This window comes from Microcoleus sp. PH2017_12_PCY_D_A (assembly GCF_020738565.1).
In the GTDB taxonomy this organism is placed as follows: domain Bacteria; phylum Cyanobacteriota; class Cyanobacteriia; order Cyanobacteriales; family Microcoleaceae; genus Microcoleus.
This window is the reverse complement of the sequence record NZ_JAEQCI010000027.1, coordinates 1-57,671: the sequence shown is the minus strand read 5'-3', so window position 1 is coordinate 57,671 and position 57,671 is coordinate 1. Positions and strand designations below refer to the sequence as shown.

Annotated in this window: 51 protein-coding genes and 1 tRNA gene (1 of these 52 running past the window's edge); 26 read left to right on the top strand and 26 right to left on the bottom strand. The window is 46.1% G+C overall.

All coding sequences use genetic code 11. The annotated features are described in order from the left end of the window. Positions 1 to 1,864: the 3' portion of an ATP-dependent Clp protease ATP-binding subunit gene (locus JGK39_RS07800; protein ID WP_293253070.1), read on the top strand. 608 nt of this gene lie to the left of the window's left edge; only the last 1,864 of its 2,472 coding nucleotides appear in the window; the start codon falls outside the window, past its left edge; its stop codon occupies positions 1,862 to 1,864. Positions 1,865 to 2,478: 614 nt separating this feature from the next. Here JGK39_RS07800 and JGK39_RS07795 read toward each other — a convergent pair. From JGK39_RS07795 to JGK39_RS07740, 12 genes are all read right to left on the bottom strand, one after another. Beyond that, on the bottom strand, positions 2,479 to 2,877 hold the full coding sequence (locus JGK39_RS07795) for a transcriptional regulator (RefSeq protein WP_293253067.1): 399 nt from the start codon (positions 2,875 to 2,877) through the stop codon (positions 2,479 to 2,481). Continuing rightward, the gene (locus JGK39_RS07790; RefSeq protein WP_293253065.1) at positions 2,861 to 3,160 is read right to left on the bottom strand and encodes a type II toxin-antitoxin system HigB family toxin; all 300 of its coding nucleotides are present in this window, start codon (positions 3,158 to 3,160) and stop codon (positions 2,861 to 2,863) included. Before JGK39_RS07790 ends, JGK39_RS07795 begins: the two co-directional genes overlap by 17 nt. Before the next feature lie 303 nt (positions 3,161 to 3,463). Further along, positions 3,464 to 4,024, bottom strand: coding sequence for a Uma2 family endonuclease (locus tag JGK39_RS07785; protein WP_293253266.1), 561 nt, complete (start codon positions 4,022 to 4,024; stop codon positions 3,464 to 3,466). Between the two features lie 319 nt (positions 4,025 to 4,343). Next, positions 4,344 to 8,390 (bottom strand): hypothetical protein, encoded by a 4,047-nt coding sequence (locus tag JGK39_RS07780; RefSeq protein WP_293295993.1) that lies wholly within the window; start codon positions 8,388 to 8,390, stop codon positions 4,344 to 4,346. Then, complete coding sequence (locus JGK39_RS07775; protein ID WP_293176582.1) at positions 8,357 to 8,563, bottom strand: hypothetical protein; 207 nt, start codon at positions 8,561 to 8,563, stop codon at positions 8,357 to 8,359. The genes JGK39_RS07780 and JGK39_RS07775 overlap by 34 nt, the downstream gene beginning before the upstream one ends. Before the next feature lie 22 nt (positions 8,564 to 8,585). After that, positions 8,586 to 9,125, bottom strand: a complete 540-nt coding sequence (locus tag JGK39_RS07770) for a redoxin domain-containing protein (protein WP_293295997.1) — start codon at positions 9,123 to 9,125, stop codon at positions 8,586 to 8,588. A gap of 131 nt (positions 9,126 to 9,256) precedes the next feature. Next, positions 9,257 to 9,856: a peroxiredoxin gene (locus JGK39_RS07765; RefSeq protein ID WP_293176580.1), complete on the bottom strand. Its 600-nt coding sequence runs from the start codon at positions 9,854 to 9,856 to the stop codon at positions 9,257 to 9,259. A 127-nt stretch (positions 9,857 to 9,983) separates the two neighbouring features. Beyond that, positions 9,984 to 10,056 (bottom strand) — tRNA-Met (locus JGK39_RS07760). A gap of 138 nt (positions 10,057 to 10,194) precedes the next feature. Next, on the bottom strand, positions 10,195 to 12,618 hold the full coding sequence (locus JGK39_RS07755) for a peptidoglycan DD-metalloendopeptidase family protein (RefSeq protein WP_293295991.1): 2,424 nt from the start codon (positions 12,616 to 12,618) through the stop codon (positions 10,195 to 10,197). A gap of 600 nt (positions 12,619 to 13,218) precedes the next feature. Beyond that, complete coding sequence (locus JGK39_RS07750; protein ID WP_293256923.1) at positions 13,219 to 13,680, bottom strand: tRNA (cytidine(34)-2'-O)-methyltransferase; 462 nt, start codon at positions 13,678 to 13,680, stop codon at positions 13,219 to 13,221. Positions 13,681 to 13,921: 241 nt separating this feature from the next. Continuing rightward, positions 13,922 to 15,073 carry a glutamate--cysteine ligase gene (gene gshA, locus JGK39_RS07745; protein WP_293295989.1) on the bottom strand — a complete coding sequence of 384 codons (1,152 nt, stop codon included), beginning with the start codon at positions 15,071 to 15,073 and terminating at the stop codon, positions 13,922 to 13,924. A 172-nt stretch (positions 15,074 to 15,245) separates the two neighbouring features. After that, positions 15,246 to 15,431, bottom strand: a complete 186-nt coding sequence (locus tag JGK39_RS07740) for a hypothetical protein (protein ID WP_293256929.1) — start codon at positions 15,429 to 15,431, stop codon at positions 15,246 to 15,248. Positions 15,432 to 15,672: 241 nt separating this feature from the next. On the opposite strand from JGK39_RS07740, the gene JGK39_RS07735 reads away from it, so the two are divergent. Then, positions 15,673 to 16,683 carry an AI-2E family transporter gene (locus JGK39_RS07735; RefSeq protein ID WP_293256932.1) on the top strand — a complete coding sequence of 337 codons (1,011 nt, stop codon included), beginning with the start codon at positions 15,673 to 15,675 and terminating at the stop codon, positions 16,681 to 16,683. Positions 16,684 to 16,740: 57 nt separating this feature from the next. Here the strand turns inward: JGK39_RS07735 and JGK39_RS07730 are convergent, their stop codons facing one another. From JGK39_RS07730 to JGK39_RS07720, 3 genes are all read right to left on the bottom strand, one after another. Then, a complete protein-coding gene (locus JGK39_RS07730; protein WP_293256935.1) occupies positions 16,741 to 16,863 on the bottom strand; it encodes a hypothetical protein in 123 nt (40 codons plus the stop codon). A 130-nt stretch (positions 16,864 to 16,993) separates the two neighbouring features. Beyond that, complete coding sequence (locus JGK39_RS07725; RefSeq protein WP_293256938.1) at positions 16,994 to 17,809, bottom strand: cobyrinic acid a,c-diamide synthase; 816 nt, start codon at positions 17,807 to 17,809, stop codon at positions 16,994 to 16,996. 362 nt (positions 17,810 to 18,171) lie between these two features. Then, on the bottom strand, positions 18,172 to 18,330 hold the full coding sequence (locus JGK39_RS07720) for a hypothetical protein (protein ID WP_293257031.1): 159 nt from the start codon (positions 18,328 to 18,330) through the stop codon (positions 18,172 to 18,174). Here JGK39_RS07720 and JGK39_RS07715 point away from each other — a divergent pair. Continuing rightward, positions 18,257 to 18,451, top strand: a complete 195-nt coding sequence (locus JGK39_RS07715) for a Mo-dependent nitrogenase C-terminal domain-containing protein (RefSeq protein WP_293257028.1) — start codon at positions 18,257 to 18,259, stop codon at positions 18,449 to 18,451. The two genes, JGK39_RS07720 and JGK39_RS07715, sit on opposite strands and share 74 nt — an antisense overlap. 363 nt (positions 18,452 to 18,814) lie before the next feature. Next, positions 18,815 to 19,678: an Npun_R2479 family HD domain-containing metalloprotein gene (locus JGK39_RS07710; RefSeq protein WP_293256944.1), complete on the top strand. Its 864-nt coding sequence runs from the start codon at positions 18,815 to 18,817 to the stop codon at positions 19,676 to 19,678. A gap of 213 nt (positions 19,679 to 19,891) precedes the next feature. Here the strand turns inward: JGK39_RS07710 and JGK39_RS07705 are convergent, their stop codons facing one another. The 3 genes from JGK39_RS07705 to JGK39_RS07695 all read right to left on the bottom strand — a co-directional run bounded on the left by JGK39_RS07705 (position 19,892) and on the right by JGK39_RS07695 (position 21,615). Beyond that, positions 19,892 to 20,896, bottom strand: coding sequence for an MvdC/MvdD family ATP grasp protein (locus JGK39_RS07705; RefSeq protein WP_293256947.1), 1,005 nt, complete (start codon positions 20,894 to 20,896; stop codon positions 19,892 to 19,894). A 112-nt stretch (positions 20,897 to 21,008) separates the two neighbouring features. After that, on the bottom strand, positions 21,009 to 21,233 hold the full coding sequence (locus JGK39_RS07700) for a hypothetical protein (RefSeq protein WP_293256950.1): 225 nt from the start codon (positions 21,231 to 21,233) through the stop codon (positions 21,009 to 21,011). Positions 21,234 to 21,396: 163 nt separating this feature from the next. Continuing rightward, complete coding sequence (locus JGK39_RS07695) at positions 21,397 to 21,615, bottom strand: hypothetical protein (protein ID WP_293256953.1); 219 nt, start codon at positions 21,613 to 21,615, stop codon at positions 21,397 to 21,399. A 198-nt stretch (positions 21,616 to 21,813) separates the two neighbouring features. On the opposite strand from JGK39_RS07695, the gene JGK39_RS07690 reads away from it, so the two are divergent. The 14 genes from JGK39_RS07690 (at position 21,814) to JGK39_RS33585 (ending at position 36,631) form a co-directional block, all read left to right on the top strand. Continuing rightward, positions 21,814 to 22,308, top strand: coding sequence for a hypothetical protein (locus JGK39_RS07690; RefSeq protein ID WP_293256956.1), 495 nt, complete (start codon positions 21,814 to 21,816; stop codon positions 22,306 to 22,308). A gap of 268 nt (positions 22,309 to 22,576) precedes the next feature. Then, the gene (locus JGK39_RS07685) at positions 22,577 to 23,482 is read left to right on the top strand and encodes an Rpn family recombination-promoting nuclease/putative transposase (RefSeq protein WP_293256959.1); all 906 of its coding nucleotides are present in this window, start codon (positions 22,577 to 22,579) and stop codon (positions 23,480 to 23,482) included. A 254-nt stretch (positions 23,483 to 23,736) separates the two neighbouring features. Further along, positions 23,737 to 25,662 (top strand): alpha-amylase family glycosyl hydrolase, encoded by a 1,926-nt coding sequence (locus JGK39_RS07680; RefSeq protein WP_293295986.1) that lies wholly within the window; start codon positions 23,737 to 23,739, stop codon positions 25,660 to 25,662. A 334-nt stretch (positions 25,663 to 25,996) separates the two neighbouring features. Then, on the top strand, positions 25,997 to 26,857 hold the full coding sequence (locus JGK39_RS07675; RefSeq protein WP_293256965.1) for an inositol monophosphatase family protein: 861 nt from the start codon (positions 25,997 to 25,999) through the stop codon (positions 26,855 to 26,857). Between the two features lie 231 nt (positions 26,858 to 27,088). Beyond that, complete coding sequence (locus JGK39_RS07670) at positions 27,089 to 27,769, top strand: Crp/Fnr family transcriptional regulator (protein ID WP_293205121.1); 681 nt, start codon at positions 27,089 to 27,091, stop codon at positions 27,767 to 27,769. After that, on the top strand, positions 27,766 to 29,664 hold the full coding sequence (locus JGK39_RS07665) for a M61 family metallopeptidase (RefSeq protein WP_293256968.1): 1,899 nt from the start codon (positions 27,766 to 27,768) through the stop codon (positions 29,662 to 29,664). Before JGK39_RS07670 ends, JGK39_RS07665 begins: the two co-directional genes overlap by 4 nt. A 331-nt stretch (positions 29,665 to 29,995) precedes the next feature. Beyond that, the gene (locus tag JGK39_RS07660) at positions 29,996 to 30,469 is read left to right on the top strand and encodes a TerB family tellurite resistance protein (protein WP_293256971.1); all 474 of its coding nucleotides are present in this window, start codon (positions 29,996 to 29,998) and stop codon (positions 30,467 to 30,469) included. 701 nt (positions 30,470 to 31,170) lie between these two features. Continuing rightward, a complete protein-coding gene (locus tag JGK39_RS07655) occupies positions 31,171 to 32,250 on the top strand; it encodes a glycosyltransferase family 4 protein (protein ID WP_293256974.1) in 1,080 nt (359 codons plus the stop codon). A gap of 43 nt (positions 32,251 to 32,293) precedes the next feature. Then, positions 32,294 to 33,055 carry a type I methionyl aminopeptidase gene (gene map / locus JGK39_RS07650; protein WP_293256977.1) on the top strand — a complete coding sequence of 254 codons (762 nt, stop codon included), beginning with the start codon at positions 32,294 to 32,296 and terminating at the stop codon, positions 33,053 to 33,055. Positions 33,056 to 33,626: 571 nt separating this feature from the next. Beyond that, a complete protein-coding gene (locus JGK39_RS07645) occupies positions 33,627 to 34,565 on the top strand; it encodes an LD-carboxypeptidase (RefSeq protein ID WP_293256980.1) in 939 nt (312 codons plus the stop codon). Between the two features lie 504 nt (positions 34,566 to 35,069). Then, positions 35,070 to 35,867 (top strand): hypothetical protein, encoded by a 798-nt coding sequence (locus JGK39_RS07640; protein WP_293256983.1) that lies wholly within the window; start codon positions 35,070 to 35,072, stop codon positions 35,865 to 35,867. Positions 35,868 to 36,003: 136 nt separating this feature from the next. Next, positions 36,004 to 36,201, top strand: coding sequence for a hypothetical protein (locus tag JGK39_RS07635; RefSeq protein WP_293256985.1), 198 nt, complete (start codon positions 36,004 to 36,006; stop codon positions 36,199 to 36,201). Further along, entirely contained in the window at positions 36,198 to 36,467 is a 270-nt protein-coding gene (locus JGK39_RS07630; protein ID WP_293256988.1) for a hypothetical protein, read from the top strand. Before JGK39_RS07635 ends, JGK39_RS07630 begins: the two co-directional genes overlap by 4 nt. Next, positions 36,452 to 36,631 carry a zinc-finger domain-containing protein gene (locus JGK39_RS33585; protein ID WP_366048843.1) on the top strand — a complete coding sequence of 60 codons (180 nt, stop codon included), beginning with the start codon at positions 36,452 to 36,454 and terminating at the stop codon, positions 36,629 to 36,631. Before JGK39_RS07630 ends, JGK39_RS33585 begins: the two co-directional genes overlap by 16 nt. Before the next feature lie 145 nt (positions 36,632 to 36,776). Here JGK39_RS33585 and JGK39_RS07625 read toward each other — a convergent pair whose 3' ends face one another. Further along, positions 36,777 to 36,980, bottom strand: a complete 204-nt coding sequence (locus JGK39_RS07625) for a hypothetical protein (RefSeq protein ID WP_293205115.1) — start codon at positions 36,978 to 36,980, stop codon at positions 36,777 to 36,779. Positions 36,981 to 37,523: 543 nt separating this feature from the next. On the opposite strand from JGK39_RS07625, the gene hemE reads away from it, so the two are divergent. From hemE to JGK39_RS07595, 6 genes are all read left to right on the top strand, one after another. Further along, positions 37,524 to 38,588 (top strand): uroporphyrinogen decarboxylase, encoded by a 1,065-nt coding sequence (hemE, locus tag JGK39_RS07620; protein ID WP_293256991.1) that lies wholly within the window; start codon positions 37,524 to 37,526, stop codon positions 38,586 to 38,588. A 338-nt stretch (positions 38,589 to 38,926) separates the two neighbouring features. After that, positions 38,927 to 39,892 (top strand): NAD(P)-dependent oxidoreductase, encoded by a 966-nt coding sequence (locus tag JGK39_RS07615; RefSeq protein WP_293256994.1) that lies wholly within the window; start codon positions 38,927 to 38,929, stop codon positions 39,890 to 39,892. 508 nt (positions 39,893 to 40,400) lie between these two features. Next, positions 40,401 to 41,999 (top strand): B12-binding domain-containing radical SAM protein, encoded by a 1,599-nt coding sequence (locus JGK39_RS07610; protein WP_293256997.1) that lies wholly within the window; start codon positions 40,401 to 40,403, stop codon positions 41,997 to 41,999. Between the two features lie 323 nt (positions 42,000 to 42,322). After that, on the top strand, positions 42,323 to 42,799 hold the full coding sequence (locus JGK39_RS07605) for a type II toxin-antitoxin system antitoxin SocA domain-containing protein (RefSeq protein WP_293256999.1): 477 nt from the start codon (positions 42,323 to 42,325) through the stop codon (positions 42,797 to 42,799). Next, positions 42,780 to 43,214: a hypothetical protein gene (locus JGK39_RS07600; RefSeq protein WP_293257002.1), complete on the top strand. Its 435-nt coding sequence runs from the start codon at positions 42,780 to 42,782 to the stop codon at positions 43,212 to 43,214. Before JGK39_RS07605 ends, JGK39_RS07600 begins: the two co-directional genes overlap by 20 nt. A 71-nt stretch (positions 43,215 to 43,285) precedes the next feature. After that, on the top strand, positions 43,286 to 43,549 hold the full coding sequence (locus tag JGK39_RS07595; protein ID WP_293257007.1) for a DUF2442 domain-containing protein: 264 nt from the start codon (positions 43,286 to 43,288) through the stop codon (positions 43,547 to 43,549). 238 nt (positions 43,550 to 43,787) lie between these two features. Here JGK39_RS07595 and JGK39_RS07590 read toward each other — a convergent pair whose 3' ends face one another. From JGK39_RS07590 to JGK39_RS07570, 5 genes are all read right to left on the bottom strand, one after another. Then, positions 43,788 to 45,215, bottom strand: coding sequence for a hypothetical protein (locus tag JGK39_RS07590; RefSeq protein ID WP_293257010.1), 1,428 nt, complete (start codon positions 45,213 to 45,215; stop codon positions 43,788 to 43,790). Continuing rightward, a complete protein-coding gene (locus JGK39_RS07585; RefSeq protein ID WP_293257013.1) occupies positions 45,215 to 47,890 on the bottom strand; it encodes an NERD domain-containing protein in 2,676 nt (891 codons plus the stop codon). The genes JGK39_RS07590 and JGK39_RS07585 overlap by 1 nt, the downstream gene beginning before the upstream one ends. Positions 47,891 to 48,374: 484 nt before the next feature. After that, positions 48,375 to 50,246 carry an ATP-dependent zinc metalloprotease FtsH4 gene (ftsH4, locus tag JGK39_RS07580; protein ID WP_293257016.1) on the bottom strand — a complete coding sequence of 624 codons (1,872 nt, stop codon included), beginning with the start codon at positions 50,244 to 50,246 and terminating at the stop codon, positions 48,375 to 48,377. Positions 50,247 to 50,546: 300 nt separating this feature from the next. Continuing rightward, positions 50,547 to 51,020, bottom strand: a complete 474-nt coding sequence (locus JGK39_RS07575) for a tryptophan-rich sensory protein (RefSeq protein ID WP_293257019.1) — start codon at positions 51,018 to 51,020, stop codon at positions 50,547 to 50,549. Positions 51,021 to 51,132: 112 nt separating this feature from the next. Then, positions 51,133 to 51,978, bottom strand: coding sequence for a M48 family metalloprotease (locus JGK39_RS07570; RefSeq protein WP_293257022.1), 846 nt, complete (start codon positions 51,976 to 51,978; stop codon positions 51,133 to 51,135). Between the two features lie 358 nt (positions 51,979 to 52,336). On the opposite strand from JGK39_RS07570, the gene JGK39_RS07565 reads away from it, so the two are divergent. Then, positions 52,337 to 53,701, top strand: a complete 1,365-nt coding sequence (locus JGK39_RS07565) for an ATP-binding protein (protein ID WP_293258767.1) — start codon at positions 52,337 to 52,339, stop codon at positions 53,699 to 53,701. Between the two features lie 170 nt (positions 53,702 to 53,871). After that, positions 53,872 to 54,447, top strand: a complete 576-nt coding sequence (locus JGK39_RS07560; RefSeq protein WP_293258769.1) for a hypothetical protein — start codon at positions 53,872 to 53,874, stop codon at positions 54,445 to 54,447. A 246-nt stretch (positions 54,448 to 54,693) separates the two neighbouring features. Here JGK39_RS07560 and JGK39_RS07555 read toward each other — a convergent pair whose 3' ends face one another. Both JGK39_RS07555 and JGK39_RS07550 read right to left on the bottom strand, forming a co-directional pair. Then, a complete protein-coding gene (locus JGK39_RS07555) occupies positions 54,694 to 55,881 on the bottom strand; it encodes a GNAT family N-acetyltransferase (RefSeq protein WP_293258771.1) in 1,188 nt (395 codons plus the stop codon). 113 nt (positions 55,882 to 55,994) lie between these two features. After that, on the bottom strand, positions 55,995 to 57,197 hold the full coding sequence (locus JGK39_RS07550) for a transposase (RefSeq protein WP_293299110.1): 1,203 nt from the start codon (positions 57,195 to 57,197) through the stop codon (positions 55,995 to 55,997). Between the last annotated feature and the right edge of the window lie 474 nt (positions 57,198 to 57,671).

Sequence of the window (57,671 nt, the reverse complement as noted above, 5' to 3'; positions counted from 1 at the left end):
CAATCCAGTGTTAGTAGGCGAACCGGGAGTAGGCAAAACAGCCCTCGCCGAAGGCCTCGCTCAGCGAATTATTAACAGAAACGTCCCGGAAATTTTAGAAGACAAACAAGTAATCAGCCTCGATATGGGTTCGCTGATTGCCGGTACAAAATTCCGCGGCGAATTTGAGGAACGGCTGACGAAAATCATGGCAGAAATTCGCGCAGCAGGCAACATCATTCTGGTAATTGATGAAATTCACACCTTAGTCGGTGCAGGCGCGATTCAAGGCAGCATGGATGCTTCCAATATGCTCAAACCAGCCCTCGCCCGAGGCGAATTGCAGTGTGTCGGCGCGACGACTTTGGACGAATACCGCAAGCACATCGAGCGCGATGCAGCCCTAGAACGCCGTTTCCAACCGATTAAAGTTGGCGAACCGAGTGTGGCTGAAACAATAGAAATATTGTACGGTTTGCGATCGGCCTACGAACAGCACCACCGACTGACAATTTCCGATGCAGCTTTAGAAGCAGCGGCTACACTGTCAGACAGGTACATTAACGATCGATTTTTGCCAGACAAGGCGATCGACTTAATTGACGAAGCAGGTTCCCGCGTCCGCGTGATGAACTCGCAAACCCCGCCCGAAGTTAAAGAGCTCAAGAAACAACTGCCGGCTGTTACCAAAGAAAAAGATGCAGCAGTGCGCGAGCAAGACTTCGACAAAGCTGGAAAATTGCGCGATCGCGAATTAGAAATCGAAGCCGAAATCGCGGAAGCAACGATCAACAAAAGCCAAGTCAAAGCCTCTCCTATTGTCACCGAAGAAGACATCGCCCACATCGTGGCAAATTGGACGGGAGTACCTGTTAGCAAGCTGACAGAATCGGAATCGGAATTGCTGCTGCACATGGAAGATACCTTGCACCAGCGCTTGATCGGCCAGGAAGAAGCTGTCAGCGCAGTTTCTCGGGCGATCCGCCGCGCGCGGGTAGGCTTGAAAAATCCCGATCGCCCGATCGCCAGCTTCATCTTTTCCGGCCCCACAGGCGTCGGCAAAACAGAACTGACAAAAGCCTTAGCAACATATTTCTTCGGTTCTGAAGAAGCGATGATTCGGTTAGATATGTCCGAGTTTATGGAACGCCACACTGTTTCTAAACTCATCGGTTCGCCTCCGGGTTACGTCGGCTACGACGAAGGCGGCCAACTAACAGAAGCAGTCCGGCGCCGTCCTTACACAGTAGTCTTGTTCGACGAAATCGAAAAAGCTCACCCGGATGTCTTCAACATGATGCTGCAAATCTTGGAAGACGGCCGTTTGACCGATGCCAAAGGTCGGACAGTAGACTTTAAGAATACACTGCTGATCATGACATCAAACATCGGTTCGCGAGTGATAGAAAAAGGCGGCGGCGGTTTAGGCTTCGAGTTTGCCGAAAGTGCCGCAGACGGGCAGTACAACCGCGTTCGCAGCTTGGTAAACGAAGAATTGAAACAGTTCTTCCGTCCCGAATTTATCAACCGCTTGGATGAGATTATCGTCTTCCGCCAGTTGAACAAGCCAGAAGTGAAGCAGATTGCAGACATCATGTTGCAGCAAGTCTTCGGCCGCTTAACCGAACAGGGTATTACTTTGTCGGTGACAGACAAGTTCAAGGATTTGTTAGTTACAGAAGGCTACAATCCCAGCTACGGTGCCAGGCCTTTGCGCCGCGCCATCATGCGGTTGTTGGAGGATGTACTGGCTGAGGAAATGCTATCTGGGAAGCTGAAAGAAGGCCAAAGTGCGATCGTAGATGTGGATGAAAACGGTCAGGTTAAGGTATTGCCAGGTGGCGAATCTGAACCGAGATTACCCGAATTCGCATTCAGCCATTAAGTGCGATGACACGCGGATAAATAACGTCTGATTAAAAACCCGGTTTCTTGGAGGAACCGGGTTTTTAATTATTAAAAAATACCAGTTTGTCGGGTGCGCAATGCGCACCTTACCTAAAAAATACCAGTTTGTCGGGTGCGCAATGCGCACCTTACCTAAAAAATGCCAGTTTATAGGGTGCGCATTGCGCACCTTACGTAAAAAATGCCAGTTTGTCGAGTGCGCAATGCGCACCCTACCTAAAAAATACCAGTTTGTAGGGTGCGCAATGCGCACCTTACCTAAAAAATGCCAGTAAATGTAAGGTGCGCAATGCGCACCCTACCTAAAAAATACCAGTTTGTAGGGTGCGCAATGCGCACCTTACCTAAAAAATGCCAGTAAATGTAGCGACGCACCTGATTCTTTTCAATAAGTGAGCAAACAAATCCAACATTTGATGCCAATTTATAAAAAAGCTTACTATCAGAAACATATTGGGCTTCCTGATAGATTCATTGAACCTCCCAGGTGCGTCGCCATTTAAATTATCCGTCTTTCTTAAAAATGGTGGATAGCGACACACCCTACGGAAGCCTGCTGCATGAGTGTTGTAAATTGGCATTTACATCATATTAAATGAACAAACTAGGCGACACTTTAAAATAATCGCCGAGTGCCTTAGCTTGTGCTTTGCTAATTGCCCGCTTGCCATTGACAACCTCAGACACTACGCCACTCGATCCAATGATGCCAACTAAGTCAGCTTGACGGGTGCCGCTGGCTTCCATGATGTGTTGCAAAATCTCGTGAGGTTCGGATTTGTCGATCGCATAATTTTCGGCCTCGTACACTTCAATGAGCGTTACCAGTAACTTGTGTAAAGCTTTTTCTTCGGGAGTGCGGTTGTTGGCGAACGTCAGCCCCTCTGCGACTGCTAGGAGGCGATCGTATTCTGCCTCGGTTTCGATCGCCCGTGGAGCGACTTCTGCCAGCAAATTGCTATAATTAGCTCGATCAAAAATAAGGGTCATTTTTCCATTTGTCTTTATCGTATTCAGCGTGGGTTAGGAAATATTTGTAATAAACAGTTTGGGTTTCGTAGTCTATGCCGACAATCAGGCGATATTCGTTACCTTTGATATTAAAGACAGTGAAATTTCCCACTGCTTCGGCATCCCGGTAAATCTTGCGAACATCCTCCAAGTTCTGCCATTCTACTTTCTTGACAGTCGCATACCAGCTATCAATTTGTTTTTGGACATCGGGATACATGGCAGCGTCGTCACGGAGAGTGCAAATTGAAATTAGGTGCATGGATTTTTAATATTTTTTGTTGAATTTTTATCATCGATTTGCGTCCATTTGTTTTGCGTATGTCTTTATTCTCTCATTTTGAGAGGTAGATGTCAAGAGCCGATCGCCCGCAATCTTACAAATTCTCAATAAAGGAGGCAATTCAGGGTTTTTGCAGAAGTCCTGCACATGACGACAACTCCGACAGGGATTTCGATGCCCATCGGATGCAGTCAGAGGAAAAATAACTCAAAAGCTTAGCTAATTCTTGTTCATTTAGACTCTCAAGTCGCGCCACAAAAAAAATAGTATAAGTCCAGCTTTTTATCCCAATACATCAACTACAGCAATTTCTATATCTGGAAAAGCTAGAATAGATAAAGTCTGACCCCGCTGGAATCTTTGAATATTTTGGTATCCCGAGGGAGCAGGTTCGCGATAAACTACGACACATTGCTCGTTAATATCTACCAGCCAAACTTCTGCAATACCAGCTTCGGCATAAAGAGGAATTTTGATATTTCTGTCAGTTTCAGCGGTTGTATCCGCTACTTCCACAATTAGTAAAATATCCTCCGACTGAGGATGTCCCAATTCATAAAAATCATCGCGCCGCCGCAGTAAGGAAATATCCGGTTCAGGTTCGGAGCGATCGTCCAATTCTACCGGATCTTGGACTCCAATGGTTGCTCTTGATAATAAGCGGATATAGAATAACTCTGTCAGACGCTTGACATGGGATGTGTGCCTTCTACCGACGGCGGCCGTTTGAACAATTTCTCCTCGAATCAATTCAACTCGGTCATCTTTGGTAAAGATGCCAGATTCAATCATCAGATGATATTCTTTTACTGTGAACAGGCGCTTGATTAACTGAGTTGTCATCATTTATTTTGCGCTCCTTTTAGTTGCCCTTTTTCTGTTCCATCGCTTTTGCTGCTTTCACAATCTCAAATCGCGGCGCAAAAAAAGGAATTTTTACCTATTGATTTTGGTTGAGTTTTAAGGTATATTTTAGATAATGGGAGTGGTAGCTTTAATTTGAAAATTGCCACCACTCCCATTATCATATAATACCTTTTTAAGCCGGGCCTGTCAAGCTTTTGACCCGAAAAAAAAGGGCGTTTTTTTTAGATGTTATCACAAAAAAATATTGTTTTGGTAAACCGGGCTTCCGCGTGCGATAGGATTTGATGGAGAAAATTCAATCCCACGATTGCAATTGTACAACCCAATGCTGGACAAATGCCGAAATGCGATCGCGCCGCGTCTCAAAAGTAGCAGCAACCCAGATAAACACAATCCCAAAAGCCAAGCCGATCGCCCATTTAATCAGGGGATAGTCAAAAATCAGCACCACCAACTGATAGAAAACATTGATTAAGAAAATTCCTGTCCCCACAAACAAAAACGCCCGCACTCGCAGCCCCAAACCCGCTGCTATCGCCACTAAGCTAAAAAATCCTGCAACTAAACCGTGGTTGTGCTGAGTCAAAAGAGGTATGCCGCAAATCATCGCTGTGGCTAGCATTCGCAGATTGTGGCGCAGGGTTTTTTGGGCTGGTAGTTGCAAAGCGCGATCGCACTGAGCAACGTAAAGGAAAGAAAGCCCTAAAGGAGTAAAATACCATTCGGGTTGAGTCAATCCGATTTGTCCAAACCAGCGCAGCAAGATCCAGTCAATTATGGCCACACTCGCGTAGGTAAAACGGACTTCGCGCTTTTCCCAAGCTAGGAAAACATAGAAGGCGGCAGCTATCAGCAAGCTAATCGGATAAAACTTAGCGGGAGATTCCACAATAGCGATGATTGGAATCAGGGAAGCGATTATCTGCCAAGGTTTTTTTGACCAACCCCAGTTATCCCAAGGTAAGATGTAAATGAAATAGGCAAATAGAGAAGCAAAGGCAACTTTCCACGGCGCCAGCGGCCCGGAAATGTACTTGACTAAAGGCGTATTTATCCAGTAAAGCCGGACGCCAAAGGCTTCTAGCCATCCTAAGTAAATCCAAATTTGCGCCCATTGGCGATCGAGATTGTTTCGCCCTTGCAAGACAGCGTATTGCACTAATAGAGCACCAGTGACTAATCCTAAATTTAGCCCGGATTTAATCTCGTGGGTAGAAGCTGAAATCAGGAGTACGCTGCTTAAAACCCAGTGCAGGTGAGCAAATATTTTTACTTCGGCATTGGTTAAATGTAAATAGCTGCTCAGCCAAGGAGATAGAATGCGATAGATGTATGTTAAAGTTGTGCCGAGAGTTGCTAGCACAATTAAGCCGTCGCCAAAAGCTCCTCTTGGTGTTTGAGAAAGTTGATATAGTAGCGATTCGTAAGCGGATGCTGACACGCCGATTAATCCTAAATAAACCAAAGGTTTAAATTCTTGCTGCCGCCTACCAATGCCGATCGCAATTAAAGACGCACCCAACGAGATTAAACCGGTGCTGTTGGTAAAAGTGTGCGATCGCAACATCAAACCCAACAACCCGTAAATCAAAGGTATAACGTGAATGCTGGGTAAAATTTGGCGATAATCGGGGTTGCGCCGCCGCCACCAATCGCCCAACAATTGCGTAAATAAGCCCAAGGCAATATTCGCCACTGCTAAATTAATCGTATTGCGTCCAATAAAGCTCAAACCGACTGCTGTCAGCAACTCCAAACTCCAAGCCAAGGCATAAATTGCCAGAGGGGAAAGTTGGCCCAAACTTCGGAAAACGATCGCAGCCGCGATTACCAAAGTAGCAGCCAATACTTGAGTAGAGGCTGGTAAACTAAAGGTACTTCCTGCATCGTAGAGTTGAAAGGAATAAAGAGTGATGTTTGTCAACAGCAAGCTGGTGACTAAGATAGCCCAACCATCCAAAGCTCGATCGTAAATTTGAGCTAAGGTCGAAGGTTCAGGCAACGTGCTAGAATAACGAACTATCGTGCTGCGAAGCAACCAGAGACACAAAAGTGCGATCGCCCCAGCAATTGCCCAAGCCCAACCAGACACAAAACCTAATTTTAGAAGAGATGCGGCAGTGAAACTTAAGCCAAACCCGACTCCAATTGCAGCCGCTGGTAGTTCAATTAAATAGTAAGTATTGACTAACATCAACAGCGCCGCCAAACCCAAACCCATCAACCTATATACAGGAAAGTCAAAAATCAGAAATTGTGCGACTATTAGGGCGATCGAACTTAAGGTACTAGCAAGTTGTTTGTACGAAGTTTCACTATATTTAGCAACAGCAGTTAAAGCCAAAGGCGCCGCCAGCCACATCAAACCCCACGGAGAGTGCAGATTACTGTACAGCAAGATAAAGCTCAATCCTGCCAACACCAATCCTAAATACCATCCACTTTGCCAGCCCGAAGGATGCCAGCGAAAAAATGCAGAATTTTCTCGGGCGTTGGCTGCCTTCATCCAGACAAAAAATCCCCATTCAGCCACCATGAAGATTAATAAAATTGCCGCCCAAATATTTGCTGTCTGGTTTGGCAAAAACAAGTCAATTCCCGAAGAGATCGCGCACAAACCAATAATGTGAGTGAGGGAAACCCAAAATGCCGGATTTGGATGCGGATCGACAGCAGAAGCAGGTGTCACAACTTGCCGGGAGTTATCGGGAATTAGGTATTTCCAAGTAATCCAACCTAAAGTTACAGTAGAAATTAATAAATTGACCGATCGCCAAAACGGATTGACTGCACTAATAACAGTTAAAACACTGCCCAAGCCGAGAGCAAGATTTTCGCCAAAATGGGCAAGTTGAAACTTTCGCGATCGGTAGAGCCACTGCGCCCCACTTACGGTTAAAATTAAATAAGGCAACAGCAAAACACCCCAAAAAGCCCAAGGAGTTTCCTGAGAGTTGGTAAGTTGAGTTAAAAATGCCACAAATTGTGCTTGAATCTCTAGAGGAAGCACTCGCCAAACCAGCCAAATGCTTTGAAGTCCCACGGCGAAAAGCATTAGCAAATCAAGCTTTTGCCAAAACCGCACTAAGCGGTTATAAAAAAACCAAACAGCCAAGGCGCTAATTGCGATCGCCTGTAGGGGAATTTCGCGAAAACAAACCAGCCATCCCAAACCCAACAAAGCCCCTCCGGCTAATTGCCAGTTAAAAAAGTTTCCGGGATTTTGCTCGTTCGATATATTCGATATATTGTTTCTAATAGTTCCAGATGCGAGGGGTTGCTGCCAATCCAGCCACGCTAAAAGCACGCCGCAAATTCCCAAGGCTAAACCCATTTCATGGATGTTTACATCCTTGACAAATATTGCCCGACCCAGTAAAATTCCTAAAGAATAAGCTACTAAAGCAGCTTTTTTGTAAGTCAGAAAATGTCGGCTGGAACTGAAATCAGCGGGAAAAGTTTCAGTGTTTCCCCCGCGTGTGATAGATTTTAGGCGTTGTTGCTGAACTTGATAAACTGTAGCAGCAGTAGTTCCCACGGTACCCAAATAAACCGCTGCTAGGGAAAAGCCGGGAAATACCCAACCCCAGTGTAAATAACTCAATCCCAAGTGATTTAGGGCGATCGCGCAAGTTACATTTTTTCCCGACAAAGTTTGATACTGATATTTGATAATCCCGCCAGTTATCCAAGTCAAAATAAATGCGGCGACGATGGCAACTGCCCAATCCCAAGGATATCGCCACAATCCAAAAGTATCCATCGCCCAAAAATTTATCGGCACTAGCAACAGGGTAACTTCTTGCAAAGTTTGAGCAGTCAATTGCAAATTAGCCTGTTTTTTTGCCCAACTGCCGATCGCCCAAAATGTTAAAGTATAAGCTAACAAAACTCCATATTGTCCGGCAGCCGGAAATTTTTCCCACTGACTGGCAGCTAAGACTCCTGAGGAGACAACTACCATGAACACTCCTAAAAATAGCAGCCACACGACGCTTATTTCGGCGATGAGCGACTGCAAAATCTGAGAGGCAAAAGTTGGGGTTTGAGGGGTTTCTGCGCGCTTGGGAACGTTTTTTGTGGTGCTGGGTAATGCTTTTTGTGTTGCTAGAGCAGGTACTTTGGGTTCGGGAATAGGAGCGAGGGGGCGATCGTCAATTTCAGAAACGGCTACAGCGCGATCGGGCAGCGGGCAGACTAAATGCTGGCTGCACAATTGCTCAACCTCAGCGGGCGAAATCAAACCCAGGCGCAGCCACGCATCCAAACCTGTCAGCAACTCAGGATGCGAGGCTAAGATGCTGAATTCTATTTTGCTCGATCGACCTTTAGGAGACGACATCGGCTTAAACTGCTACTAGCTACATTCCAGCTATAGCCTAGATTTCTGCCGATCGAACATCCGAGTATTCCGCCCTGAAAATTGGCACAATAAGTATCGATCGCAAAACCCAAAAATAACCGCGTACATCTGCGTGTATCTGCGGTTAAAAACTCCAAATTAGGAGACAGCATTGGAGCCAGAATTGCCGTGTTCTTACTTATTGATAGATTTCAGCAAAGTTTCCACACTAGCATTGTGGTCTATGAACGAAAACAAATGTTTAAATAGGAGTTTGCCCTCTGCATCCAAAACAAACTGAGCCGGCAAAGGAGCACCCAAAGCCTGACCGGTTTTATAGGCCCGAAACACTCTTACGGTTGGATCGGACAGCAGAGGCATTTTCAAGCCTAAATCTCTCACAACTATTTGGCTTTGCCTGTCGTCGGTGCTGGTTACCATCAATAATTCTATATTGCGATCGGCAAACTGTTCCCACTTTTCATTCAAAGCTTTAATGTGAGGAAAACAGAAAGGGCAATATTGCTTTTCAGTAAAAATCCGCGTAAAAGCCAGAACTACCGGCTTATCGCCCCGATAATTCGACAGCCGCACTAATTTGCCATTATTAATATCCGGCAATTCAAAATCTGGTGTCCTCTGTCCCAGCTTCAGAACATTAGTCGCGGGAACAGGCAATAAATTTTGGAAAAACCGCTGATTTAACAAGCCGCTAAAATCAGTAGAAGTCAGCATATTTGCTAATTTGGGAATGGGGAATTGAGCATTGGGCAATGGGCGAAGCGAAGCGGAGGGATTGGGCATTGCACCGAAAGTTTCGAGGGCGGGCACTCACAGGCGCCGCCCTACAACTCAAAACGATCGAGTTAGACAGCAGCAAAGAATACTTTCGACTTAACTGGATCGGGTGTCATGGTTTTGTCACCGGGCTGCCAGCCAGCGGGACAAACTTCATCGGGGTGAGACTGAACGTGTTGGATAGCTTGCAGAGTGCGGAGAGTTTCGTCTACGTTGCGGCCGAAGGCAAGGTTGTTGATAGTAGAGTGTTGGATGATGCCTTCTTTGTCGATGATGAACAGACCTCTGAGGGCAATACCTGCTTCTGGGTCGAGGACGTTGTAGTCGGAACTGATGGTTTTTTTGAGGTCAGCAACTAAAGGATAGTTGAGGTCGCCGACACCGCCGGATTTGCGGTCTGATTGTATCCAAGCAAGGTGAGAGAATTCGCTGTCAACGGAGACGCCGAGGATTTCGGTATCGATTTTTTTGAAGTCCTCATGGCGATCGCTAAATGCTGTAATCTCTGTGGGGCACACAAAGGTGAAGTCCAAGGGGTAGAAGAACAGGACTACATACTTTTTGCCTTTATAGTCTGACAGTTTAACTGTCTTGAATTCCTGATCCACTACGGCTGTTGCTGCGAAATCGGGTGCAGCTTGACCAACCCGGAGGCATTCACTTGTCATAGATTTTGTTTCCTTTTTTACGAACTGTTACAAATATATCATACTCATAACGACTACAAGTATGTTCTCGGCAAGTCTAAAAAATCACGCTCTCAAAATAGATAGCGTGATTTTTTCTATTAAATCATGGCTCAGGCGGGATTTGAACCTGCGACCTTGGGCTTATGAGTCCCCTGCGCTAACCACTGCGCCACTGAGCCAAACTTACTTCACGATTTACCATCGTAGCACGGTAGGTGGAAGTATGTCTGTATTCCCAACAACCGAATTTCTAATACCTTCCGATCTAAGTTATGAGTTTTGGTAATGATTCAAAACCCATAACTTCAGACCAGTCGTTATCGAGAAGCGCTGGAGGTATCGTTAGGCAGAAAAGCCATTGGATTGACAGCACCCTGTCCAGCGGGATGGATTTCAAAGTGCAAGTGCGGCCCGGTACTGAAGCCGGTGCTGCCCATTTCTGAAATCTGTTCGCCGCGATCGACCTGCTGACCCTTTTTAACCAAAATTCGGTTGTTGTGGGCGTAGATCGTTTCTGATCCGTCTGGATGGGTAATTTCCACCAGATAGCCGTACCCTCCGTCATTCCAATCTGCATAGGTAACCACCCCGCTGTCGGCGGCCACAATTGGCGTGCCGATCGGCCCTGCAATATCAATTCCCTTGTGCATCCGTCCCCAGCGCCAGCCGTAGCCAGAAGTGAGAACGCCCTTAGCCGGCCAAATCAATCCGTTAGCCGACTGCTGTTTGCCGCCGCCGTTAGGCAGATAAGTATCAGCGCCCGAAAGTGGAGGCAGTTCTGGAGAAACCATGCGTCCCAAAGACGGGTTGCTCAGGGGGTCATAACCCTCGGAACCCAAAGGAGCAGTTGCCACCACTGGCCGTTCCTGAGTAGAGGTAGGCGTTAGGTTGATCGGTTGCAGTTCGGCTGCACGAGCGGGATCGAAACGCTCTTGCTGCTGTTTCTGAACTTCCTGGGACCACCCTCTCGACGGCGGTCTGCTGATTTCATTCTGCACCGCCCCAGCGTATTCGGGGGTGTAGAGGTCGGGATTGACGCTTGGGAGTTCTTCAGACGGGTTGGAGGCGAGTTGCGCTTCTGGGCCCTCAGTTGGAGCGAGGGAAACGGCATTTGCCCCGATCGAATTGCGCTCGGCGCGATATTCCTCTCGCAGTCTGACAACTTCTGCTCTCAAGCGTTCTGAATAAGGGTTGAGAGCGGTAGCGGTGGGTAGATCCTCCGCATTCGACTCAAGTACAGCGTTCGTGGGAGCAGCATTTAAACCCTGGGCGCTAACATTTTGCAAGCCGATCGGCTGCGGGTATGCAGCAGCGAGGTTGGTAGCTGTTGCACTTGCTGGCTGGGGCAGGGCGCTGGTATCAACGGCACCTGTAAATGTTGGTTCGCCTTGAAGTTCCAGCTTTCTGGTGTCGCTAATGGTTTGAGAAACTTGAGTTAGCGGAATGCTGTTAATTTTAGGAACCATCGGCGCTGAAATATTGTTCAGACCTTCCAAGTTCGCCAAGGGAGAGACAACGGCCACTTTTGGGGCGGGTGCTGCAACGCCAGCACTGGTTATTTCCGAGGTAGACGAACTGGGGTTCAAAGATGCGGGAACCGAAGTCGCCGACCAGACAGATGTAGAGTTAGAGGCAGAATCTGATGCTGCCGCCTGCACCGCTGGATTATTTGACCGAACGTTGGGAATTTTCAGCCGTTGATTGACATTCAGCAAGTTGGGATTGCCCAGCTTGTTGACGGCGATCAGCTCTTTGGGCGATACCCGGTAATTAGAGGCGATCGCATCTAACGTATCTCCCGGGCGCACGTTGTAGAGCCCCTGGGCTGGCCCTGCGCTACTGCCTGCTGGGGACACTACCACAGCGGAGGGCAAACTAGGTGTTGCGAGAGACTGTTCAATGGACTCCAACGATCGATCGGGCGATGCTGCTTGACCCACCGAGGCATTGGGAATTACAGGTGTGGCCCTGAGGTCAGGAATTGCTGGCGAGGTGGCATATTCCGGGGATGCCAGCGTCGGTACAGCAGGTGTAGATGAATTTGCTCCCACCTCAGAGTCCAACAGGGGCCGACCTGATGCTGTAGTGCGGTTTTCCTGTTTTTTCAAACTGTCGATCGCCCCGTCTGCGTTCGGGCTGTCGATCGAGCTTTGTGCCGGTACCGTCGCCGCCATCTCTGGCGTTGCCGTTGGCTGCCCGTACAGGGCTGCACTATCCAACGACTCGGAGCCAGTTAGATTTAATTTTTGTTCGGGATTGACTGCGGCAGTATTGCCAGGGTTCTCTTGTGGCGCAGCTTCTAGAGCCTGCGGAATTCTGAGTTCTTGGCCGGCTCCGAGTGCGGTATCGGGTTGGATGCCGTTGGCAGTTGCTAGTGCCTTCGGTTCAATTTCATAGTCCCGAGACTGCTCCCAAAGGGTTTGTCCCTGCTGAACCTTAACCCCTGCCTGTTCGGCTGGGGAACCATCAACTTGTGCGGTGGTAGCCGCTCCGGTGGTCGATACTGGCTGTACTTCAGCGGTCGATTCTGCTGTCGGTGTGAGTTCAGACGCGCGAGCGCTGTCTCCGTTTCTCGGCAGCAGGATGCCAGAAGCACCTACGGATATTGCCAGCCCGAGCGTGGCGAGAGAGCGAAAGGAGCCTGTGCTGAGCGTTGTCTGCTTGGACGGTTCCGCAGAACCGTCTCTGTCGATTTCACTAGCCTGAACAGGCTGATTTTTTTGGGGATATGTTCGTTTCAAAAAAACGACCTCCTACTGAGAAGCGCTAACTGTCCTTGGAAACACTCAAGGGATTGCATGACACTGAATTTAAATCAACAACCAAAAATATTCTGATTGTTGACAGCGATCGTGCTTAGGCAAGATTACCTTGCTTTTTTAATTTAGACAAGCTCGAACCGTAATATTTTTTTTAATTCTCGGTCAAACCCGCTGCAATTACACCCCACAAGCCTTACACCGCAATAGGTGGAACGAATACATAAAATATCCGTTCCCCCACGGGCTAAGACTCTCACCTATTGTCCGACTCTATGCTAATTTCCGGACAACCTACAACCGTATATTTACTAGATATCAATAGCCTTCAGGCACAATCAGGCGATCCCTGACGCCTTAAATCGCTGAAATCCTCTGTTTTTGTGGCTGCATCATCGCAGCGACTAATTTGGTATTTTTGGTATTACTGATAACAATCTGTTTTTGGATGAATAAAATATATTAATCTCCGCTATCTAGATTTTCACCGCTTTGATACAAATTTCTTATATTTAAAGCGAGATTTGGCTGTACCCGACAGCTATTAAATATCTATATGTGTATGTATCTGTCGATCGCCATTTATCCGAGTTCGCCCAACTGTCGTTTAGCCTCAAATAAACCTACAGCGGCGCTGACAGAGAGATTCAAACTCCTGACTCCAGGCTGGCTCATGGGAATAAAAACAGTGGCATCGCAGGCATCCAAGACCAATTTAGGAATGCCGACAGTTTCCGAGCCAAACATCAACCAGTCGCTGGGCTGAAATTGGAATTGGGTATAACTGCATCGCCCGCCAGTGCTGAATCCGATCCTTCGCCCTCCTCGCTCCTGCTGACATATCTCAAAAGCCGCTAAGTCTTCGTGACAGTGGAGATTGACATAGGGCCAATAATCTAAGCCTGCCCGTTTCAGGTAGCGATCGCTAATTTCAAACCCCAGCGGGCCGACTAAATGGAGTTCCGTGCCTGTGGCAGCGCAAGTGCGGGCGATATTGCCAGTATTCGGGGGAATTTGCGGGTGAATTAAGACAAGTTGGGGCATGAAGCTAAGATAAAAACTTAAAATACAGCCATTGGGCCATGTACAAATCTACCGAAAGGTAGATACAACTTATAGCTTTTATTTATAACGCTTGTCTAGTTCCATTGATTAAATATTCTGATTTGTTTTTGGGGCCGCTTTTCCACTTTTCCGCGAGAAGTTGGGGCTATGGGGAGCATTGGCTGAGTACGCACGCGCCAGGGGGCTGCGGAAAGCCCCCGCGAGGAGAATGGCGAGTAGTTTAGGCAACTAACTGGGCGCACAAGTTATCTTCGAGCTCAAATTCTTGGTGAACCATGCCATCAATCCCTTGGAGAATAATACTGCGGGTGTCCAAACCGCGATCGTGAAGTTTCAACCACTGCTGGGCGGTGTTGCCTTCCCGCAGAATCTTTTTGAGCGGCGAGAGAAAGCAACTAAAGCCGCGTTTTTTAGCAAAAGGCCAGACTTCCTGGTAAATTTCCTCAATCCAATCTCGCGCCAAAATCTTTCGGCCATCTTGCCAGTGCGTTAGTTCGGCATCCAAACTGTGCCGGGATGCAGAAATTTCGTTGGCGTCGGTGAGGGCAACTAAGTCTTGGTTGCGGGTGGCTGCGGGCAGGGTACTGAGTTCTAAAGGGTCTAAGCTGGGGTCTTCCATCATCTGCCAAATGCGAGCTTCTAGCAAGGCAGTGATGGCCAACAAAGCCAGAGGATTGACTTCGAGATCGCAAATTCTCAGTTCTAGGCGGTTGAGACAGTAGGGGCGACGATCGCCGTTGGGGCGCACGGCAGACCACAAATGGCGCACATTTTGCATGGTGCCGAGTTCTAGCTGTTCTTCAGTCCACTGGATGTAATGTCTGTGACTTTCAAACAGGGGCACGACGGCGGGAGTTTTGGGAAACAAGCCCCAGCGAGTCGAATGATAGCCGGTGGCTTTGCCGTCAAGGAACGGGGAAGAGGCGCTCAATGCCAGGTAAAGCGGTGCTTCGACGCGGGCGAGGCGGATGGCGCGCATCAGCATTTCTGGTTGGGAAATGCCGATGTTGATGTGAATGCTGGCGGTGACGACTTTGGTGCCGTAGGTTTGCTCGATGTAGGTGTGGTAGGGGTTGTTGGGATCCGATCGGTAAAATCGATCGCTCCCCCCGAGAGACAGGGTACTTCCCGGCAGCAAGGTATAGTCGCCCAATTGTTTGAGATACTCGCGCAGCCGGACTCGCGGCTTGACTAAGGCGCACAGCAGGCGATCGTAGCTGCACAGCGGGGCGGTCGTGTACTCCACATTGCGGCTATCAGGCTCCCGCACAAATCCCTCTAGATCGGCGACTATGCGATCGGAGAGACCGACAACCTCACCTTCGGGCGTGCCGGTATACATTTCTACTTCAAAGCCTTTTGATAGCAGCACGTTTGTTCCTCAGCTAAGTTGAGTGCTAGTTTCTAGTATCCCAAAAATTGAGCTGTTCGTACTATCTGCCACAAGGCAGAGTTGAAATTTTTCGATCCAGGGCACTGAAACCGGATTTTTGGGCGCCAGCTTGTTTGAGCGTTTGCGTGTTAGTTGCGGCTGAAGCGGCGGCTTATGCACCGCACCGCAAAGAGTTTCCGAGGCGGTTTTTGAGTCCCAAAGGCTGTTTGTGCGATCGCGTTTGCGTGTTTGATTCGGGATTCGCGGCGCGATCGTACTTATGGTGAAAAGAACCCACCCTTGCCCCAGACAGCAGTGAGAAAGAACTGTTTTCATCTTTCTCCCCCTGTGGCTTCATCCTTATTTTTACCCGAAAGGCTTCGCCGAAGAGATCCTTCTTCCTTCTATCCACTATACAATCCGTTGCCGAACTTCCTTCTATCCGTTACATCCGTTACGCAATCCGTTGCCGAACTTCCCTCTTCCTTCTCCCATCTATTTTCTGCCTTGAGGGGGATAGCCGCAGATATATCTTAGGTGCGATGCTCAAATAAGAAAAAGCCATATTTTTGAGCAATTATTAATCCCTGGAAACTCCTGTGAAAGAGCAAGAAAGAAACCCTCCCAATTTTTGGAATATGCTAAGCAATTTAGCCTTAGTCAGGTTTTTGCTTTTATTTGCTTCAGGTTGGGCTGGAGTGCAACTTTTAGCTTACTTTGAAACCGCCGTCGCAGTTTTCACAATTGCTGCACTCGTAGCTTTTTTGCTCAACTATCCAGTGCGAACTCTCCAGCGAGTGTTACCCAGAAGTTTAGCTGTCGCCTTAGTTGTCTTGCTCACCATTTTAGTTTTTGGCGGACTCACCGTCACCGTAGGCGTCACTCTTTTATCTCAAGGACAGCAATTAATTGACAGCATGACTGAATTTGTGAATGCTCTAGCGCCTCTGTCAGAGCGCCTCGAAGCATTCCTGCGAGCAAGAAACCTGCAAGTCAACCTGCGAGTTATTGAGGAACAACTGCGAAATCAAGCTTTAGCTGGAGTTGTTTCGAGTATTGCTTTTTTACAAGTATTTCTAACCAATCTATTGAATTTAATATTAATTATGGTGGTGGCTTCTTTCATGTTACTTGATGGAGAGAGGCTGTGGCTGTTAGTTCTCAAATTTATACCCCGACACCTGCACAGGCGTTTAAGTTTAACAATAGAGCGAAACTTTTTAGGATTTTTCCAGGCACAATTTCTGTTAATGTTATTTTTGACCACAGCAAGTTTTGTCGTTTTCGTGCTGCTAGGTGTGAGATTTCCTTTAATTTTAGCATTTATAATCGGATTGTTTGATTTAGTTCCGGGGATAGGAGCGACCCTGGGAATTAGCTTAGTTTGTTTTATTGTATTGTCTCAAAATGTGTGGCTAGCTTTAAAAGTATTAGCAGCTTGCATTGTTTTGCAGCAAATTCAAGACAACTTTATTCATCCGAGACTCATGCAAAATTCGCTTAACCTCAATCCGGTAGTCGTATTTTTTGCACTGTTAGTAGGCGCGAGAGCAGCAGGACTTTTAGGAATATTTCTGGCTATTCCGCTAGCGGGAGTGATAGTTAGCTAGTTTGAAATTGAAGAAATGCAAGCGGAAAGTTAATTGATACAGCCCTCCTATTTTATATCAAATCCGGCTTAAAAACCCGGTTTTAACCTGCCGGTTAGAAGCCCGATGCTTCAAAAACTCTCCAGGCCGCAACGCGCAACTAAAAGTAATATCAATTCCGTCAGCATCGGAATTATTCATCTCTCTCTTCTCTCCCTCTGCGTCCTCTGCGTTCTCTGCGGTTACATCATTCCGATACAATCGGAATTGATATAAAGAGAAAAAAAGCAACCTAGGGTGTACCGCTCCGCGCACACCTGACGGCCTAGAGTCAATTAATAAATTGCAAGTCAGTAGGAAATCTTGCTTCTTCTGGTTCGGGATCGTAAATGTAATCGCAGTCAAAGCGCATAGCTTGAGAGTGGCGGCTGATGGAAAATCCGCAGTGAGTCACCATTTCTGTAGTAAAAGTAGCCATGACTAACTCGATGAGTTTTCTGTAAGAAACGTTAGGCTGTTGAACGTAATAAGCGCGTCTGGCAAAAAAGATTCTCTCATCTTTGGGTACAATTATGGCATTAATTTTGTGTGCGTGTTGAATCGGCTTGATATAGCTTTCAATAAACTGCGACTGATTTTGTTGCAGTCTGGCTAATCTTTCGTGTTGCAACCAGCTCATTTGAAACACAATTTTAATAAATTCAAAACCCAAAATGTAGTTAAAAACATTATTGCGTTCTTCTGTACTCAAGACGAAGCGGAGCGCCGATTCTAAATATTGGTCAGTTTCCCGTCGGGCTTGTTGAGCTGAGTGGATATAAAATTGTTTGATGTAGCTTCTTAAATCAGATTCGTTTAATTCTTTTTTGACTCGGAATCTGATTAAATACTCTTTGACTCGGTGTAGAGTGTCTACATCTTCAAACATTTTTGAGACTAGGCCGTCGGCGGTGTAGTCATCTAAAAATTCTGCTTGCAACTCGGGAGTAGAGGCGCACAATATGTAGGAGAGGGACAAGACGTAGCGCCGCTGGTTCCAAGGCAAGCTTTCGGCCCACTCCTTAACTTCTACAGGGAGTTTTTCCAGCACGGTATCTGTGTGGGGGCGTTGAGAAAGGTCGGCATATTTATATTTTTGTTTAATCATTGCCTGAAACCTTGTATTAGTTAATTGAGCGGGTAATATATCCCAGGGAAGTACGGTAAAGTAGAGGCCGGCATTTACCACTTATATAATCTTTTTATATACCTCTAAGGATACAGCAGTTAGCGGGTAAAGGCGGTGATCTGTCTCACACTTTTGCGGACTTGCCATCACAACTATGAACTTTATATATCACATTTTGGGGCCGCAAGTGTCACAGGAAATAATTATTCACGTCACTGGGGTAACGGTGGGTTTGGTTGATGATGTAATCAGGGTAATTTATAACTTTTTGTTACTCAGGATTACTGAGGTCAATTATGAACTCGACTACAAGTATTTTTTCTAAAAATCGGTGTCAATACTTAAGTTTTCGCGATCGCCTCGTTCAACCAGTGCAACAGTGGCTCTTGGGCCATTGCAGTGGGCGATCGACAGATAGCTAGGTGGTTGTGCCAGCTTATACCAGCACGGTGTTCTTTTGAGAGAGATATCCAGTTATTCGGGCACCATTTTTTCCACATACCGCCGATGTGCAAGCTAAATCCTGTATATGAAGAATTAGTGGGGTTGCGTTTTCGCTCGCTCTCGTTTTTGGGCGGGGTCAGCCAAAAACGGATACTTGCTTTCCGACAGGAGTCGTGAGCCGCCCAAAATTTTAGACTCTAGTTCGGGTTCGGGTGATTCAATGCAGCAAGTAAATCTAAAATCTAAAATCTAAAATCTAAAATCGACTGATGTATGCGGGGAAGATGTAACGCCGTACTGCTGATTGAGGGGTCTCATACCGCGATCGCCCATTGAGATCAATTATTTATGGGGTGCGTCAACCTGCTAGTTGTGCGATCGCCCATTTAGGCCGCGATCGTTGATAATATCAGTGGATGCCTCTAGATAGGAGCGGGCATCCATCCGGGCGGTCAAGTCAAAAATAAGATCAAACGGTAACAGCAAAAACAATAACTATAAAAATAATTTAATAAGCTACTTTTGCTCATGGAAGTGAATATGTTTAACGCAACTGAACTGCTAATTAACGATTTTGTAAATCGGCTAATTGAAGGCTACCGCCACACCTACGGTGGCTTCAAATCTGACTATGGCGAAATTATTGCTTGGGTAGCCGATATGGCTTTGGAAAATATTGCTAATAGCGATGCTCTTTACCACAATGTGGAACACACTATTTTAGTGACATTGGTGGGACAAGAAATTCTGCGCGGGAAGCACATCCGCGAGGGCGGTGTTTCCTGCGAACATTGGCTGCATTTTCACATTGCTTTGCTGTGTCACGATATCGGGTATGTCAAGGGCGTTTGCCGCCAAGATAGAACAGATTTAGGAGTGTATGCGACGGGAATAGGTGACATGAAATTAACGCTACCTAGGGGGGCGACTGATGCGAGTTTGACCCCTTATCATGTCGATCGGGGAAAGATGTTTGTTGAGGAGCGCTTTGGGGGTCACAGACTGATTGATGCGGACTTGGTTAAGCAGAATATTGAGTTAACTCGTTTCCCGGTTCCTCGGGATGAAGACTATCAAGATACTGTGAATTATCCGGGTTTGGTGCGGGCGGCGGATTTAATCGGTCAGTTGAGCGATCCGCGATATTTGCAAAAGGTGACTGGGCTGTTTTATGAGTTTGAAGAGACTGGTCAAAATCAGATTTTGGGGTATCGCAATCCGGCGGATTTGCGGGAGGGGTATCCTAAGTTTTATTGGAATGTGGTTTATCGGTATGTCAAGGATGCGATCGGCTATTTGGAACTGACGCAGCAGGGGAAACAAATTGTTGCTAATTTAAGTGCAAATGTGTTTCGGGTGGAGCATTCTGAGGCGGGAGTTGAGGAGGTGGCTGCTGTTCGTTAGGGTTTAGTTTCTTTCCCAGGCGGGGCACCAGAAACCGGGTTTTTTAGTCAACTATCCCATCACAACTTTTAATCTCAGCAAAAAACCCGGTTTCTTTCCCAGGCGGGGCACCAGAAACCGGGTTTTTTAGTCAACTATCCCATCACAACTTTTAATCTCAGCAAAAAACCCGGTTTCTTTCCTAGGCGGGCGACGATAAATTCTTGATAAAATTCAGCAATCCTGTTGATATTGAAGCGCTAAATCTTCGATGAGTTCAACCATTGCGCGAACCATAGGCATTTTAGTGAGAATTTCGATCCAATACCACTGTCCGTTGGGATTGAGTTCGATAAAATAAAGCGTATCGTCAGCGTCGCGAATGATGTCGAATGCACCAAAATTTAAGCCTAACTCGTCAAGCATTTGATGGAGTTTGTTGAGGTAATCTATCGGCAGTCTATCTGGAACATGAACGAGTTTGTCTGGTTCGGTAACGCGCCAATCTAAGGTCACGTCTGCATCGTTGGTATGTTCGGCATCAATGCGGCAAACAAAATGATGCTTACCGATTAATGTAACGCGATATTCTGCTTTCTTTTGAATGCGTTTTTGAATGAAAACAGGTGCCAGTCGAATGCTCTCTCGAAATGCTTCAAGTGTTTCAACATCAATGGGACGAGTATAGCAAGCGTACTGCTTGTCATCATGTAGGAATCCCGAGTATCGCATCGGTTTGACAATGCACTTTCCCTGTTGTGTCACAAAGTTGCAAGCAGCGTCGTAGGAATTTGTGACGAGTGTGGGAGGGATAGTAATTCCCAGTTTTTGAGCAATGGGGATTTGGTTGATGCGATGGGATGGCAATCTAATCTTGTAGTAGTTATTAACCCACCTCGCTTTGGGATATAAGCCAGACAGAGAGTACATTAAAGATTCTGTTTCTTCTTGACAATACTTGATTGCCCAAGCATCATCAACTTCCGGAAATACTTGATAATTTTGTGGTTTTCGCCACCAAATCACGCCAATATCTTGAGCTTCTTTCAAGGAGTCTTCAAAAAACAAAAAACTTTGACTGGGATTGCCAGAAGCTTGCCACGAGTAAGCATATTTGCTTTTTTGAATAAAATTTTCGGAATTCAATCTAATTGCTCGAATATTTGATTTTTGCAATTCGTTGATAACGATATCTGCATGAATGTCTGTCTCGGAAGTCACGATTAAAAGGTCAGTCATAACTAAATTAATTGAAGTAATGTTGACAATGAAAGACCTGTCATGCAAAAATTCAGACAGGTCTTTCAAGAAAAGAAAGAGCGATCGAATTATTTGTTAGTAATTCAAAATTCTAGTCGTCCTCTTGCTGGTCGTCATCAGTAGGAGGTCTGAAAATAATATCTCCAGTGGAGCTACTGCGAGCACACCAGGAGCCACTCATGGAGGAGATGTTGGAAGTCTGGGTGGTGGGATCGTAGCTAGACTGCTCTTGGGAGATGCCGTACTTGGGCGAGATGCTCAGGTGCATCATCAAAGGATGCGCTTTTTTGTCAAGAGCGAGTTGGGTAGTCGTCATACATTAGTTTTTTTGAGTTATGGTTTTACATTTTTGTGAAACTGGTATCGCAATCAAACTAATTGAAATAATGTTGATAGTGAAAGACCTGTCATGCAAAAATTCATACAGGTCTTTCAAGAACATAAAGGGCGATCGAATTATTTCTTAGTAATTCAAAATTCTAGTCGTCCTCTTGCTGGTCGTCATCACTAGGTTCAAACTGAAAAATACTGGAGCCAGCACGAGTAGACCAGGAGCCACTCATGGAGGTGATGTTGGAGGTCTGGGTGCTGGGATCGTAGCTAGCTTGCTCTTGCGAGATGCTGTACTTGGGCAAGATGCTCAGGTGCATCATCAAAGGATTTGCTTTTTTGTCGAGAGCGAGTTGGGTAGTCGTCATAAGTTAGTTTCTTTGAGCGATCGTTTTACATTCACAATGCTACAGCTTGCCAATTAATTTGTATAGTCGAAAAAGGTCGGATAAAGTCGTATAATATAAAAAGTTTTGATAAAGCTTTAATCGTTTTTGTATTCAAGGCGAAAATAGTCGGATCTAGACGGTTTTAGTTCGATCGTTGCGCTCTGGTGGGGAAATCTGATGAACGTTAAGGAAGCACTGGCTTTTGCTGATGAAGTGGTCTTTGCGAAAACTGGCAAGCATTTAGATGATATGCAAGTTGGTGTGATTGAGGGCGTTTTGAAGCGGCAAAAGTACGGCGATATTGCTCAAACGCTGAATTGTACTGAGGGTTATGCTAAAGATGTGGGCTACGAGCTATGGCCGTTGTTCTCTGATTCTTTTGGAGAAGAGGTTAATAAGTTAAATTTGCGATCGGCACTGATTCGCAAGTCGATGATTAGCAATGTTACTGGCGGCGTCATTAGTGGGAATCATGTCGCTCGCGGTCATGTAATTGGCTCTTTAAATATCTGCACGTCACAGGAAGAGTCGCCTGAGTTTTTGCGGGGAAAGCAGCAGGCGAAAATTGAGGCGATCGATCGCTTGCAAGCAATAGGATTGAGCGACGAGCAAATCGCGCAATGTTTGGATCTGACGCTAGAAGAGATTCGACAAGTCGATTTGACCGAATAGAAGTAGTCATGTTAACAGTGCTTGTAGTGAGGACTTTAGTCCTCAGACTATGAGGACTAAAGTCCTCACTACAAACCAATTTTATGTGGTGCTGCATTGTTAGGGTATAAGTTATAATTTTAATTATTCAAGACATCTTGATGTTCAGCGATCGCCATATAGTAAAATATAGCTATACCCACAGCCGCCAGCAAATTTTAAAATGTTTTGATTGTCATTGCTCGATAGATTGAGTCGTCAAATCCCTAAAAGAGAGTGGAAACCAACAATGAGATTCATTAACCCCAAAACCGATTTTGCCTTCAAAAAAATCTTCGGCGGGAACGAAAGCAAACCAATCTTAATCAGCTTTCTCAATGCCATGATTTATGATGGCAATCCCACCATCACCGACTTAGAAATTATCGATCCGTATTTAGCATCGAGAGTCCCGTATCTCAAAGACTCTTACCTGGATGTCAAAGCCAGACTTGCAGGAGGCGCAACTGTAATTATCGAGATGCAAGTTTTAAATGTAGAATCTTTTGCGAAACGGGTGGTTTACAATACTGCGAAAACTTACTCGACACAACTGATTCGCGGTGAAGGTTATTTTAAGTTAAAACCTGTAATTGCTTTGACAATTACAGATTTTGAAATGTTTGACAATGACCGAGAAGTAATTTCTCACTTTTTGTTCAAGGAGAAAGAACGTTTATTTGAGTATCCAGATCCAGGGATGGAAATGATATTTATTGAATTGCCCAAATTCAACAAACAATTGGATCAGTTGGAAACTTTGACTGATAAGTGGGTTTATTTTATGAAAAATGCCCCCAGTTTGGAAGTGGTACCGTCAACAATGGAAAATGTCTCGGAAATACAACAAGCTTTTGCGATTGCTAATGAAACTAACTTGAATCCTGAAGAGTTGAAAGATTTAGAAGATCGCGAGAGGTATATTATGGATCAGCAGGGAATCTTGCGAAAGGGAATTGAAGAAGGACTCGCACAAGGACGAGAACAAGGGCGAGAAGAAGGGCGAGAAGAAGGCAGAGAAGAAGGACTCGCGCTAGGAATGAGAGAAAAGGCTCTGGAAATTGCTAGGCAACTTCTCAATGTTCTTGACAATCAAACTATTAGTCAAACTACTGGTTTGAGTGTGGAAGATGTCCAAAATTTGCGGGAGGAATAGAAAGGAAGGACTGAAGTCCTCACTACAAACCACAATCAAATTGGTTTGTAGTGAGGACTTCAGTCCTCTCTCATTGGATGAGGACTGAAGTCCTCACTACGAACCTATAGAGGAGTTCGCCATCTGTCTAAAGGAAGATTTTATTAAAGGAGTAAATTACGTATTATGCTGTAAAAGTCAGTCAGAGGGAAAAGCTATCTCCGACTCTCACTCCCCATAACTGACCAATCTTACAGTAAAAATAAATAAATCTCATGACACCAGTCACTCCCAATCAAACTTTCTCTCAATACGAAACTACCAAACCTGAAGAAAAAATTGAGTCTCTGGTAGAAGAAGTTAGGCCAGAAAGCGAACTCGATTTAGAATTCCTCTACACCAGAGACATTGAATTCCGACAAGAAACAATTTATTTCATTGTAGTCGATCGCTTTTACGACGGCGACTCCACAAACAACGAAGGCCCAAACCCTGAACTTTACGATCCTGAAGGCAAAAATTGGGGCAAATATTGGGGCGGCGACTTGCAGGGAGTTATCGACAAACTCGATTACTTAAAAGATATGGGTGTTACCGCATTATGGTTGACTCCGCTTTTTGAGCAAGTAGAGGCATTATTTGTCGAACAAGCTGCGATTCACGGCTACTGGACAAAAGATTTTAAGCGACTAAATCCCCGGTTTATTGCTAAAGGTGACAATCCTTCGATCAACCAAACACAAGAAACGAAAGATACTGTATTTGACAAATTGGTAGACGAGTTGCACCAGCGCAAAATGAAACTCGTGCTAGATATTGTCTGCAATCACAGCAACCCGGATTTTAGCGGCAAAAAAGGGGAACTCTACGATGATGGCGTGAAAATAGCTGACTTTAACGACGATAAAAATAACTGGTATCACCACTACGGGGAAGTTACAAACTGGGAAGATGAATGGCAAGTCCAAAACTGCGAACTGTCTGGTTTGGCGACTTTCAACGAAAATAATACTGAATACCGCCGTTACATTAAATCAGCAATTAAACAGTGGCTGGACAGAGGCGTTGATGCTTTGCGGGTTGATACTGTTAAGCATATGCCGATCTGGTTTTGGCAGGAATTTAATGCTGACATTTTAACGCACAGACCTGATGTTTTCATTTTTGGTGAATGGATTTACAGCGACCCGAGAAATGACCTTTCTGTCGAGTTTGCTAATGAGTCGGGGATGACTATTTTAGATTTTGGTCTGTGCGTGGCTGTTCGAGAAGCTTTGGGATTTTGTGCGGAGGCGGGATTTAAGTTAGTCCAAGATGTTCTGGATTTGGATAGCCGCTACTACGGGGCGACGGAGTTGATTACTTTTATTGACAATCACGATATGCCCAGGTTTCAGTCGTTGAATGCCGATCGACAAATGCTGCGGTTGGCGATATGTTTGATGATGACTACTCGCGGCATTCCTTGCCTTTATTACGGTACCGAACAGTACCTGCACGATGATACTGAAGGAGGAAATGACCCTTACAACCGCCCGATGATGGAAAAGTGGGATACTGATTCGCCGATTTACCGAGATGTGCGCTTGCTGTCTGGGTTGCGGCGGCTGAATCCTGCTATTTCGATGGGGAGTCAGTGGCAAAAATATCTAACTGCTGATGTTTATTGTTACGTGCGCCGCTATCGCGATTCTGTGGTGTTTGTGGCGATGAATCGGGGCGATTCTGTGACTGTTGAAGCGGTTGATACGGAGTTGCCGGATGGAGAGCATACGGAGGTTTTATCGCGCCGCAAGTTTGAAGTTAAAGACGGGATGCTGTATAATTTGGAGTTGGATGCGCGACAAGTAATGATTTTTAGCCGCGTGGGAGAGCGAGTTAAGGGGAAAACTATTGTGCGGGCGCAGCTTAACAGTGTGAAAAGTCAGCCTGGGGAAAGAATTGTGGTGGTTGGAGATTGTCCTGAGTTGGGGAATTGGGATATTAGTAAGGCTTACCCGCTGGAGTATATCAATACTAATACTTGGTTTGGGGAAATTCCTTTTAATGAAAGTGCGGGGAAGTTGATTTCTTACAAGTATGCGCTGCTGCGGGATGGAATGTCGCCGCTGCGAGAAAATTTGGTTTGTCGGCGCTGGGTTTTGGCTTCGGAAGGGACTGTGAAATGGCGGGATAAGTGGGCGAGCGGACGGGAGTCTTAGTTGGGATTTTTGATTTTTGTGTGAGACGGTTAAACAATTTTAGTTAAACAATTGTAGGGTGCGCATTGCGCACCTTACGGATGATTTGTGTGTCAGATTTATGGTGGGGATTGCGTACTCGGAGGATGTGATTTATGGTGCGCACTGCCCACCAGACGGCAATAGGCTTGGGAGAAAAAGACCGGATGGTTGAAACCGCTGTCCGATCTTGGGCTGGGAAACCGGGTTTTAAGGACAGCAGGGCGCCAATCCTGTAGGAATTAAAAACAGCGATAAGGGTCGATCGCTCGATTCCAAGGACTTAAGCTTTTATGCTGTGTTAGTTGAAGCATTTATGTTTAACCTGATGTATATTTCTCCAGAGCAAGACCAAAAAATTCGCTACATCATCCGAGAGTGCGGTCAAGAAGCCCACAAGCTTGCAGCGGAACCTTTTGAAGTTTCCGAGAAAGGCCCGGACGACTACGTGACGAGTATCGATCGCTACTTAGACCGACAACTATCAGCAGCATTTAGCGCTTTGTTTCCTGAAGATGGCAGGATCACGGAGGAAAACACGTCGTCTAGAGCAGCTTACCAGGCAAATTACCAGCGCCTCTGGTGCATCGATCCCCTCGACGGGACGGAGGGATTTATTCAGGGAAAACAGCACTACGCTGTGATGGTGGGGCTGCTGGTGGACGGGGAGCCGGTGGCCGGCTGGATCTACGCTCCGGCTTTTGACCAAATGTATTTTGGCGGCAAAGATTGGGGATTGTTCCAAACTGTGGGAACCTCTTCGCCGCAGCCGATCGCTATGAGCAAACCCTCCGCTCCGACACCGTTGAATTGTAAAATTATTCTCGGCGACAGAGACCAGAAAAACTATGCCGGGGCGATCGCCCAAAGCATCCCGGGAGCCGAATTTTACTCGCTGGGAAGCTTTGGCTTAAAAGTTATGGAAATCATACAAGGCCGAGCCGGTTTGTACCTGTATTTCAACGGTAGAGTTAAAGTGTGGGATACCGCCGGCCCTCTGGCCCTAGCAAAGGCCGCCGGATTGGTTTGTTGCGACTTGCAAGGTCAACCGCTGAGGTGGACGCCAGATGCGATCGAGCCGGAGTCTTTGGCCCACACGCAGTCGATCGCGATCGGCTGGCCGGATTACATAGAAGCTCTGTTGGGCAAAGTTCAACAGGCAGTGGGACGCTTGTAAACCCGTTTAAGATTAAAGAATCTGCCAATTTTAGGTGAAGCGCGCCCCTGTACCCTTATCATCAATTACAGGAGCTATAAGAAGTAAGTTTCCCCTGTGTCTGAGATGTCCGTCTCGTTCGCTTTGTGTCAATCTTATGTAGCAGCAACAGATTGTTTGTTTTCTCAAACATCGATCGTTCCCTAGCTGTTGGGTGTCGCCTAATCTAATTTCCCACCTCCGCGAGTTTGCATGAAGACAGAAGCTTTCAGTGAGCTGTTCCCTCTATTTAAGGGTGCTAACCCAGAAACCTTGGGAGGGCTGCTATCAAATGCCGTTAAGCATGAGTATCCCCCAGGCCGAGCTGTGCTGATGGAGGATTCTTGGGGTAACGCGATTTATTTTGTTGTGTCCGGCTGGGTCAAAGTCCGGCACCTGTCAAACGATCGAGCTGTATCAATGGCTATTTTAGGACGGGGAGCTTTCTTCGGCGAAATGGCCATTCTTGATGAATCTCCCCGATCGAATGACGTACTTGCTCTATCGCCCGTGCGGCTGATCAGCGTTACGGCTCAGCGATTTATCCAAACCCTGTTTAAAGATCCGCAATTGCACCACCGGATGCTCCAACTGATGGTGCGGCGGCTGCGCCAAACCAATCTCCGCTCTCAACTGCAGAACCGCCAGCCAGCGGTTAAACTAGCAAATACTTTAGTCGAGCTGGGAGAAAACTACGGTCAGAAAACTGCTGAGGGCAGAGATATCTTCAATATCCCTTATGAAGATTTAGCTGACGTGACAGGTATCGCCCTAGATGAAACCAGCAAAATTATGGAAAAACTAGATAGTAAAGGCTGGATCAAAATCGATCCAGAGCACCAAACTATCCATTTGATCAACCTCAAGCACTTGATGAATTTGGCAAGTCAATGACCGATGTCACTTATGAGGATACCTCGCCCGCGAACGGCGGCGCGATCGGACAACTAACAGCACCGACCATTCACTATTCGGTGGCGATGCCCAATCCTGAATCCCACCTGTTTGAAGTGACTTTGCGCGTGCAAGGTTGGTCGGAGCCGGTGCTGGATTTAAAAATGCCTGTTTGGACTCCCGGTTCTTACTTGGTTCGAGAGTACGCCCGCCACTTGCAAGATTTTAGCTCGCGATCGGGCGATCGAGCTTTATCTTGGCGCAAGATTAGCAAAAATCACTGGCAAATCGACACAAATTCAGTGTCAGATGTCACGGTTTTTTACCGGATTTTTGCCAACGAACTGACAGTGCGAACCAATCATTTAGACTCGACTCACGGTTATTTTAATCCAGCAGCTCTGTGCTTTTTCTTGCCCGGTTTTGAGCGCAACTGCTATAGGGTGACAGTGGTGCCACCGCAGCCCCAATGGCGCACCGTGACTACTTTGCCACCTGTTTCCGGCGATAATCTTACTTTCGCTGCTGCGGATTTTGACACCCTTGTCGATAGTCCTTTTGAGATTGGCTCTCACGAGTCCTACGATTTTGAAGTGATGGGAAAACTCCATCAGCTTGTAGTTTGGGGACAAGGCAATTTAGAACCAGAACGGGCAATTAAAGATATCAAGAAAGTCATTGAGGTTGAAGCAGAAATGTTCGGCGGTTTGCCTTACGACCGCTATGTATTTTTGCTGCATTTGTCTGGCTCTGGTTTTGGCGGTTTGGAACACAAGGATAGTTGTACTCTTAACTATTCGCGTTTTGGTTTTCGGGCCAAGGAAAAGTACGAACGGTTCATTCAATTGGTGGCTCACGAATTTTTTCACCTCTGGAATGTCAAGCGCATTCGACCGAAAGCTCTTGAAGTATTTGACTACGAACAAGAGAATTATACTCCTTCTTTATGGTTCTCTGAAGGCACGACCAGTTATTACGATTTGCTAATTCCTTTTCGAGCCGGTATCTACGGCGTCAAAGGTTATTTCCAAAATCTTGCCAAAGAAATCACTCGCTTGCAGACGACTCCGGGGCGGAACGTGCAGCCGGCTAGCGAGTCGAGTTGGGATGCTTGGATTAAACTTTATCGCAGAGATGCTAATAGCGACAATTCGCAGATTTCCTATTATTTGAAAGGGGAACTTGTTTCGTTTTTGCTCGATTTGTTGATTCGAGCTAAACACGGCAACGCCCGATCGCTCGACGATGTGATGCGTTTGATGTGGCGGCAGTTTGGCGGTTGTTCTGCTGAAAATGAAGATTTTGACCAGAAGTCGGGAACAGAGGCCAAGCAGGCGCATCTGACATCAAATGGCAAGTTAAATGCTCGATCGCTCCGGGCAGAAATAGGCTTTACTCCCGAAGAGTTGCAAAGTGCGATCGAGTCTGTAGCTGACATGGACTTGAGCGACTTTTTTGCGCGCTATGTAGACGGTACAGAAGAGTTGCCTTACAACCAATATCTGGAACCTTTCGGGCTGCAAATTTTGGTAGATGAAACTGACCAAACGCCTCGGATTGGTTGGATGCTGGGGGCGGAAAACGGGCGGCAAACGGTTAAATTTGTGGAAGCAGGATCTCCCGCACAATTGGCCGGAATTGACGCTGGGGACGAGTTGCTGGCGATCGCAGGTTTTCGAGTAAATGCCGAACAAGCTGCCGAGAGGCTCAAAGACTATCAGCCTGGGGACACGGTAGAGGTGACAGTGTTTCACCAAGACGAACTGCGGACTTGTTCTGTTACTCTCGCCCCCGCGCGCCCGGGCCGTTATTCGATCGTACCAGTCGATCGGCCGAGCACTATTCAGAAACAAAACTTTACTGGATGGCTGGGTGTTCCCCTCTCGAATTTGTGAGATAAATAAAGGGAAAGGGAAAGGAGAACGGGGAACACAAAAAAGAATCACACTCAATTACCAATTCCCCATTCCCAAAGCCGTGTCAACACTCACCTAAAACCCAGAGAAATCTCGCTTGTAGCGCCGTCTCGATCCCCCTCGCATCCCCCGAAAGCAAGGGGGACTTTGAGATATTCCGGTTCCCCCCTTTTTAAGGGGGGCTAGGGGGGATCGAAGCCTTAATCGTCAAACAGCAGACTGGTACTGCATAAGATATTCAGTTGACACTAATTCCCCATTCCCCATTACCAATTTTCAATTCCCAATTAGCAATTACCAATTTTAAATTATGCAAACCCCACCTCCTCCATCAATTACGCCCCGCCAGATGAACCTGCTGAGAATCGTTTCCTCTATGGCCTGGGCTGATGGCGAACTCGCGATAGAAGAAGTTAATTTAATGCTCGATCGCTTTTGCAGTTTGTTTGCTACAGATGACGACGCACAACAAATGCAACAGGAACTGCGGGATTACATCATGCAAAATATACCCCTTGATGAGTTGATCCACCAACTAGAAACTCAAGAGGAAAAAGAATTAGTCTTGCAACTCGGCTATGAAGTGATTGCATCTAGTTCTCGAACTCCCGACGAACCAAACATTAACTCTGATGAAGCCGCAGCTTATCAAAAATTAGTGCAGTTGCTGAATCTTCCAGAAGATGCAGTCAAGCGTATAGAAGGAGAAGCATCGGCGACACATACTTCGGAGGGAATTATAGAGAAGATAGCTCACAAATTAGAACAGTTCATCAAACGCTAGTTTGGGACTGGCGCGCGGCTGATTCCTGGTTGATTCCTGTATTTCTCGTTACTAAACCTGAAATTTTTAAGAGAAACCGGGAATAATATAGCCTTTCAAGCTCTCATATTCGCGGACGACAGGGCATAGGCCTGCGCCGGGCATAGGGCATAGGGACATAGGCCTCCGTGGTCTCCGCGGGCATACCTCACTTTTTTGAGAACCGCTATACCAATTTAATGTGAAGTTGCACATACATATCTAGATCCCCCTCGCATCTCCCTGATTGTTGGGGGACGAAAGAGAAGAATCTTGTCCCCCCCCCTTATACCAAATCCGGGTTTACTACCCTCTTTATTTATAATCTGTAGGGTGCGTCGCCACTCAAGGGTTCTGGCTCTAGACAACGATTTAGTAGCGACGCACCCTACCATCTACTCCAATCCTCTTCCTTCTTCGTCGAGGTCAACTGCTGTCAACTGTCACAGGTCAACTGTCAATTGAATGAAGGAGGGTTGTTGATTCTCCCGGAGGTGTAAGGTGCGTCTTTACTCGAAAAGTCTATTAAATTGAGGGATTGAAAGAGAGACACACACCTACAAAGACAGTTGCATTATTTTACAAAAATGGTATTATTATCTTCAGGTAAAGATAGACATGATGATTCTACATCGCATCCTAAAATAAGTGATTAATGACCAACGACCACAGACCAATGACTAATGACTAATAACTCTTTAAAATTATTGTTCCTATCAACTTCTGTCGGTCAACTCGGTTCGGGGTTGGGCGGCGGAGTCGAACTTACAGTGCTCAACACTGCTAAAGAATTGCAGCGTCGAGGGCATAAAATCACAGTTGTAGCACCGACAGGTTCAGTCTTAGAGTCAATTCCAGTCATCGAAATTGCGGGGGATTTGCAAGTAACTGCCCTATCACAAGATTACCACGATCCGATTGTGATGCCTGCCGATTCTGTGCTGGCGAATATGTGGGAATACGCTCGCCAAGTTCAGGATGATTGGGATCTGATTGTTAATTTTGCCTACGATTGGCTGCCGTTTTATTTGACGCCATTTTTTAGGACTCCGATCGCACATTTTATCAGTATGGGTTCCCTTTCCCAATCCTTCGATCGCATCGCCGGACAAATCGCCACTAAATTTCCCGGTACGCTGGGAGTTTGCACCCTTACTCAAGCCCAAACCTTTGCCTTTGCTAGCGAGTGTGAGTTGGTGGGAAGTGGCGGCATCGATTTATCGCTGTACGAATTTTGCAGCCAACCGGAACCAAAATTAGCTTGGCTAGGCCGCATCGCCCCGGAAAAAGGCTTAGAAGATGCTGTGGCGGCAGCAAAAATTACAGGCATTCCCCTGAAAATTATGGGCAAAATGCAGGATGAGGATTATTGGCAAAAAATTTGTGCAGATTACCCGGATGCTCCGGTAGAATATTTAGGGTTTCTGACCACAACCAAAATGCAAGAGCAAGTCCGCAAGTGCCGAGCATTGTTGATGACGCCGCGCTGCGTGGAAGCTTTCGGAAATGTGGCGATCGAGGCTTTAGCGTGCGGTGTACCTGTGATTGCCTACGAACGCGGGGGGCCTGCGGAAATTGTTCGAGACGGGCACACGGGCTTTTTAGTTGAGCCTGACAGTGTAAATGGGCTGGTAAGTGCGATCGGGCGTTTAGACGAAATTGACCGCAGCGCTTGCCGGCGACAAGCAGAGGTAGAATACAATTTAGGAGCTGCGGGCGATCTTTTTGAACGCTGGTTCAAATCTATTCTAAAATTGAGTTAAATAAACTCTTAATTAACCCCAACAAAAGACCACAAAAAAAACTATGGCAACTGAACGTTTAGTGCTTTTATCGAGCAGAGAAATCGAAAAAATGCGTCAAGCCGGCCGCTTAGCAGCTCAGCTTCTTCTGCATCTTGAACCAATGATTAAACCGGGTGTCAGCACTCTGGCAATTAACGACGAAGCGGAACGCTGGACTTTAGCCCGCGGCGCAAAAAGTGCTCCGCTAGGTTATAAAGGATTTCCGAAATCTCTGTGCGCTAGTGTCAATGAAGTTGTCTGTCACGGAATTCCGAATGCGAAACAAATTCTCAGAAAAGGTGACATTGTGAACATTGATGTAACGCCTTTAGTTGATGGCTATCACGGCGATACTTCTAAAACTTTTTTTGTTGGGGAACCTTCACCTGTAGCTAAAAGGTTAGTTGAAGTAACTGAGGAATGTCTCAGAAGAGGAATTGCGGAAGTCAAGCCCGGTGCTCGCACTGGTGACATCGGTGCGGCAATTCAAGAATATGCTGAAGCCCAGGGTTTTTCGGTAGTGCGAAATTTTGCGGGACACGGCGTGCACCGCGTTTTTCATACGGAACCGGAAATTTTGCATTACGGTAAGCGGGGGACGGGAAAGAAGCTCAGACAAGGCATGGTTTTTACGATCGAGCCGATGATTAATGAGGGTACTTGGGATGTGGAAATTTTGGCAGACGGTTGGACTGCGATCACTAAGGATGGTAAGCTTTCGGCTCAGTTTGAACACACTCTGGCTGTGACTGATTCTGGGGTGGAAATTCTGACTTTACCTTAAAGTATTTCGTAATTAGTATTCGTAGTATTCCTAGGGTGCGTCGCCACGAAAAATATCTAAATTCAATCGACAATCTCATGGCGACGCACCTTGCACAGTTAAGGAAATAAACTCAATAATTATTGTATACTAATAGTTTTTATAAATGGTATCACATCAAATCTCAGAAGCCCCAAAAAATGCCTTATTCATCGCAGAATTCCCCAAAACTGCTTGCTAATCAGAGTTTGTAGGTTGGGTGGGGGCGAGTTTATAATACTCTGGATGTGAATTACGGATTGTTGGTGAACTCGCCCCTACAGTATTGCTTCAAATTAATGAAAATTGATAGGACACGATTTTGAGGAAGTTTGGCTAAAGAGAAGTGTTGGATTTTTTGGTCTGGTGCGTCGCTATGAGATTGTTGGTATTTAGTTAGGGATTTTTGATGTATCCACACGCTACAACTAATATGTCATTGTTCCGCGAAACAATCGCAGAGACTGGTGCGTCGCTATGAGATTGTTGATTTTTAGTTAGGGATTTTCTGTGGCGACACACCCTACAACTATTGTTACTTCTTCCTTCGATAATGACTAATATGAAATGGCTGCAACCGGGAGATTTGCTGCGGGTAATTGCACCTAGCGGCGCGCTGCGAGAATTGACTAATTTTGAACGCGGTTTGGCAATTTGGAAATCCCGCGGCTATCGAGTTGAATTAACACCGGGTTTTGCCGATCGCGCTGGCTACTTGGCCGGTTCCGACGAAAACCGCGTCCGACAGCTCGCAGATGCCCTCAGTGACCCGGATTGTCGCGGGATTCTGTGCGTTCGAGGCGGTTTCGGCAGCACTCGACTTTTGGAAAAAGGCAAGGTGGGAAATGGGGCTAATTCCGGTTTTCCGACTCCCGATTCCCATGCGCCGAAATGGTTGATCGGCTTTTCCGACATTACGGCTTTGCTGTGGAATGACGCTAAATTGGGGATTTGGGGCGTTCACGGGCCCCTGCTGACAACTTTGGCGGCTGAACCGGGTTGGTCTGTCGATCGACTTTTTGACTGCGTAGAAGGCCGCCCGTTACAATCTTTGCAAGGTAAGGGCTGGGCTGGTGGACAAGCCACAGGGCGGTTGTTTCCGGCGAATCTGACGGTGGCTACTCATTTGCTCTCCACCCCTTATCAACCGGATTTAACTGGTGCTATTCTCGCATTTGAGGATGTTTCGGAGGCTCCTTACAGGGTCGATCGAATGTTAACTCAATGGCGGATGGCGGGGGCTTTTGCGGGGGTGCGGGGGATTGCTTTGGGGCGCTTCAGCCGCTGCGAGGTTGGCCCGGATATTCCTAGTTTTACTATAGAAGAGGTTTTGCGCGATCGGCTCTTTGACTTGAATATTCCCATTGTCTCAGATTTGCCCTTCGGCCACGAGGGGGTTAACGCTGCTTTACCGATGGGAATTGAGGCGAGTCTCGATGCTGAATCGGGATTGCTGATTTGTGGGGATACATCGTCAAAAGTTGGTTCGTAGTAAGGACTTCAGTCCTTTCTTGCTGGGTTTGTAGTGAGGACTTCAGTCCTTTCTTACTCAACAGGCTACGAAGGACTAAAGTCCTCACTACGAACCCATTTTGTAGTCGGGATTTCAGTCCTTTCTTGCTGGGTTTGTAGTGAGGACTTCAGTCCTTTCTTACTCAACAGGCTATGAAGGACTAAAGTCCTCACTACGAACCTATTTTGTAGTGAGGACTTCAGTCCTTTCTTACTCAACAGGCTATGAAGGACTAAAGTCCTCACTACGAACGAAGGACTAAAGTCCTCACTACGAACCTATTTTGTAGTCAGGATTTCAGTCCTTTGTTGCTCAACAGGCTATGAAGGACTAAAGTCCTCACTACGAACCCAGTTCGACTAGGTAAATAGTCCAGTTGGGTGAGGTTAACACGGTTGGCAGAAATTAGATTTAAAATAGAGTGTGTATGCAAATGTCGGCGCCAACAAGGCAAAAAGATTTTCAAATTTTTGAGAGGTTGATATGAAAACACACAACTTGTTAAACAGTATTGCTGCCGCTGTGCTAGTTGCCGGATTGGCACTTACCGCAATTCCGTCAAGTGCAATTGCTGAACAGATACAAAATAACGATCGCATAGATGGAGTAATCCGCCGCACTTCCCCGATTTACCGTTTCCGAAATATGTGGACGCCCGGTACTCCCACGGAAGAATTGCGCGGTCAAGAATATACTTTCAGCGCTCGGGAAGGCGATAACATTCAAGTGTTTTTAGATACGGATAGAAGTCGCGGTTTTACTCCCGTCATGGTACTGTTTTACGGGAACAACAAGCAAGTCGCTTTTACCCAAGACCGTTCTTTTAATTATCAAATTCCCCGCAGCGGCGATTACAAGCTTTTGGTGTTAGCGAAAGATGCTGCGAGGGGCGGTAGCTACACGGTGGAAGTTTCGGGAATTGATGGCGACAGACGGGCTAGCAATAGGTGGGATGACAGAAGCGACAGGGGCCGAGACAGCCGCAGCTACGACGGTGAACGGATTTTGCGAGATGATTTTGGCTTGCGGCCTGTTGATTGTCGCGATCGACGCTCTATAGTAAGAGTAAGATTTGACGATGCCGGCAGGGACGGGACTTATTGCGCTGTACCGACTAGGGCTGTTCCGGCGGGCGATTATTATTACAATTCGCGGACTAGGGATTTAGATTCGGCGAGGCTGGATGATGGTAGATTCGATCGATCTAATGATAATAGCAGGTTCGATCCAAGTCGAGATCAATGCCGCGTATCTGTAGGCGGAGTGTGCGTGACAAGGTAATTTCGTTTGTTTCGTTGGGGCGGGTTTTACAAACCATCAATGAGTCAAACCAACCATCTCAAAAACCCGCCCCAAACACTAACCATGCGTTCAGGATTATTGGTATATTAATAATATTAATGATGTAGCAAAATCTATGAGTGTTAAAGAACTTGAAACAGCAATTATGAACTTGTCAATTAAGGAACTATCCGAACTAACTGCTTGGCTGATAGAGTATCGCCAACAGGTTTGGGATAGACAAATTGAAGACGATTTGGAGGATGGGCGGTTAGATGCGCTACTTGATGAAGTTGATGCAGAGTATGAAGCGGGATTGGCTAAAGTGTTATGAAGCATCTGACTTTACCGCGTTTTTGGAACTGCTATCACCAGCTACCTCAAGAAATACAAGCTTTAGCCGATAAAAATTACGAATTACTCAAAGTCGATCCCTGTCACCCTTCGCTGCATTTTAAAAAAGTTGGCAGGCGAAAGCAATTGCAATCGGTGCGAGTAGGCGATAGTTACCGGGCCCTAGGAGTTGAGAAACCTGAAGGTATTGTCTGGTTTTGGATAGGGACTCATGGTGATTATGATGCAATATTAGCTCAGAAATAGAGTCCTCGATAGACTGCCATGATTATTGTTATTGCGAAGACTGTTTCTTGTCCGAAGAGAGGAACGAAGCAATCGCAGGATTTGTGGTTCATCGCTTCTATATCTTGGACTGTAGCGCGGGTTCAGAAACCCGGTTTCTTGGTAGAAACCGAATTTCTTTGTAGAAACCGGGTTTCTTGGCGTCGCGAGTTTCCATTCAATTAGTTTCCAAGCGCGAGTGGGGAGATAGTTGAATTTGTTCAACAGTCAGTTGCTGCTTACCAGCTAAAATTTGTGAGGCAATTAATTCAGTTTCAAAAATAATGGATACTATTGATATTTAAGGCTTCCGTTTTCATTGTATTCAAGTTCATGATACTTGCCACCTAAACCTAAATCATGTAAGCACCTCTGGTAGTTTTTCGGGCCCATATCAAAAGCATTAGTCTGATTCAATCTTGCCCATTCAGCTACTTTTAGCTGGCTAGTTACCCCTGAAGCATCAACTACGGTTTTGACAATCCAATCAAACATCTTTATTTACTCTTTAAGTTCGTATAATTTAATTATATTCCTATTGATTTTTTTGGGTCAAGTTTCCATTCAATTATTTTCCCCAGCGAGTGGGGAGATTTGCAAGGGCTCCCAAAATTATCCGTCAAAACTCCTTCAACCCAGTACCAAAAATCGCTTAAAGCCTTGCCCAGCAATGCTGCGAGGGTTAGAACGAAACAGCGTATTTTCAAATTAATTGAGTCCAGAAAACAGAAGCGCTGAAAAAACAGATGCGGAGATTGCTTCGTTCCTCGCAATGACAGATAGTGCCTCGCAATGATAGATAGTATGGAATTTACCCATCAAACCCAAAGAAACCGGGTTTTTTTGCGAATCTGCCGACTGCGACGAAGAATTATCGCCCAAAACCCGGTTTCTGAGCCCCGCGTCAGTCCGAATACACATACAGACATCAGACAATAGCTGCTGCGGGCCGATCGCCGAATTTTCGATCGAAAAGGACGATCGCACAGTGGTAAGCTACCAAAGACATTAAAAGATCTAAATTCGAGAAAAGTTAAGATGTCATCATTAAATGAAGTTCCCTTGCTGTTGCGGGCAGCCCGCGGCGAAACCCTAGACCGCCCGCCCGTGTGGATGATGCGCCAAGCCGGTCGCTACATGAAAGCCTATCGAGATTTGCGAGAAAAGTATCCCTCCTTTCGCGAACGTTCCGAAATTCCCGAAGTTGCGATCGAAGTTTCGCTTCAGCCGTGGCGCGCGTTTCAACCCGACGGCGTAATTTTATTTTCCGATATTGTCACCCCAATGCCCGGTTTGGGCATCGACATGGACATCGCCGAAGGTAAAGGCCCGATTATCCACGCACCCATCCGCACTCAGCAGCAAATCGACGCTTTGCAACCGCTGAACCCGGAAGAAAGTTTGCCTTTTATCAAAACAATCCTCAAATCCCTGCGCGCGGAAGTTGGCAACAAATCCACCGTGCTCGGTTTTGTCGGCGCGCCCTGGACTTTAGCAGCCTACGCCGTTGAGGGCAAAGGTTCCAAGGATTATGCCGTCATCAAAAACATGGCGTTTTCCGATCCAACTTTACTGCATCAGTTGCTGTCGAAATTCGCCGATGCGATCGCAGTTTACGTGCGCTATCAAATCGACTGCGGCGCCCAAGTAGTGCAAATGTTCGATTCCTGGGCCGGCCAACTGTCCCCGCAGGACTACGACACCTTCGCTCTACCATACCAAAAACAAGTATTCGAGCAAGTCAAAAAAACCCATCCCGACACCCCGCTAATTTTATTAGTCACAGGTAGCGCGGGCCTCCTCGAACGCATGACAACATCCGGCGCAGATATCGTCAGCGTCGATTGGACGGTTGATATGGCCGACGCGCGCAAGCGTTTGGGCCCGAATATGAACGTTCAGGGAAATCTCGATCCCGGCGTATTGTTTGGTTCTCAACCGTTTATTCGCGATCGAATTCTTGATACAATTCGCAAAGCGGGCGATCGGGGACACATCCTCAATTTAGGACACGGCGTATTGCCGGGAACTCCCGAAGATAACGTGCGTTTCTTCTTTGAAACCGCGAAACAAGCCGACAAATTGCTCGCAGTTACTGCTTAAATCCCACAATCCGACAGGGGTTGAAACCCCTGTCTCATAGCTAAAGTCCTCTTAAGAGGACTAAAGATTAATATTTCAGTCGGTTTTAACTCACCGAAGAGCACCTTTGCGAATAAAGCATCCCGTAGGGGCGGGTTCACTCTTGAGCCTTAAAAAGTGCAAACAGGCTAAATAAACCCGCCCCCACCCACAAAAAAGCCCTTTATTAACAATGGTGCTCTTCAGTCGGTTTCAACCGACTTTTGCTATTAGCCAGGGGTTTCAACCCCTGGCGGATTGCAGGAGAATGAAACAGCTCAATTCTCTCCTTTCTCTCTCCCATCTTCCGCTGCGGCAAAATGAACGCCAAAAAAATTTTCATAACGGGTGCAAGTGGCTGTATCGGTCACTACATGGCCGAAACCTTGATTCAACAGACAAACCACGAACTCTACCTATTAGTTCGCAACCCCGACAAGCTAAAATTTGACTGGAAAGCGCGATCGGGCATCAATATCATACAAGGCGACATGAAAGATATCGAGCAATTTGCCGAACTCCTGCAAACAATAGACGTAGCAATTTTAGCAGCCACAGCTTGGGGAGGAACCCAAGAAGTTTTCGATGTCAACGTCACCAAAACCCTGCGCCTAATCCAACTACTTTCGCCCCAGACTTGCCAACAAGTAATATACTTTTCAACCGCCAGCATTCTCGGTAGAGACAACAATTTGCTCAAAGAAGCCGGAGAACTGGGAACAGATTATATCCGCTCGAAATACGATTGCATGACGCAATTATCTACCTTAACAAACGTGCCTCCAATTACCGCACTTTACCCAACCTTAGTATTAGGAGGAGATGCCGAAAAACCAGTTTCTCACCTATCATCCGGTTTGCCGCTTGTCGCCAAATGGATTGGTTTGATTCGCTGGCTGAAAGCAGATGGCAGTTTTCACTTCATCCACGGTGCAGACATTGCCACAGTAGTTAATTACTTAGTCGAACATCCGCCGATTTCTGAGGAACCGCGACATTTTGTACTAGGAAATCCGGCGATTACAGCTAACGAAGTTGTCGAACAAGCTTGCCAGTATTTGCATAAAAAGATATTTTTTCGGATTACTTTATCACCTTGGCTGGCCGATTTCTTTATTTGGTTGTTCCGAATTCAGGTGGCTGCTTGGGATAGATTTTGCATCAGCTACCGCCATTTTACCTATCAAAATCTGGTCAATCCCGAAAGCATCGGATTGCCCAGTTACTGCGGCACAGTTGCTGATATGTTAAGGACTAGCGGGATTCCCGATAAAAATGTAAAGTAGGGTGATATTTTGTGCGATCGATTAACCGCAATAAACAAGGAACGCACGTGCGGACTTTAGTCCGCTGGTTTAGTTGCGGACTAAAGTCCGCACTACGAACCAATCGGGCAAGGAACGCACGTGCGGACTTTAGTCCGCTGGTTTAGTTGCGGACTAAAGTCCGCACTACGAACCAATCGGGCTTCTAGCCCGTCCCTAATTCTTTATCCTATTAAACTCTACTATTTCCAATTCTTTTTTGCCTGATTCCTACACTTTTCAAATCGGATTACCGCCAATCAAGGGTCAAATACGATAAGATATCAGCATTTGCCAACTTTAACAGGGAACTGCAAGCTAAAAATTGCGCCCATTATCTTTGTGTTAGGGGGTGTCGCCCCTCCCTCGATAGTCGATCGCGCGCAAGATCGTAATTTTAGCCTTAACATTAAGTCTTGAGAGTCGATCGAACTCTCACGTCCCGCCAGCCCGATCGCAAGTTATTTACTGATGTGAGGTTTAACATAATATGCGAGTGCTTCTAGTTTACCCCCTGTTCCCGAAAACATTTTGGTCTTACGAGAAAATCCTAGAATTAGTCGATCGCAAAGTGCTGCTTCCACCGCTGGGTTTGGTAACAGTAGCAGCTATTCTACCCCAAGAATGGGAATTCAAGTTAGTCGATCGCAACATCCGACAAATCACCGAAGCAGAATGGGAATGGGCAGAGCTCGTTATTCTGTCAGCGATGATTGTCCAAAAAGAAGACTTGCTAGACATCATCCGCGAAGCCAAACGGCGCGGTAAATCAGTAGCCTGCGGCGGCCCTTACCCGACTTCCGTACCCGAAGAACCCCAAGCAGCGGGCATAGATTACCTGATTCTCGACGAAGGCGAAATCACCCTACCGATGTTTGTCGAAGCGGTACTGCGGGGCGAAAAAAGTGGAATCTATCGATCGGACGGCGTAAAACCCGATGTTACCACAACCCCAGTTCCCCGCTTCGACCTGCTCGAATTAGACGCCTACGACTCAATGTCGATTCAATTTTCGCGAGGCTGTCCCTTCCAGTGCGAATTCTGCGACATCATCGTCCTCTACGGGCGCAAACCCCGCACCAAAACTCCCCAACAATTAATAGCAGAACTAGACTGTCTCTACAACCTAGGTTGGCGGCGCGGCGTCTTCATGGTAGACGACAACTTCATCGGCAACAAACGCAGCGTCAAACTGTTGCTAAAAGAATTAGAAGTTTGGCAAATAGAGCACAAATTCCCCTTCAACTTCAACACAGAAGCATCCATCGATTTAGCCCAAGACCAAGAATTGATGGACATGATGGTGAAGTGTCATTTCAACGCAGTATTCCTAGGAATTGAAACCCCCGACGAAGACAGCTTGCAAATGACCAAGAAATTCCAAAACACCCGCAATTCTCTGATCGAATCAGTAGAACTAATTGCGAAATCCGGTTTGCGAGTAATGGCCGGATTCATCATCGGATTCGACGGCGAAAAACCCGGTGCAGGCCAGCGCATCGTCAACTTCGCCGAAGCAGCAGCAATTCCCAGTACAACCTTTGGAATGCTCCAAGCTTTACCGCACACTGCATTGTCGCACCGACTAGCAAAAGAAGGCAGATTGCGCGACAAATCGGGGAACTTGAATCAGACTACATTGATGAACTTTATTCCGACGCGGCCGCTAGAAGACATCGCCAGGGAATATGTCCAAGCATTTTCTGACGTGTACGATGCTGAGAAATACTTAGACCGCACCTACCGCCACTTCTTGATGTTAGGTGCACCTACAGCAAATATACCATCAAGAATCCCCAGTTGGATCGACTTGCGAGCGCTGCTAACCGTAGTTTGGCGCCAAGGAGTCAAGCGCAAAACTCGCTGGAAGTTCTGGCATCATTTATTTAGCATTCTCAAACGGAATCCCGCAGTTTGGGATCACTATTTAACAGTATGCGCCCACAACGAGCATTTCCTGGAATACCGCCAAATTGTGCGCGATGAAATCGAAGCTCAATTAGCCGAGTTTTTAGCTGACGAAGCTCAACAGCAGCAGCAAAAAGCCCTGATTGCTTCCCTTGCCGAAAAACAAGTGCAAGTAGTTTAAGATTTACACTCATCTGGAGGGGTAATCAGAAACCGGGTTTTTTACGAATATCTTTCGTCGGAGTCGAGAGATTAGCTAAAAACCCGGTTTCTTTGCAATGTGAGTCCGAAACCGGGTTTTTTACGAATATCCTTCGTCGGAGTCGAGAGATTAGGTAAAAACCCGGTTTCTTTGCGTGCTATCAGTGCATTAATCTTGTTTCCAGGCAGAGCCTGGAAATGTGATATATTGCGACTCTGCTGCCTCTTGAGAGCAGGTAATCTAGTTTAATATAGTAGATAATTATGATATGATAGAATACAAAACATATTGACTCAAGTTATATGACCACAATAACTACAGTAACAACAGCCTCCCAACTAGCAGATTACTACATTTGGTTTGCCAATGACGTAGGCTCCTACCTCAGCAACCACAAGCTCCAAAAACTTTTGTACTACGCCCAAGCATGGTATCTAGCCTTTGAAGATACACCGCTTTTTGATGAGGATTTTGAAGCCTGGGTGCACGGGCCGACTATCCCGACTTTATTTTACGAATACAAAGAAGAATTTGGGTTTAAGCCAATTCTCAAGGAAGTCGAAAAACCAGAGTTTCCCGAAGATGTACAAGAGTTTTTAGACGAATTATCCGATGAGTATTTTTTTTGCGATGCTTACGAGCTGGAATTGATGGTACGACGCGAAGACCCCTGGATTAAGGCTAGAGGTAACTTGCCAAAAGATGAACCTTCTCATGCTATTATTACCAAGGAATTAATGAAAGAATTTTACAAAACCCGTGTCATCGAAGAAACCTAAAAAGGCAGATATACGCCGCCAGCCATCCTTATCTAGTATCAAGCGTCAAGATGTAAAAATACCCGAAGGAGTGAGTTTTTCTTTCAGGTACTATCAGGATGACAAAGATAAATTTTCACTAGCAGGCCGAGATTCTAGATATCTAGCATCTCTCTTGAGAAGGCTGCGGGATTTATCACAATTGAATTCTCAAGAAATCATCAATAATCAGAGTAAAAGCCTGCGCTGTCATGGCATAGCATGGCAAGATACAACAGAGCCTAATGGTTTCGGAATTCCCAATGAAGATGAGCTAGTCAATATTCCCTACCAGTTTCAAATATCTGCTAATGAATACGGTAGGGTGCATGGATTTTTTAGTGAAAATATTTTTTATATTGTTTGGCTAGACCCCGACCACAATCTTTATAGTTGAAACATCGTAATTTGGTAGCAGTTAACCAATATTAGATCGTATAATAAAAAACTTATTGAGTCAATATTTTTATGGGTATTTCGGAGATTCGAGCGGACGAGAGAGTTAAACACATTCATTTTACCGAAGAAACAATTAGTGTTGATTTAATGGATGGACGAACCATTACCGTGCCTTTAATTTGGTATCCAAGATTGTTTAATGCAACTCCCGAGCAAAGGGCACAATGGGAAGTATGTGGAGGAGGTTATGGCATTCACTGGGAAGAAATCGATGAAGACCTCAGTACAGAAGGAATGTTGCGGGGGGGGGCACCTGCTCCGAAGCCCCGGTAGGGTGCGGCTCCATCAAAAATCCCCCAAAAAATTGTACATCTGATATATCCGCACTACACAATAGTTAGGTACGCCGCCTCACAAATCCCCCATTATCCATCAAAAAACAGACATATCCGCACCTACGAAATAGCTCAACAGCCGCCGCAAAAAGGGCTGATGGCTGCGATTCGATCGCAAACAAGCAGACTGTGTAAAAACAGACTGTAGGGTGCTTGTGGGTACACCTTACATCAGTTTAATTAAGTATGGCGATCGCACTCAAACCCCATTTTTCTTTCTTTTTGTCAAATTTTTTCACAACAGCAACATTAACTTTTTGATCGTTCTGCAACTGACACGCTAATTCAGAAGGAACATAAACATCATCTACAAACCCAAAATCACGACCTTGACACAAGCGAAACTGACCAGTTTTATGAGACACACTATCAAAGAGCTTACCTGATTCACGTTTCTCAACCGCAACAACTGTTAGGCGATCGCCACTGTCATCAACAGTCACCGTCACCGGATCGCCCAGTCTCAGATTTAAGTTCTTCAGCATTCCTCGCTCAGGACTAACAAGTTTTTCAGATACACCATTATACAGCCGTCCAAATTCGACCATTCTTGTTCCAGATTTTGCCACAAAGGTTTCCAGATAGTTAGCATGAGATCGCGGGCAATTTTGCCAAATCACCTTTTCTGCATCAGCAGCTATATTTGCTAACACTTCCTCCGCGTTAGACAAATTTCCTGCACGATTGTACCAACTAGCAGTCAAGAGATTGCGGAGGGATTGGGGGACTTTCCATCCGTTATTGTTACGAATAGTAAAAGCTCGATCGGCAGCCCATTTAGCAACTTTCTCTTGTCCTCTATTTGCTGCGAGTCGGCTGAGATCCTCAAAAACACTAACACCAAAATTTTCATCCCTGCAAGTCAAACACGCTTTTGCACAAAGTGCTAACGCTAGTTGAGGATCGGAAGTTTCCACGACTTTAGCTAATGCGTGCCACGCCCAGTAATCGCTACGCTTCTGCTTGACAAAAGAAACCAGAAGTTTTTGAGCTTCGGGCGATCGCCCCAAACGATTTAGCAATAAAGCCTTGCGATAATTTAGCCATTCCGGTTTTTGAACTTTGGCGCGATCGAGTGCAACATCGATCAGTTTAACTGCAAAATTTTGTAATTCTCGTTGATCGGGATACTCTTGGGCTGTCAATTCGCAAGCAATCTTTCCCACTTCTCTTGCTGTTTTTTCAACCAATGACTCAAAAACTGTACCATCCTTACCAGTAGAAACCTGAAAATCTTCCGCTCGAAAACTGTCAATACCAGCCCATTTTATGAACTTGGGTAAAAACTTGAGTTCCTGTGGAAATCGAAGGGTTTGCGATAGTAAAAGACTAAAAAGTAAATCAGGTCGTCGCAGCAGCTTGAGTTTGTAATACTCTCCCAATATTTCCCTGAGTTGGCTGACAGACATATTTGTCTCTATCGATTGAGATTGCTTAGCAGCCTCTACATTTCTTTTTACTTTTTCATAGAGAACCCAACCAATACTGTTAGCAAGCCTTTCGTCGTTTGGATGCTCTTTCAGTAGTTCGTATCCTCTGAAGTAGGCTCGATCTATCTGTCCAGCTTTTCTCAAATTAGTAATTTCTTCGCTTAAATTCGACATTATTCTAACTCCAGTGCTTTGCGAACTAATTTTTCGATTTCTAAATTTGTGTACCCAATTGGGATAACTCTTGTAACAAAACCATCTCCAGCGTAGAAAACTTGCATTTTGAGCGAGCCAATTTCTGAGTAGAGATAGTAAATTTCGTGAAAATCATGGTGTTCAATTCCCTGAATCGCTATTTGGTGTCGCTCCATTTTTGGTTTAATTAAAGCGTGAACTGTTTCTTGAAATTCATTATCAAATCGCACATTTGATGATGTAATAGCATTACGAACTATGTCGGAAAACTCAATAGGATCAGAACTCACAGTTTTAATTCCAGTCACATGAAATTTGCCATTATAATGCAAACGCATAGAACAGCTTTTTTTACCGTCTTCCGACCCAAAATCGTAAACTTCTATCCACTTATGATGATTGCATGAATTTACTTTTATACGGTGAGTCCGGAGACTTTGCACGATATTAAAGTAAAGATTTCTTAAAGGTTTTGACGGTATATCGAAAGGTGAAATAGTTGTATCTTCTTTCAAGTCTGAATCAGGATCGAATGCAATGAGATTCTTACAAACAACAGAATCTAGCTTTCCTTGATTGCCGTCCCAAGTTGCCTTGGAAAATGGTGTAATTGAGGGGAAGTTCACGAGTAGAAGTCGGTTTGTTACTACAGAAAATAAGGTATAAACCCATCGAAAATAAGTGGCATTTGTTTGTCCTTGCTCAGTCTCCATATTAGCGATCGCAGTTTGAAACTGATTTCCTTGTGCGCGATGCAGGGTAAGTGCGTACCCAAACCTCAGATGGGCTGCATTGAAGTATGGATCGTTGCGTAGAAACTTGGCTAATTCGCTAGATTTATCCGATTCTTCTGATTCTGTCCCCTGTTTCCACTGTTGATTAAATCTGTTTGTTGCCGAAACACGCAAAGCTAAAAGTGTGTCCTTTGACACTTCCGGCTTATCCGCATACAAATAATCGTTTAAGCATAAAAACTTGACCTCTTTACCGTTGTGAAGTAGCCGCACTCGAATACGCAAAAAGTCTATCCTAATTGGATGTTCGCGTCCTTTAAGCGGTTGTATTAATGATGAAATATTTGTGTCAACTTCTATGACTTCAGCAAAAGAGTTACTTGATATGTAAGTTCGCTCTAACTTTTGTTCATCTACTTCGACAGGACTATTATGTATATGTACAATATCACCAGCAACGAGGTCTTTCCCTCGATAAAAAAACTTTTTCCTAACATGATTATTGATGCGGTTAACCGATTCGTTGGAGAAAACTATAAACTTGGTAAATTTGGAATTCTCAAGAAATGCAGCTTTCGATACCTCTTGTTGATCGCAGCTATCGACTATTTGGATGCAATGCGAGGAATCGGCTATGGCTGCGAGGTGATTAAATCTGCCACAACTTATACTTTTAGCCAGTTGTTGACAATTTCTTACAAACAAATTTTGCTCTTCGCCTGGAAGTATAAAATCAAGATTGATTAACTCTATCTCACCACCGATAGCAGCCTGCAAGCGTTCATAACATAGTGCTGATTCATCAGTTTTACCTCTGCTTATCTGAAATGGATCGCCCATAAAAATTACCTGTCTTTTGCTCTCTTTGATATCGGTATATTCCAGAAAATCCGTGAGAACTTGCCCGCTACCATAACGAAAAACATCAGTCTGAAACAGTGAATCCGATATCAGGTGGGCATCACCGACGATGTAAACTTGTTTGTCTGTATCCTCATTTTTTTTCAATCCATAGACAACCAGATCCTTCTCTAATTTAGAGTTTATTGAAAAAATATGTGAGTAAATACTTTGTGATTCAACTGGATAAAGAGACGCAATTTTACTGTTAGGGGCAAGCACCGAGCAATTTCGACCTAACGATCTGGATATATCTCCAATAGCTTTTTGCAGAATATTTAAACCTGTTCCAATCATTCCAGTAACGATTAAAATCTTCTTTGAGGAAGCTAAAAATTGCTCAATGCGATAAACGACAGATTCTAGACACTCAGGCAACTCAAGTTTAGTCGTGTTAACTGCTGATAAAGTAGCAGGAATCGCTCTGACACCCAATTCTACAGGTACATACTCAGGAATGGCAATATCCGTGACAATGTATTCCAAATCTTGATTAGAAAGATTAATCTCTCGGCTAGTAATTTGAGATAACCGTTCTATAGCGCGATCGAAATCAACTACATGAAACCACCTGTCAATCTTGGGTGGTATCTGTATATCGTTAAAATTTATCGGTTTGTGAAAAAGCACTAACCCAGAGATATGTCCTAATTTTTGTTGTCTGTATGACGGAAAATTAATTTCGTTTAATCTGTTGATTAGCGCAAACTTGTTATCTTTAACTTGAATAAATGGATTGAGCTTGCTGCCACCTTTAACCTCGACATCACCTGCAAACCACGGCCCATTTTCTGAAAAACTAATATGTCCGCCGTAGTCTTTGAACTCGATGATGATAATGCTGTTTTTCTTCAGAATTGCTGCATCAATTTCGCTGCCGTGGCAGTAGAAGTTTCCTAGCAGAATTATCAAATCTTCTGCATCGCCCCACGCCCGTGCCAATTCCTTTCGCAAGGCATCGAATAAACGATTCTCATGGGTGGTCTCGTAAGGCTGTGTTCTATATACCCGAACAGTCATAGCTTAGCGACAATTAACTTTATTCGCCCAATAATCTCACAGGTTGAGTACCACTAGCAATAGTTTTTAGGCAAAATTTACTTATATCAGTGATACAGTAACCCGCTTGACTTCTTTGTAGCCTGTGTTACTGCGGAACACGGGATGGCGCGTTGCTCTCAGGAGTAAAGACACCTCTATCATAGTAATGAGGCGAGCGATATCACCTCGGAACGCCACGTCTGTTGGTACGGTAGTCACTTAAGTATAGTAAGTTATTTTTAATACTAAATACCTCTATAGCGGCTGAACTCACCCGCACCAGATAATTCTGATAAGAATTCGAGCATTTTTGCGATCGCCCCGGATGCAGCGACATATTCGATCGTAGGGCTGAAATCATAAAAAAATCAAAAATTACTCGCTTAATTTGCAATAAAAAAACGCAGATGATTTACACTAATCTGCGTTCATCTGCGTTCATCTGCGGTTAAATCAAACCCTTTTAAACAACCGCCGAAACCTTATCTACAGGCTTTACTTGAGTCAGGAAGTCGTGCAGTTTTTCACCTTCAATTACCTCAGTTTCCAACAGTTGCGACGTAATAGTTTCCAACAACTCTCGATTTTCCTTGAGAATATCCAAGGCTTGCTGGTGCGCTGTTTCGACAATTTCCTTCACTTCTTGGTCGATCGCCTCAGCAGTTTGGGCACTCACCGCACGGCGCGCATTTCCCATACCATCGCCGAGGAAAGATTGTTGAGCGCGATCGTAAGCTAGAGGCCCCAAAACCTTGCTCATACCGTAAGTTGTGACCATTCTTTCAGCTAAATCAGTCGCCCTTTGCAAGTCGTTGGAGGCGCCGGTGGTGATGCTACCGAAGACGACTTCCTCAGCCGATCGCCCGCCCAACAGTGTAGCAATCTGACCGCGCAACTCCGCCTCATCCAACAAGAAACGGTCTTCAGTCGGAACCTGCAACGTGTAACCCAATGCAGCCATACCGCGCGGCACGATCGAGATTTTCGCGACTTCGCCGCCGCCAGTCATCGCAGCCCCAACCATCGCGTGCCCGACTTCGTGGTAAGCCACAATCTTTTTCTCCTTCTCGTTGAGCACCCGGCTCTTCTTTTCCAAGCCAGCTACAACGCGCTCAAATGCCTCATAAAAGTCTTCCTGCGCTATGGCGAGGCGCTTGTTGCGCGCAGCCAGCAAGGCAGCTTCATTGACCAAATTTGCCAAATCTGCGCCCGAAAAACCGGGGGTACGAGTGGCGATCGCCTTCAAGTCAATATCCGGGCCCAACTTGACTTTTTGAGAGTGAATATTCAAAATTGCTTCGCGGCCAGATAAATCCGGGCGATCGACCAAAACTTGGCGATCGAAACGGCCCGGGCGCAACAAAGCAGCATCCAAACTTTCCGGGCGGTTAGTTGCAGCCAGCACAATTACCGTAGTATTACCCACAGCAAAACCGTCCATTTCAGTTAACAGTTGATTGAGAGTTTGTTCGCGTTCGTCATTCCCACCAAATGCAGCATTAGTGCTGCGAGATTTGCCGATCGCATCCAATTCATCAATGAAAACAATACAAGGAGCCTGTTTTTTTGCTTGCTCGAATAAATCCCTGACTCTCGCAGAACCGACACCCACGAACAACTCTACAAACTCCGAACCGGAGATGCTAAAAAACGGTACGCCAGCTTCACCAGCCACAGCCTTTGCTAACAGAGTTTTGCCAGTTCCCGGAGGCCCGACTAACAGCACGCCCTTCGGAATGCGCGCGCCAATTGCGGTAAATTTGTCGGGAGTTTTCAGGAATTCCACAACTTCGACTAATTCAGTTTTAGCCTCTTCAACTCCGGCTACGTCAGCAAAAGTGATTTTCGCAGATTCGCCTTCTACGTAGACCTTAGCTTTGCTTTTGCCGATCGACAGCGCACCCTGAGGCCCGCCACCGCCCCGGTTCGCGAAAAATTGAAAAATCGCCACAAAAATCAGCGGCGGAACCACCCAGCTTAAAACACTGCCGATCCAGCCATTTTTGGAAGGCGGAGTTGCCGCAAATTCAACGCCTTTTTCTTGCAAAAGTTTAGGCAGATCCAGGTCAAAAATTGGCGTAGTTGACAGCACTTGACCGGGCTTGTCGCCTTCGCCTTTAAGTTGGTAGCGAATTTCATTTTGGCCTACCGAAGCTCGCGCCACATCTTGTTCTTGAACTTGGTGGACGAACAAGCTGTAAGGAACTTGCGGAATTTGCGGTCCGAACAAATTGGGCAAAAAGATGTTTGCTAGCAGAAACAAGCTTGATAGCAATAATACAATATTGCTAATTTGCCTAAAACGAGGGGGTTGGGGCTGGTCTTTAATTGCCATTGATAACTGTCATCCTTTAATTTTAAGCAGTTTAATTCATTTATTTTGTCATCAAATGACGACGCCGTGTCAAGCGGATTTCCTCACTCGATTGGTTCGGTTAGCTGGGCTGCACCTATTTGGTATTAAGAACGAACCGCGAAGACGCGAAGAAGCGAAGGAAGAGAAGAGAAGAGAAGAGCGTTATATTTATGAATATTTGGTTAAGAGTTACTTAATGGTTATTATTTCCGAATCGTTTCAAGATTCTCTCGCTTTTTTATTCCTTCGCGTTCTTTGCGTCTTCGCGGTTGGTTATATTTATGCAGCTTCTGGGTTTAACTGAATCATTTCCCAAGTAGTATAAGTGCCGATCGCACCCCAAATCGCGTAAGGTAAGAGTAACAAAGCCGCAGTTTGAGAAATCGGCCAAACAGCCAGCAGCAGCACAACTCCCAAAATCTCGCCAGCCCCTCCCAAAATAGTCCCTACTTTCAGGCTTTTCGCTCGGAGAGTCGCGGGAATATAAGCAACTGTGACAATTTCTAAAAGCAAGTACCAAGCCATCAGCAGCCAAGTTGTGAGACTTCCCGGATCGCGTTCCCACACGAGGGTAGCACTCCCGGCCCCCATCGCAAAAATCACAGTCCAAATTAACGGAATCGCCGGCTCAAAAAACATCCAATCCGGTCTTTGAAGTTTGACCGCCCAGTTAATATCGCGGAGTTTGAAAAACAGAGTCCCGAAGGCGACTGAGAAAGTCGCGCCGCCGATAATCATCCAAGATTGCATCATGGTTCTCAACTTTCAAATTGGTCGATCGCTCAATTAGTCGATCGTGCCAACTCACACCCGAACCTCCATCCGCCTTTAGCAATAAATTTTGTAAATCCAGACGCAACAATAGCTAACCGCCCGAGACATTCTTAGCAAACTCTTCGCGTCCAGAAACTAAATTAGCTGGAACACCGTTAGGGAAATTTTGCGCGATTAAAGCTTGCAACTTTTCAACTCGATTTTCAGGATTTGGGTGAGAGCTCAAAAACTCCGGCGGCGCTTCGCCCGATCTTGCAGCACCGAGAATTTTCATCACTTCAACAATACCTCTAGGATCGTAACCCGCCTCGGTCATAAACCTAAAACCGAGGCGATCGCTCTCAAGTTCATCCGCTCTACCGTAGCGCAAACCGACAACTTGATTGACAGCTTGAGCAATTAATGCTGCTTGTTGTCCGCCACCGCGATCGTCAGTAGTCGCCACCCCAACCGCCGTTACCAAAGCCCTACCCAACTGCTGTTTGGCCAAGTGTTCCGCGCCGTGGCGCCCCACAACGTGACCGGCCTCGTGCCCCAGTACAGCGGCCAACTGAGCCTCGGAATTCAGCCGCCGCATGAGTCCGGCGGTAATGAAAACTTGTCCCCCGGGGAGAGCAAAAGCATTGACAGTTTTGGAGTCTCGCAGCAGGTGAAATTCAAACGGATAACCCGCTTTTTTCGCCTCTGAACCGTTGACAACACGTTCTCCTACTCGATCGACATATTGCTGAATACTCTGGCTGGGATAAAGCCCGCCGTATTGAGCGGCCATTTTGTCTCGCGCCTGCAATCCCAAAACAACCTCTTGGCGGGGAGAAAGCTGCACCCGCTGTTTCTCTCCAGTTACGGGATTTTGTACGCTGCTGGTAAAATAGGTGATTGCTCCAAAAAATGCCATTAATAAGCCGATCGCGAATCGGAATAAAAATCTATTCACAGGCGTTTACCTAAAAAGTTTAGCCTGTACGCTACCAGACCGACAGCTACCTCCACATCTATCTGAAGTATCAACAATGAAAACTGGTTCGTAGTGAGGACTTTAGTCCGCATTTTCCCGAGGACTAAAGTCCTCACTACCAACCGTTTTGAAAATTGGTTCGTAGTGAGGACTTTAGTCCGCATTTTCCCGAGGACTAAAGTCCTCACTACGAACTGTTTTGAAAATTGGTTCGTAGTGAGGACTTTAGTCCGCATATATTAGAAGGACTAAAGTCCTCACTACGAACCGTTTTGAGTGCGGGTAATTAACCAGACACAATATTACCAATTACCAATTACCAATTACCAAATTTCCCATGTTTCAAGCTACTCGCCGCCGCCTTGCTATTTGGTACACTGCTGTTACTGCCGTCTTGTTACTTTTATTTGCCACGGGTTTCTATTTCTACGTCCGCAATACTTTGATCGATCGCATTGACGACACTCTCAATCACGTGGTAGAAATAGTAGAGCGCACTCTCGTAATTGAACCGCTCACTTCCCCTAAAACCGGATCTAAAACTAAGTTGAAAGTTAATATTCAAGCGAGTTTTCGAGACAGCAGCGATGCGGTAGAAGACGACCACATTGATTTAGAATGGTTCAGTCCTACGGGGGAGTTACTGTGGTCTACTTTGTCGGAACCGCTGAATGTTCCGATTCACGCTAACCGCACGGGCGAAACGGTTTGGGTAATTAACAATAAGTTGCAGTCGGATCAAAACTATTCTCTCAGACAAGTTACGCAGCGTGTGGAAATCGGCCGGCAAGTTTTGGGATATTTGCGAGTCAGCCATCCTTGGTTTGAGGTGACAAAACCGATCCGACAATTAATTTTTGATTTGATTTTGGGCGCGGGTTTAACTTTAATTTCCGTGGCGGCTATTGGCTGGTTGCTTTCGGGATTGGCGATCGCACCTGTGCGAGAATCTTACAGTCGTCTCAAACAGTTTACCGCCGATGCTTCCCACGAACTCAGAAATCCGATCGCCACCATTCAAACAAACGTCCAAGTAGCTTTGGCGGAACCAGATATCGAACCGCAGCAACACCAACAGCTACAGGTTATCGAACGCCTGACGCGCCGTTTGGGGCGGTTGGTTGACGATTTGCTGTTTTTGGCCAGACAAGACAGCGGAATCGTGCAGCAGCAGTGGGTTGATGTTCCTCTGGATGCTTTGTTGATGGAGGTGATTGAAGAACAACTGGCGATCGCCCTTACCCAAAATCTCTCTCTTTCCCTCGAAATCATCGATTCGCCCGACACTGAAAATAACTTTACAGTTTTAGGCGACTGGGATCAACTAGCGCGACTGTTTACCAATCTTGTCAGCAACGCCGTGCAGTACACGCCCTCTGGCGGCGAAATTGAAGTAGAATTGCAGTTGCCAGCTAAAAACAAAAGAAATTCCTCGGCGATCAATTCTGCACTGCAAATCAAAGTAACAGACACCGGCATCGGGATTTCCCCGGAAGCGCTACCGCATTTGTTCGATCGATTCTACCGCGCCGATCCCGCCCGCACCCACCGCAGCGCCGCCGGTTCCGGCTTAGGATTAGCCATCGCCAAAGCCATTGTCGAAAATCACCGCGGCCAAATCCGCATTGACAGCCAAGTCGATCGGGGAACCGCTGTTACCGTCACCATCCCCGCCCACAAATCAGCAGAAATCCGCCTCTAAACCTCTCTTCCTCTGCGCCCTCTGCGCCCTCTGCGGTTAATAAAAAAAATCTATCCCTCAAACCCCGATGTTTCTACCTTGCGCCCAAACTCAGCTATTAAAATTCAATTCGGGCATAGATTAACATAAACTTTGTTGGAAATCTCGATCGAACTTGTGAGGAGTTATTTATGTTTCGCCACAATCTACCGTTGAACAAAATCAGCTTGCTAGCAGCCACCTGCGGCGGCTTACTCGTCAGTCTGGCCACACTTTCCCAAGCAGGCGGCCCCCCGCCCCAACAAGGAAAACCGGTTTCCCAACCGAGTCCCGAAGCCACTCCGGGAAGAGGAAAGCCCGTTTCCGAACCGAGTCCCGCTGTCAGCCCCAGCCCCAACGGGATGCCCTCAAAACCCGCAACAACAGACGCGCCTCCCCGCTTCCCGATGCCGAGTGCGCGAGTTGCGCCGGCATCCGGCACGGTAGTAATTAAACTGGTGAATACTACCAATGCCCTCATCAATTATCAAGTCGTAGGCGTTACCCCACCGCGAACTCTGGGCGAACAATCGGAAATTGTGCTCACAAACATCAAAGTGCCAATCACCCTTACTTACCAGCGCCCAGACGGCGGATTGATGCTGGTTCGGCCGCAAGCCACGGCGACGCCGGGAATGTTGCAAGTGAGTTTTGGCGCGACAACTGATTTGGGCGCTGATACTAAATCGCTGGAAATTCAAGAAGATGGGAGAGTATTTTTGAATTAAATTAAAAGGTTCGTAGTGAGGACTTTAGTCCTTCTTCACTCTATCAAGAGAGGACTGAAGTCCTCACTACAAACACGGACTAATCTTAGGTTTGCAGTTAGGAATGCAAGTCCTTCTTCACTCTCTCAAGAGAGGACTGAAGTCCTCACTACAAACACGGACTAATCTTAGGTTCGCAGTCAGGAATGCAACAAGTTTTTCTTCATTCTATCAAGAGAGGACTGAAGTCCTCACTACAAACACGGACTAATCCGAAGAATCATCCTGATTGAAAGGCAAATTCTGATTGACTAAATCAATTTCCTCCTGTTCCCTTTCATTGATTTGACCGATATAAGACTTAAGAATTTGCGCCAGACGGTTGTTGTAAAATCTGTGCAGACTGTAGTTCGGCATCGCAGGAAAACCGCGCCGTTTTTTGTGCCGCCCGCCCGCACCAGGATCGAAGGTTTGGATGCCGCGATCGATCGCCCATTCGATCGGCGTATAATAACAAGCATCGAAGTGCAAGCAGTCGATTTCCTGCAAACTACCCCAATAACGCCCGTAAAGTCGATCGCCCTTATACAAACAAAACGACATACCCACAGGCTGTCTGTCATCTTCCTTATCATAGGCGGCGACAAACAAAACGCGATCGCGATAATTGTGATGCAACTGTTCAAAAAACCGCTTAGTCAAATACTTGCTTCCCCACCAGCCGAATTTATCGCAAGTATTCTCATAAAAAGCATACATTTGACCAAACATCGGTTGGGGAATTTCATCGCCCGTCAGCGTTTTTAGCAACAAACCCGCTTTGTCAACAGCCTTGCGTTCACGTTTGATATTGCGGCGCTGGTTGGCATTAAAAGCGCCTAAATAACCGTCAAAATTTTGATAGCCTTGATTTTGCCAAATATAGCTGTGGTGCAGCCAAGTGCTGAAACCGTGTTTTTCCATGCGCTGCCGCCATGCCGGATCGACATACAGGAAGTTGCAGCCGGAGATGTTGTGGCGATCGCAAAAATGGTCGATCGCGCTTACCATTACTCCCGTTAACTCATCCTCATCTTCCCCCGGCGCAATCAAAAATCGATAGCCTTCAGCCGGAGTAAACGGCGTCATTCCCATCAACTTTGGATAGTATTGTACACCCAAACGCTGAGCTAAATCGGCCCACTGATTGTCAAACACAAATTCGCCGTAGCTGTGGCTTTTGACATAAAGCGGCGCGCAAGCAATCAACTGTTTGTCTCGCCACACAGTCAAGTGATGCGGTAGCCAACCGGTTTTACCTGACGCGCTACCCGAGATTTCGAGATTGTTCAGCCAATCCCATTCGAGAAATGGAGTTTTTAGCGGCATCGCCAAGGCATCCCACGAGGCTTGCGGGATTTCGCCTATTTTGCTAATCCAGGCTACAGAATATTGAGTTTTTGGCTGTTCCAGCATAGGGAGATTTGTGCGTAGAGCGATCGAACTTCACTCTAACAACTAAACAAAAGTTGTGGGTTGCCCTTCCGGACGGGATTGCGGCTATTTTTCCAAAGTTCGGCCAATGAAAATTAGATTTTAGATTGAACAAGCTCGCGCACTAGCTCCCTGAACAGTAACTTAACTGCCTTAGCCGCCACGCGCGATCGCACTAAACGCACCGGCCGCTTATTTAATTTTTCAGCATCAATAATTGCCCCCAACCGATCGCCAATATCATTTTTAAGACGGCAGCGCTGCGGCTCAATCCGGGTAAAAATCCACTGCCAAAGAGCACGCCGACACAAATCGCTACCGCCGCTAACCTTAGATTTTTGCAAATCACCACTGGACTCTTGAGACGGCGCATAACCAAGCGCTTTCATAAACCGGCGCAGAGATAAATGCCGCTTAGTGGGCTTGCCAAACTTGCGACCCTTACAAATCCTCACCTCAGGTTTACCATCAACACCAAGGTAATTCTCAAAAGGATAAATCTGAGAAAGCAGCAGCGCCTCAACTCTGCGACCAAAGCCAAATCGAGCAAAAACTTTGCGGTACAGCAGAAACTGCGGCTCGCTCACTAGCTTGGAAAGTTCAAATTCTAAAGCCATCTCCTCTCGCTGGAGGTCACAAATACGAGCAGCGTGACGGCGAAGTTCATCAGTCAAACCCAAGCCGATCGACTTTTCAAGCATCAAATCATACTTTACAGACTGACGCTCGCCGCACAACCAACCCCACAACAGCGGTACCTTTTCCCCCAGCCGCACCGATCGCACTAACGCCACTTCTGGGAATTGCCATGCTAAATCCTGACGGGCCCGATTGATAATCGGTGACTGCACGCGGTTGAGATGAGCAAGTCGCAAAACTAAGCGGCGAATCTCCACAACAGTTTGCGATCGTACTTGCACGAACCGACGGGGAACATCAAAATAATCCCACCCATAAATCGCCAGCGCCAAAGCATCCGCATCATCATCTTTATCTGGAAGCCCGAGGTGGTGCTCTCGAAACGATCGCAATTCCTTGTGACCGACAAGCCGAACCTCTACACCGGCCCGGGCAAGCTGAGTTCCCCAAAGCCGAGAATAATTAACACCCGTGGGCTCCATCACTGCAACTGTGGGAATATCACCAATCAATGAAAGCAATCCAGCAATTCCAAAAACTGTAGCATCAAACTTATGAAAATCACAGTCATAATAAAATTGTCGGGGTTCAGTTGGTTTCTCTGTTAACAAGCAAGCAGAAACCGAGGCCTTGCTAATGTCAAGTCCAATAATTTGCATCAATTTTTCCAGGTGATAATTTTTCCAACTCCCCATAACAAAGCTTATGAATCACCCAAAGGCCGCACGAGCCTAATTCACTCTTAAAGCTATAAATCGCAGGGGAAAATTACAATCAATCAAATAATAACCGAGCTTATGAAGTACGAAAAGCCACAAAAGCTTGTTTCATTTATAAAGCCCTGAGTTAAAATCGATTGATTGACGGTTGATTTAGACTCAAACCGCGACTCCCCCTTTTTAAGGAGAGTTTCAATCGCCAAGTCACAAGCGATATCATCAGGCGTTAAAATTTAAAAAATGTTAACCTTCAAATGAATCTGACTCAAAACAATCACCATCATCACCATCATCACCATCATCACCATCATCACCATCATCATCCCCATCGCCAAAATTAATTTGAGGAATTTGAACGCCTGTAACAATAGTGCCAATATCGGGAAGGTCAGAAGAGGAAAAGTAATTAACCAA

What these genes read in the sequence shown, in the direction of transcription:
- JGK39_RS07795 (WP_293253067.1), bottom strand. Translation starts at nt 2,877, where the DNA reads ATGACCCTTATTTTTGATCGAGCTAATTATAGCAATTTGCTGGCAGAA.
- JGK39_RS07790 (WP_293253065.1), bottom strand. Translation starts at nt 3,160, where the DNA reads ATGCACCTAATTTCAATTTGCACTCTCCGTGACGACGCTGCCATGTAT.
- JGK39_RS07785 (WP_293253266.1), bottom strand. Translation starts at nt 4,024, where the DNA reads ATGACAACTCAGTTAATCAAGCGCCTGTTCACAGTAAAAGAATATCAT.
- JGK39_RS07780 (WP_293295993.1), bottom strand. Translation starts at nt 8,390, where the DNA reads ATGTCGTCTCCTAAAGGTCGATCGAGCAAAATAGAATTCAGCATCTTA.
- JGK39_RS07775 (WP_293176582.1), bottom strand. Translation starts at nt 8,563, where the DNA reads ATGCTGTCTCCTAATTTGGAGTTTTTAACCGCAGATACACGCAGATGT.
- JGK39_RS07770 (WP_293295997.1), bottom strand. Translation starts at nt 9,125, where the DNA reads ATGCTGACTTCTACTGATTTTAGCGGCTTGTTAAATCAGCGGTTTTTC.
- JGK39_RS07765 (WP_293176580.1), bottom strand. Translation starts at nt 9,856, where the DNA reads ATGACAAGTGAATGCCTCCGGGTTGGTCAAGCTGCACCCGATTTCGCA.
- JGK39_RS07750 (WP_293256923.1), bottom strand. Translation starts at nt 13,680, where the DNA reads ATGCCCCAACTTGTCTTAATTCACCCGCAAATTCCCCCGAATACTGGC.
- JGK39_RS07740 (WP_293256929.1), bottom strand. Translation starts at nt 15,431, where the DNA reads ATGAAGCCACAGGGGGAGAAAGATGAAAACAGTTCTTTCTCACTGCTG.
- JGK39_RS07730 (WP_293256935.1), bottom strand. Translation starts at nt 16,863, where the DNA reads ATGAATAATTCCGATGCTGACGGAATTGATATTACTTTTAGTTGCGCG.
- JGK39_RS07725 (WP_293256938.1), bottom strand. Translation starts at nt 17,809, where the DNA reads ATGATTAAACAAAAATATAAATATGCCGACCTTTCTCAACGCCCCCAC.
- JGK39_RS07720 (WP_293257031.1), bottom strand. Translation starts at nt 18,330, where the DNA reads ATGTGGAAAAAATGGTGCCCGAATAACTGGATATCTCTCTCAAAAGAA.
- JGK39_RS07710 (WP_293256944.1), top strand. Translation starts at nt 18,815, where the DNA reads ATGTTTAACGCAACTGAACTGCTAATTAACGATTTTGTAAATCGGCTA.
- JGK39_RS07705 (WP_293256947.1), bottom strand. Translation starts at nt 20,896, where the DNA reads ATGACTGACCTTTTAATCGTGACTTCCGAGACAGACATTCATGCAGAT.
- JGK39_RS07700 (WP_293256950.1), bottom strand. Translation starts at nt 21,233, where the DNA reads ATGACGACTACCCAACTCGCTCTTGACAAAAAAGCGCATCCTTTGATG.
- JGK39_RS07695 (WP_293256953.1), bottom strand. Translation starts at nt 21,615, where the DNA reads ATGACGACTACCCAACTCGCTCTCGACAAAAAAGCAAATCCTTTGATG.
- JGK39_RS07690 (WP_293256956.1), top strand. Translation starts at nt 21,814, where the DNA reads ATGAACGTTAAGGAAGCACTGGCTTTTGCTGATGAAGTGGTCTTTGCG.
- JGK39_RS07685 (WP_293256959.1), top strand. Translation starts at nt 22,577, where the DNA reads ATGAGATTCATTAACCCCAAAACCGATTTTGCCTTCAAAAAAATCTTC.
- JGK39_RS07680 (WP_293295986.1), top strand. Translation starts at nt 23,737, where the DNA reads ATGACACCAGTCACTCCCAATCAAACTTTCTCTCAATACGAAACTACC.
- JGK39_RS07675 (WP_293256965.1), top strand. Translation starts at nt 25,997, where the DNA reads ATGTTTAACCTGATGTATATTTCTCCAGAGCAAGACCAAAAAATTCGC.
- JGK39_RS07670 (WP_293205121.1), top strand. Translation starts at nt 27,089, where the DNA reads ATGAAGACAGAAGCTTTCAGTGAGCTGTTCCCTCTATTTAAGGGTGCT.
- JGK39_RS07665 (WP_293256968.1), top strand. Translation starts at nt 27,766, where the DNA reads ATGACCGATGTCACTTATGAGGATACCTCGCCCGCGAACGGCGGCGCG.
- JGK39_RS07660 (WP_293256971.1), top strand. Translation starts at nt 29,996, where the DNA reads ATGCAAACCCCACCTCCTCCATCAATTACGCCCCGCCAGATGAACCTG.
- JGK39_RS07655 (WP_293256974.1), top strand. Translation starts at nt 31,171, where the DNA reads ATGACTAATAACTCTTTAAAATTATTGTTCCTATCAACTTCTGTCGGT.
- map (WP_293256977.1), top strand. Translation starts at nt 32,294, where the DNA reads ATGGCAACTGAACGTTTAGTGCTTTTATCGAGCAGAGAAATCGAAAAA.
- JGK39_RS07645 (WP_293256980.1), top strand. Translation starts at nt 33,627, where the DNA reads ATGACTAATATGAAATGGCTGCAACCGGGAGATTTGCTGCGGGTAATT.
- JGK39_RS07640 (WP_293256983.1), top strand. Translation starts at nt 35,070, where the DNA reads ATGAAAACACACAACTTGTTAAACAGTATTGCTGCCGCTGTGCTAGTT.
- JGK39_RS07635 (WP_293256985.1), top strand. Translation starts at nt 36,004, where the DNA reads ATGAGTGTTAAAGAACTTGAAACAGCAATTATGAACTTGTCAATTAAG.
- JGK39_RS07630 (WP_293256988.1), top strand. Translation starts at nt 36,198, where the DNA reads ATGAAGCATCTGACTTTACCGCGTTTTTGGAACTGCTATCACCAGCTA.
- JGK39_RS07625 (WP_293205115.1), bottom strand. Translation starts at nt 36,980, where the DNA reads ATGTTTGATTGGATTGTCAAAACCGTAGTTGATGCTTCAGGGGTAACT.
- hemE (WP_293256991.1), top strand. Translation starts at nt 37,524, where the DNA reads ATGTCATCATTAAATGAAGTTCCCTTGCTGTTGCGGGCAGCCCGCGGC.
- JGK39_RS07615 (WP_293256994.1), top strand. Translation starts at nt 38,927, where the DNA reads ATGAACGCCAAAAAAATTTTCATAACGGGTGCAAGTGGCTGTATCGGT.
- JGK39_RS07610 (WP_293256997.1), top strand. Translation starts at nt 40,401, where the DNA reads ATGCGAGTGCTTCTAGTTTACCCCCTGTTCCCGAAAACATTTTGGTCT.
- JGK39_RS07605 (WP_293256999.1), top strand. Translation starts at nt 42,323, where the DNA reads ATGACCACAATAACTACAGTAACAACAGCCTCCCAACTAGCAGATTAC.
- JGK39_RS07595 (WP_293257007.1), top strand. Translation starts at nt 43,286, where the DNA reads ATGGGTATTTCGGAGATTCGAGCGGACGAGAGAGTTAAACACATTCAT.
- JGK39_RS07590 (WP_293257010.1), bottom strand. Translation starts at nt 45,215, where the DNA reads ATGTCGAATTTAAGCGAAGAAATTACTAATTTGAGAAAAGCTGGACAG.
- JGK39_RS07585 (WP_293257013.1), bottom strand. Translation starts at nt 47,890, where the DNA reads ATGACTGTTCGGGTATATAGAACACAGCCTTACGAGACCACCCATGAG.
- ftsH4 (WP_293257016.1), bottom strand. Translation starts at nt 50,246, where the DNA reads ATGGCAATTAAAGACCAGCCCCAACCCCCTCGTTTTAGGCAAATTAGC.
- JGK39_RS07575 (WP_293257019.1), bottom strand. Translation starts at nt 51,020, where the DNA reads ATGATGCAATCTTGGATGATTATCGGCGGCGCGACTTTCTCAGTCGCC.
- JGK39_RS07565 (WP_293258767.1), top strand. Translation starts at nt 52,337, where the DNA reads ATGTTTCAAGCTACTCGCCGCCGCCTTGCTATTTGGTACACTGCTGTT.
- JGK39_RS07560 (WP_293258769.1), top strand. Translation starts at nt 53,872, where the DNA reads ATGTTTCGCCACAATCTACCGTTGAACAAAATCAGCTTGCTAGCAGCC.
- JGK39_RS07555 (WP_293258771.1), bottom strand. Translation starts at nt 55,881, where the DNA reads ATGCTGGAACAGCCAAAAACTCAATATTCTGTAGCCTGGATTAGCAAA.
- JGK39_RS07550 (WP_293299110.1), bottom strand. Translation starts at nt 57,197, where the DNA reads ATGCAAATTATTGGACTTGACATTAGCAAGGCCTCGGTTTCTGCTTGC.